Here is a 55,502-nt window from a genome sequence, read left to right as displayed (position 1 = left end):
GCGGCTGGTGCGTGGGCGGCTCATGCGGCGTGATGCCGCTGAGTTTGGACGAAGTGGCCACGAAAGGTCCAGTTGAACGGGTGGGCTTCGTCGCGGTTCCAGCGGCGGATGAAGGCCATCACGGCGCGGGGCAAGGCACCGGCGCAGGGAAAGTCGGCGCAGCGAAGGACACGGCGCTGCAGCAGCGAGAACCAGATCTCTATCTGGTTGATCCACGAGGCGTGAATCGGCGTGTACACGAAGTGGAAGCGGTCGCCGTGGCGCTGGTTGAAGCGGACCCAACGGTTGTCCGAGCCGTCATAGTGGATGTTGAGGTTGTCCCAGACGATGTAGACCTGGCCGGTGGGATAGTTGCGGGCGAGGGCTTCCATGAAGCCCACGAGATCCTCGGCCCGCCGCTGCGGCTTGCACTCACCCAGAACCCGGCCGGTGCGGACGTCGAAGGCTGCGATCAGCGACGACGTGCCGCGGCGGACGTATTCGAACTCGAAACGGCCCGCGCGACCGGGTGCGGGGAGCTTGCTGGGGAATCTCCGTCCGAGCGCCTGCATGCCGGTCTTCTCGTCCACGCAGAGCACGTGAGCTCCGTCGGGAGGATGATGGTAGAGGTCGCAGATGCGCTGAACTTTGCGGCAGAAGTCGGGATCGGGGCTGTGTAGCCAGAGCCTCATCTTGTGCGGCCGGAAGTCCTCGTTGCGGAGGATTCGCCCCACCTCAGATACGCTGAGGCCAATACCTGTCTCATGAAGCAGGCGCCTCGCCAACGTCGCGTACGTCCACGTCGTACGCGTCTGCAGGCCGTGGTTGGCAGGCTTGTCACAGGCGAGCTTGATGAGCTCGCAGCGTGCCGCCGGCGATATCCGAGCAGGTCGCCCACTTCGAGGGCGATCCTCGAGCGTCACGACCCGCCCATCACGCGCGAACCGCCCACGCCACACTCTCACCGTATCCACGTGGCAACCCAAGCTGCGCGCAATATCCTGGTTTGAGTGCCCCTCGGCGGCGAGCAGCACGAGCTTCGCCCGAAGGACGAGGCGTGCCTCGGCGCGCCCACTCCGAGCGAGCACCTTCAACTCCTCACGGACCGAAGGCGCCACACGAAGCCGTTGCGCTCGCGGGCCTGACACATCGACGAGATCGTTTTCGCGCCTCGTCTATTCCGCCGCCTGTATCGCCTTCGCGATGGATCCAGTTAGATCCAGGACGGAGCAGCTCGCAGGAACCCATGGAGAACTTCGGGTCGGCTGTACTAGCGCCCGTGAAACGCCGTGGAACGCGCGCCTGACGAGCCGCTCGCGGCCGGGCGGCTCCGCGGCTACGATGTCGTCTCGCGCGGTCGCCTTTCGTAGCCATCTGCCTTCAGGGACATGTGACATGAGCCAGGTCCGGATCATCGACGACAGCGACGGCGCGATCGTCGAGTATGCCTCCGAGTTCCTCGCCGCGGGCGACCGCTCTGCCCTGCTCGCCGAGCTGACGCAGGCGCGCGACCGCTTCGACCGCGACCGCGTGCTCATGTACGGCAAGACGATCGACGCACCGCGCATGGTCTGCGCATTCGGCGACGACGGCCTGCATTACCGCTACGCCGGCGTCGACCGGACCACGCACCCGTGGCCGCCGCACCTGCGGGGCGCTCGCGACCGGATCGCCGCGGTCTGCGGCCACCCGTTCAACTACGCCCTCGTCAACCTCTATCAGACCGGCGACGACTACATCGGCTGGCACGCCGACAAGGTCAGCGACCTCGTGCCCGGCTCGAGCATCGCCAGCCTCAGCCTCGGCGCGGCGCGCCCGTTCCAGCTGCGACACAAGAGCAGCGGCGCCGCCCACGAGGTGATGCTCGCGTCCGGCAGCCTCCTTGTCATGCGCGGCACCTGCCAGCAATTCTATAAACACTCGCTGCCGCGCCGGCGCGGCGTCACCGAGCCGCGCTTCAACATCACCTTCCGCCACGTGCGCAGCGACGGCTGAGGGCGCGGCGATTTTCGGCGCACGCGCGGCCTCTCACCGCCACACGAGCGCGTGCCGCCGGCCTCGTCGAGGCGCGCCGCGATCGCGGCTACGTGCCGGTCGGCGCCAGGCGCAGCAGCCTCGCGTCCTCGCCGTCGGTGAGCACGTACACCAGCCCGTCGGGTCCCTGCGCGACGTCGCGGATTCGCCGGCCGAGGTCGGTCAGGAGCCGCTCCTCGCCGACCACCCGGCCGTCCTCGATGTCGAGGCGATTGAGGTGCTCGAGCACCAGCGCGCCGACGAACAGGTCGCCCTGCCACGCGGGGAACGCGTCACCGGTGTAGAACAGCGCCCCGCTCGGCGCGATCGACGGCACCCAGTAATAGAGCGGCTCGACGATCCCGGGCGCGCTCGATTCGCCGCTGCCGACCGGCGTCCCCTCGTAATTGACCCCGTAGCTGACGCGCGGCCAGCCGTAGTTCTTGCCCGCCTCGGGGAGGTTGACCTCGTCGCCGCCCTTCGGCCCGTGCTCGACGATCCACAACGCCTTGGTGTCCGGATGGAGCGCCGCCGACTGGATGTTGCGATGTCCGTAGGACCAGATCTCCGGCAGCGCGTCCGCCTGGCCGACGAACGGGTTGTCGGCCGGGGCCGAGCCGTCGGGGTTGATCCGCACCACCTTGCCGAGGTGATTGTCGAGCGTCTGCGCCATCTCGCGGGTCTCCTCGGTGAAGCGCTCGCCCAGCCCGACGAACAGCGGCCCCTCGGCGGTCACGGCGATCCGCGAGCCGAAGTGCTTGGCGTTGGCGAAGGTCGGCAGCTGGCGGAAGATCACCGAGACGTCCTCGAGCCGCGGCGTCCCGTCGAGGCGCAGCGTCGCCGCCGCCACGCTGGTGCCCGAGCCGCCCTCGCGCGGCTCGGCGAACGACAGGTAGATCCGGCTCGAGGTGGCGAAGTCGTGCGCCAGGGCCACGTCGAGCAGCCCGCCCTGGTCCTCCGCCATCACCTCCGGCACGTTCGCCAGCGGCTCCGAGAGCGCGCCGTCGGCCCCGACGATCCGCAGGCGACCTGGCTTTTCGGTCAGCAAGATCCGCCCGTCGGGCAAGAACTCGAGCGCCCACGGGCGGTCGAGGCCGACGACCACCTCCTCGACCCGGAACTCCTCCGTCTCCGCCGGTGTCGGCGCGTCGGTGGGCTCGCTGCGCGAGGCGTGGCAGGCCAGAAGCAGGACCAGGACGACAGGTGTGGCGCGCATCGAAGACCGTCTCGACCGAGCATTTTTTTGAAGAACCGGCGCAGCGGCAAGCGCCAGCCCGTCCCGTCGCTCCCAGCGCCTCCCCGCGCCCGGACCCGGGCCGCGCCCGCCGGCTGCGGCGCATGCGCGTACAGCGGTCCGAATTCGGTCCGATCGCCAGGCCCTCCCAGGCCCCCCGAGCGTGAGCCGCCGGGCCGGGCTCGCGCGACTCCAGCGTTCATGACCACTCCTCTCCACCCGCCACCACGCCGGTTGCTCGGCGCCGTGCTGCTCGCCCTCGGCGCGTGCATTCCCGCCGAGCTCGACCCGATCGACACGGACAGCGCCACCGACCCCGGCGGCACCGTCGATCTCGAAAGCAGCGGCGGCACCGCCGGACAGACCTCGAGCCCGAGCACGAGCGCCGACCCCACCGACGACGGCACCGCCGGCGAGCAGCCGCTGCCGGGCTGCGACGAGCCGGTCCAGAGCTGCGAGATGGACGTGGACCGCGACGGCGTGATGTTCCACTGCGACAACGCCCCCGATCACTTCAACCCTGACCAGTCGGACGTCGACGGCGACGGCTTCGGCGACGTCCTCGACCGGTGCCCGATCTTGCCGGGCGACCACCCCACGGCCGACAGCGACAGGGACGGCATCGGCAACGACTGCGACCTGTGCCCGCGCGCGCCCGCCAATTACAACGACGGCGACCCGAACATCCCGGAAAAGATGAAGGTGCGCAACATCCCGCAGGTCGAGGACAGCGACCACGACGGCATCGGCGACGCCTGCGACAATTGCGTGCGGACCCCCAACTGCCAGGGCTACGGCGACGGCCTCGATCCGTTCGAGCTCGGCGACCCGATCGATCGCGAGGCCATCGATTGTCAGGCCGACGTCGACGGCGACCACGTCGGCGACGCCTGCGCCGGCACCATGTTGCCCGGCGCGGCCGGTCCGGTCGGCATCGGCCCCGACGACGACTTCGATCAGGACGGCCTCACCAACGACGAGGACGCTTGCCCGCGCCAGCCCGTGACCCCGCAGGCGTGCGACGGCGCCGGGGACTGCCCCCTCGGCGCCGGCTGTCGCAATGGCCTGTGCGGCCACGCCGACAGCGACGGGGACGGCATCGGCGACATCTGCGACACCTGCCCGTGGGGCAAGAACCCGGCGCAGATCCAGATGGGCCAGGCGGAGGAGGACGATGAGGACGGCGACTTCGTCGGCGCCGCCTGCGAGACGCACAACACCGCCACGGCCATCCCTGACCCGCGCCCGTTCGGCTTCTACGACCTCAGCGCCAACGGCTACTGCTGCGTCCGCCTCAACCCGGCCGGCACCGTCGTCGACCCGGACGGCAGCACCGTCCCGCTGCCCGCGAAGGTCCTCGCGCGGCCGGGGATCGTCGAGCTGCCCCTCGGCTGCACGCAGGAGGGTCAGCCGCTCGACGGCACCGTCGACCTCGCGACCTTGTGGGCGAGCTTCTGCCTGTTGCCGCAGTGGGACCAGGACTTCGACGGCATCGGCGACGCCGCCGACCTGTGCGTCCACGCCTTCGACCCCGCCAACACCCTCTACGTCGACGACGAAGACGTGGAATGGGAGCACTACGGCAAGTACTGTCGGGGTGACTACAGCCCCGAGCACCTCGACCCGGCGATGATGTGCCTCCCCGGCGCCTGAGCCGCCTCAGGTCCGCCGCGTCACTTCCGACGGAGGCGAAGCAGACCTGGCCTTTAGGCCAGATCGTCCCCGCTCGACAGGCACGTCTGATCTGGCCTTTCAGTCAGGCCAGGCGACGCCCCGGACACCTACTTCGCCGACGGCCGCGCAACGCCATCCCCGGCGCTCCGGTACGGCCGCTCCGAAGTTCTCCTCGCGTTCCACCTGGGTTCACCGGGTGACACTTTGCGACCCTCGCGGTGTTGGATCCGCCATGCCCCACCGAGTCATCTTCTCCACGCTCTCGCTCCTCGTCGCCTGCGGGTCCCAGGACAGCGACAGCACGACCACCAGGGCCGAGGAGCCCAGCGTCGCCGAACTCGCGGCCTGCGACGAGCACGACCTCGAGCTGATCCCCTTCATGGGTCCCGCCTTCGACGACAACGGCGTCCTCCTCGCCCCCCTGCCCGTGCCGCACATCGTCGCCACCACTGCGGGCTGGCACACCCCCGAGAACCGGGACGCCGTCGTCAGTCACAACGCCCCGCCGATGATGGATGTCTTCACCCACGACGGCCTTCTCGGGGCCAGCTTCGCCTACTCCGAGGCTTGCGGAAGCGCCCGGACCATGACCCTCTGGCGCGACGAGGCCGCGCGGAAGAAGTTCGTGTTCGGCGAGGTCCACAGCGCCGCGATCAAGAACGGCCTGAAGTACACCAGTGGGTGGGAGACCACCCACTATACCGAGTCCGCCGCCACCGAGCCTCCGAGCTGGGACGCCCTCAGGGTCCGACTCGCCGACGTCCGCCGCGAGTAAGGCGTGCCTCGACGCGATCGTGGTCGGCGACGTCCCTCGAGAGATGTCCCCGAAGACAGGTCTGCGAGTCGGCCCGCCGCGCATTTCCCGGCAGCGGAGGGCCTGCCTCTTCGGGCACTGCAAAGGGCGGCCCGGCAGCGCGCTGCGCACCTCCGAGCCTGCGCAGACAGGAGTAACGACCGTCGGAGTTTCGATCATCGAAACCGCGGAGGTCCGCCGTGAGGTCGTCGCGACGCCGCCCGATCGGTCGAGGACGGCCCGCCAGCGGCTCCTCCGCCGCGTTAGCGCGGTTCGCGGTGCGCCGGCCCTCTTGCGCGAGCGAGCGAGCGACGGTAAGGACGATGCTGTCATTGTGATGGGCCGACTCCGCCCACCCGGAGCAGCGACCGACCGGTCGCCGCTCTGCGCGTGAGGACATGTCTCTACGCGCACCGTCCCACCTGGCCGCAACCGAAGGTTTTGCCATGACCATTCGCCCGCTCCGCATCCTGACCAGCCTCGCACTCCTCGTCCCCGCCTGTTACGACGCTGACCAGCCCGCCGCCGACGACGGCAGCGCGGGTGCGGACGAAGGCGACGAATCCACCCCCGAGCCGCAGGACGACGGCGACAGCGACAGCGACGGCGAGGACGTGCCCGAGATCGACCCCGGCGCGCAGTTCGGCGGTCTCGACGACGAGTTCCGCGACGCCGCCGACGAGTTCGACGTGCCGATGCCGATCCTCCAGGCGATGAGCTTCGCCGAGACGCAGTGGCAGATGATCGTCGGCGAATCCGAGTTCGACGGCCAGGAGCCGGCGTACGGCATCATGGCGCTGCGCGGCGAGCACCTCGGCCTCGGCGCGGGGCTCCTCGACGCCAGCCTCGACGACGTCAAGAACGACCGCCGCACCAACATCCGCGCCGCCGCCGCGGTGCTGCGCAGCTACGCCGACGACCTCGAGTTCGACCGCGCCGACCTCGGCGCGTGGGCCCCGGCGATCGCCGCGATGACCGACATCACCGTCGAGGACGCGCTCGTCAGCTACATCCACCACGACGTCTACGGCGCGATCCAGGGCGGCATCGCCGTGCAGGATCGGGCGGGCGCCACCGTCGCCGAGCTCAAGTCCGAGGCCCACGTCATCCCCGACTTCACCGCCCCGAGCAACCCGACCCTCGCCCCCGGCCCCGACTACGCCGGCTCGATCTGGCGCCCCTCGCCGAACTACAGCTCGCGGCCCGCGGGCACGGCCGGCCAGGTGAAGATGGTCGTCATCCACAGCTGCGAGGGCAACTACTCCGGCTGCTGGGGCTGGCTCAACAACTCCCAGGCCGGCGTCAGCGCCCACTACGTGGTCAAGGAGGACGGCTCGGAGATCTCCCAGCTCGTCAAGGAGTCGAACAAGGCCTGGCACATCGGCGCGACCTACGACTGCGACCTCAACGGCGGGAAGGAGTGCGGGCTCGAGGGCTACAACTGCAACAACTTCACTGTCGGCATCGAGCACGCCGGCTTCGCCAGCCAGCAGAGCTGGAACTCCAACCTCATCAACCAGTCCGCCAAGCTGACCTGCGACATCACCAAGGGCCACGGCATCACCCGCGACAAGTACCACATCGTCGCGCACGGCAAGCTGCAGCCGTACAACCGCACCGACCCGGGCCCGAACTGGCCGTGGACGACCTACCTCAACAAGATCAACGAGTACTGCGGCCAGGCGCCGGCGCCGAACCCGGACCCCGTCCCGACCGGTGAGATCATCGTCGACAGCAACGCGTCCAACAACGACCCGGCCAAGGCCAAGATCACCGTGTCCGCCAACTGGACCTCGTCGGCCAGCACCCCCGGCTACTACGGCAGCGGCTACTGGTTCGCCAACACCTCGCCGGTGTCCGACGGCGCCGAGTTCTCGTTCTACCTCGCCGCCGACGCCACCAAGACCATCGACGCCTGGTGGACCGCCGGCACCAACCGCTCGGCCGCGGCCCCGTTCGTGGTGTTCGACAGCGCCGGCACCAAGCTCGGCACCGTCAACGCCAACCAGCAGGTCAACGGCAAGAAGTGGAACCAGCTCGGCTCGTTCAAGTTCAAGAAGGGCTGGAACAAGGTCGTCCTGTCCCGCTGGGCCGCCGAGGGCTTCGTCGTCATCGCCGACGCCATCCGCGTCCGCTGATCTGAAGGACATGCCCTGAAGGCCAGGTGCTCCGCGGAGCGCCTGGCCTTTCGCGCTTGTGCGGGCGCCTCAGCCCCTGTCCCTCAGGCCAGGCGCTGTGGCCGCCCCAGCCGCGCCCGCAGCGCCGGCTCCTGCACGACCACGTGGCTGGCGCCCATGACCGCGAACACCCGCTCGCCGCGCCGCACCTGCGCCGTCAGCAGGTCGACCACCCACGCGTCGCGCAGCTCGCTGGTGCGCGCGCTGAGCACGTTGGTGAACGCGGGAGGCCGGGTGAACACCGGGTCGAACCACGCCTGCGGCACCTCCGACCAGTGGCGCAGCGCCGGCAGCAGCCGCGCGCAGGCGGCAGCCAGCTCGTCCGGCGTCGCCGGCCCGGCGATCTCCGTCGCCTCCGAGAAGTAGCGCAGCACCTCGGCGAGCCGCGCCGCGTCCATCGCCGCGCCCGTCCGCTCGCGGTGCTGCGGCACCTGGCGCAGCACGAAGAACAGCTTGATCTGCTCGTCGGCGAAGCCGGACGCCCGCAGCGCGCGCACCTGTTCGCGCAGCGGCGGCTCGATGCTGGCGATCGGCACCGCGTCGCGCCGGGCCAGGAATCGCAGCAGGCCCGACTCGCCGTACTGCGACACCGCCGCCGCGACCGTCGCCTCGGCCGGCGGATCGCCGCCCTCGTTGAACGCCAGCGTCGGCCCGAAGTCGAGCCAGCGCGCCTCGATCTCTGCGACCTGGCGATCGGCCGGGTCGAAGGTGTGCGCCGTCCCGAAGAACAGCAGCGCCCCGCGGCCGCGCGCGAATCGCAACACGTACGGCGTGTCGTGTTCGAGCGCGGCGTACTCCGCGAACGAGAGCAACCGCCCGCGCCGGCAGGCCGCGAGGGCGAGGAGGGCGAGCAAAGAGCGACGGAGGAGGAGCATGCGTCGCCCCGAGCAATCATCGTACCAGCGGTCGCGCCGACGTTTTCGACGCGCGGCCGGGCCCACCGCTGACGAGTTGTCCGCGTAGCACGAACGGCCTGGCCAAAAAGACATTCACGGAAAACCCAGCTCGGCAACGGCCCGCAGTGGGCGGCGTCGCACGAATCGTCGGACTCGCCCGGGCCGCAGGCGAGCACCAGCGCGACGGGGACGAGGCAGCGTCTCACGCCCGCAGCCTGGCATCACCCGCCGCTCCCGACGACGGCGGCGCCCGCAGGACGCCGCCGCCGCTGCGCCGTCGCTCACTTGAACTTCTGCGACGTCTTGGCCTGCTCGAGCGCGATCTCCTTGACCGCGGCGAACGACGTCGAGTTCGACGCGCCGTCGATCGCCTTGATCGCCAGGTCCTGGGCCTGCTTGAGCGCCGAGGCCAGCTGCTTCGACAGCTCGAGGATCTGCTCGTCCTGCTTCTTGCTGGCGGCCTCGAGCTCGTGGATCTTGAGGTCCTGGATCTTCTTCTTGCCCTCGAAGTCCTTCGAGGCCAGGTCCGCCGCGATCTTCGACTGCCGGCGCGCGATCGCCATGCCCTCGGCCTCGGCCTTGGAGGTGGCGGCCTCGAGCTCCTTCGGGTAAGCCACGGCCTTCGCCTTGAGCTCGGCGTACTCCTGCTCGCGGGTGGCGATCGCCAGCTCGCGCTCGTTCCACTGCAGCGTCTTGACCTCCTGCAGCCCGTCGAGCTCGGCCTGCAGCCGCTTCTTCTCCTGCGCCAGCGCGTCGGCGTCGGCCGTGCGCGCGCGCGTGGTCGCGTAGCCGTACTCCTCGGCCTCGCGCGTGCGCGCCAGCTTGCCGGCCGCGTCGGCCTCGGTCACCGCCCGCCCGCGCTCCTCCTGCTGCTTGCGCCAGCCGGCCTTGCGCGCCTCGAGCTCCTCCTCGACCTTGCGCTTGCGGGCCGCGAACGCCTCGTCGGCGGTGCGCTGGGTGTCGAGGTAGCGGCGGACCAGCTCGCGCGTGGTGTCGTCGCCGACCTCGATCGCGTGCAGCACCTTGAGGTGCTCGGTGTAACCGGTGATCTCCGCGCGGAGGCCCTCGAGGCGGCCCGACTCGCGGAGGAGCTGCTGCTGCAGCGCCGACGAGGCGTCGCCGAAGCGGGTGCGGATGCTGTCGAGGTCGCGGGACAGGTCGTCGAAATTCACGGCGGTGTTCTCCTGGGCGGGGGCGGACGGCGCGGCGACGACGGCCTCGGGCGCCGCAGCGGCGGCGCGGGCCGGCTTCGCGCCGCTGCTGTCCTTGAGTTTCTTCAGCTCCTCGGCCAGCTCGTTGTAGGCCTCGAGGATCTCCTGCTTGGTGCTCTTGCTGGTGAACGTCTTCATCGCGCCTCACTTCCTGGCCGAGGTGCCCTCGATCGCCTTCTGCGCCAGGCCCTGCGTCTGGGCCAGGGCCGCGGTCAGCTGCGCGTTGAGCTCGGCGATCTGGGCCCGCTGCTTCTCGATGCGGTCCTCGAGCGCCTTGATCTTGAGCTCGCCGACCTCGAGGTTGGCCGCGTTGTCGCGCGAGGCCAGCTCGGCGTCGACCTTGGCGTCGGCGCTGATCTTGACGATCACCTTCTCGCGCGCCGACTTGCCCGCGTCCTCGATCTCCTTGGCGTAGGCGGCCGTCTTGCCGCGCAGCGCCTCGATCTCGGCCGCCGCCGCCGCCAGAAGCTTCTCGCGGCCGTCCCAGTTCTTGTCGCGCTGCGCCTGCGTCTCCGCCAGCTGCCGCTCGAGCAGCCGCCGCTTCTCCGCGAACTCGTCGGCCACCAGCCGGCGCTGGCGCTCGATCTCGTAGGCGTACGTCTCCTCGTCGGCCTTGCGCTCCTTGGCCCGCGCCGCGTCGGCCTCGGCCTGCACGGTCGCCTTCTCCGCGTCCTCCTTGGCCCACGCCTCCTGCTGGCGGGCGATCTTCTCCTCGAGCTCGCGGACCTCGGCCGCGAACTTGTCCTCGAGCGCCTGCAGCCGCTTGGCGTCGTCCTGGTGCAGGATCTCGAGCGCCTCGGCGGCGATCCGCACGTGCTTCAGGTCCTCGACCCGCGCCGCCTCGGCCGCGATCGCCTTGCGCAGCTCGTCGAGCTTGACCGCCTCCGCCGCCAGCCGGTCGGCCAGGGCCTCGACCGCGGCGCCGAAGCTGACCTGCAGCTCCGCGAGCCCCTTGATGATGGTCTCGCTGGTGTACTGCGCGGCGCGCTCGACCGCCTCGCGCAGCTTGGCCCGCTCGGCCGCCTCGGCCTTCGTCGCGGGCTGTGCGGCCTGCTGCAGGTGCTTCTGCAGCAGCGGCGAGAAGCTCTTCAATACTTCATCTCTTGACTTCGGGACGATCACACTCGACACGTTCGACTCCTGGGCTGCGCACCCACGCGGGCAGCGATTGCGGGACCTTACCAGAGGCCCATCGCCTGGCGGAGATCACGCGAGGGCGGACCTGGTCGCGCTCGCGTTGCAGATGCATCGGTGCGCGTCGCCGCGCCGCCTCTGCGCGCGGATCTGAACGAAACGGCGTTCAGGATCGCCGCGAGTCTGGCCAGTACTCCCACCAATCGCGGTACGGCTGCAGGTCGACCTTGCCGCACAGGACTCGCGTCTCCGACGGCCGCAGCGTCGGCGTGAGCGAGCCGTGCGTCGGCTTCATCCCCGCGGTCGCGTCCTCGAGCTTGGCCCGTGGGAGGTTGATGAACGCCCGCCAGGCCCCCTCGTGGAGCACCACCAGCGAGTAGATCAGATCGTCGACCTCGGGCAGGTTCCGCAGCTGTCGCTCCGGCAGATTGAACTTCGCGCGCAAGGACCCGTCGGCGCCGGCCATCGCGGTCGCCGTCTTCACCTGGACGCGCCACAACGTGCTGTTCTCGTCCTGGACGACGAAGATGTCGCTGCCGACGTCGATCTCCGGGATCGCCACGTTGTACCCGCGCACGACGATATGCGACATGACGGCGAATTGGCCGCCCTTGCCGAGGTACGTCGTGTACTCGCGAGGAGTCATGCGGCGAAAGGTCTGGCGAGTTCGGTCCGCGTCACCGGATCGACGAGCACCACCCCGAGCTGCCGCAACTTCGCCGTCGGGAGTCCGGTGAGGACCAGCGCGATCTGCTTCCACATCTTGCTGTGGACGCGCTCGAAGTCCTCCTCCGATTCGGTCGCCACGTAGACCGACGGCGCGGCGCGCAGGTCCGGATAGGTGGCCTGGATCGCCCGCCGCGAGTCGCCGTCGAGCCCGTACGTCGCGCCCCGGATCGAGCGATTGACCTGGATCTTGATCGGCCCGCGCCGCGGCTTCGGCTGGTCGCTGGGCGTCGCCTTCTTGCGCGCCGCGCTCGCCATCGTGACAAAAACCGTACCGCCGGCCTCGTCGACGGTCAAGTGCGCTATCCTCCGCTGCGACGATGCGGTATCGGCCGCCGAGCATCATACAGCGCCTCAACGCCTTGCAAGCGGAGCACGGCTGGCTGCGTCACGACGACCTCGTCGCGCTGGCGCGCGAGCTCGGCGTGCCGCTGCACCGCATCGAGGGCGTCGCCTCGTTCTATCCGCACTATCGGCGCACGCCGCCCGCCGCGCAGCGCCTCGACGTCTGCCGCGACCTCGCGTGCGCCATGCGTGGCGGCGCCGACAGCCTCGTGCAATTGCGGGCCGGCGCTGCCGCGCACGAGGCCGCCACCGGCGAGCGCGTCGAGGTCTGCGAGGTCTCCTGCCTCGGGCGCTGCGACCAGGCGCCCGCCGTGCTCGTCGGTCACGACCCGTACTCGGGCGCCGCGGCCGCGCTCGCTGCCCTGCGCCGTCCTCCGGCGCACGACGACCACTCCCTCGAGGTCGCAGCCCGCTCCTATCGCGTCGATCCGTACGCGCGCCCCGGCGAGCGTTACGCCACCGTGCGCGCCCTCGCGGCCGGCGGCGTCGCGGCCGCCGAGGCCTTGCTCGCCGAGCTCAAGGAAGCCGGCCTGCGGGGCATGGGCGGCGCCGGCTTCCCCACCGCGCTCAAGTGGCGCACCGTCCGCGACGCCGCCGGCGACGAGAAGTTCGTCGTCTGCAACGCCGACGAGAGCGAGCCCGGCACCTTCAAGGATCGCGAGCTCCTCGCCAGCCTGCCGCACCTCGTGTGGGAGGGCATGATGCTCGGCGCCGTCGTGGTCGGGGCCCGGCGGGCGATCGTCTATCTGCGCCACGAGTACGAGCTCGAGCGTCGCGCCCTCGCGCGCGAGCAGGAGGTCGCCGCGCGGGTCGCCGCCGAGCTCGGCGTCGAGCTCGAGATCTTCGTCTCGCCCGGCGGCTACATCATGGGCGAGGAGACGGCCCTGCTCGAGGCGCTCGAGGACCGGCGCGGCGAGCCGCGCAACAAGCCGCCGTACCCCGGCGTCGCCGGCCTGTTCGGCCAGCCCACCCTGATCAACAACGTCGAGACCCTGACGATGGCGGCGGCGATCGCCGCGCGCGGGGCCGCCTGGTGGAAGGCCCAGGGCGTGCGCGGCTGCGCCGGCCTCAAGTTCGTGTCCGTCAGCGGCGACGTGGTCCGCCCCGGCGTCCACGAGGTCGCCACCGGCACCACGATCGCCGAGCTCGTGGCCCTCGCCGGCGGCGTCCCGGGCGGCGTCGCGGTCCAGGCCGTCATGCCCGGCGGGGCCTCGACCGCGTTCCTCACCGCCGACAAGATGGACACCCCGCTGGACTTCGAGCACCTGCGCCGCGCCGGCTCCTCGCTCGGCTCCGGCGCCGTGGTGGTCGTCGCCGAGGCCCGTGACATGCTCGAGCTCGGCGCCAACGTGACCCGCTTCTTCCGCAACGAGTCGTGCGGCAAGTGCGTGCCGTGCCGCGTCGGCACCGAGAAGGCCGTGGCCCTGCTCGACGAGTGGCTCGCGGGACATGCCCCCGAGGACACCCCCGAGCTGCTGCGCCAGCTCGACCGCACCCTCGGCCAGACCAGCATCTGCGGCCTCGGCCAGGTCGCCCTCCTCCCGGTCGTGTCGATCCTCGACCGCCTGCCGCCCACGCGCCCGCTGCGGAGGTCATGAGCCGCGCACCCCAGCGCCCGGGCCCGGCCCCCTCCCAGGCCGGCGGAGCGGACTATCCCTCGGGACATGTCCGCGAAGGCACCTCGGACGCCGCCCGTCGATCCGGCGCCCCAAGCCCTGCAGGACATGTCTCCGAGGACATCGTGACCGACCCCGCGGGACCTGCGCCCGCGGCCGGCGCCGGCCCTCTGATTAAACCTGCCCTCGGGGACAGCCCCGCCGATCCGCGCATGCGTGGCTTCCAGGCCCGCGCCGACCTGGCCGAGGCGCTCGCGCTGCTGCGCGCCCGCGCCGGCCCCTTGCCGGCCGAGTCGCTGCCGCTCGCCGCCGCCTTCGCCCGCGTGCTCGCCCGCGACGTCCTGGCCCCGATCGACGTCCCCGGCTTCGTCCGCGCCGCGGTCGACGGCTACGCCCTGCGCGGCGAGGACAGCTTCGGCGCGGCCGTCGACGCCCCGCTGGTCCTGCACGTCCGCGGGGACAGCCTGCCCGGCCGCCCCTATCCGGCGCCGCTCGGCCCCGGCGAGGCGGTGCGGATCGCCACCGGCAGCCCGCTGCCGGAGGGCGCCGACGCCGTGCTGCAGGCCGAGCTCGCGCGCGAGGTCGTGCGCGGCGGGCGGCGGCTGGTCGAGCTGCTCGGGTCCGTCCCGCCGCTGCGTCACATCGGACAGGTCGGAGAGGACATGTCGCGCGGGCAATGTGTGCTCGCGGCCGGCCGCCGGCTGCGCCCGCAGGACGTCGGCGCCCTCGCCTCGCTCGGCCTGGCGAGCGTCGACGTGGTCCGCCGCCCGCGCGTCGGCCTGCTCGTCACCGGCGACGAGCTCGTCGCGCCCGGCACGGTCCCGGGTCCGCACCAGATCGTCGACAGCAACTCGCTGGTGCTCGCCGGTCTGGCCGCCCGCGACGGCGCCGAGTCCTTGCCCCCGCTGCGCGCCCGCGACGGCGCCGAGGCCCTGCGCGCCGGCCTCGACGCCCTGCTCGCCGGCCCCGGCGACGTCCTGCTCGTCACCGGCGCCACCAGCGTGGGCCCGGAGGACCTCATGCCGCAGATCCTCCGCGAGCGCGGCACGCTCGACGTCCACGGTCTGGCGGTCCGCCCGGCCAGCCCCACCGGCATCGGCCGCGCGCACGACGGCCGCCCGGTGTTCCTCGTGCCCGGCAACCCGGTCTCGTGCCTGTGCGCCTACGAGCTGGTGATCGGCCCGCTCGTGCGCGCCCTCGCCGGCCTGCCCGACCCCTGGGCCTTCCCCCACCGCAGCGTCGAGCTCGTGCTCGCCCGCAAGATCGCCAGCAAGGTCGGGCGCACCGACTTCGTCCGCGTGCGCCGCCGCGGCCCCGACCAGGTCGAACCGGTCGCCACCAGCGGCGCCAGCAACCTCTCCTCCGCCGTCCTCGCCGACGGCTTCGTCCTCGTCGACGCCGACAGCGAGGGCGCCGCCCCCGGCGAGCGCGTCCGCGTCCACCTCTTCGACCCGCCGTGACCGAGCAGCGTCAATTCCTTCAGGTCGTCGACCCCGACGTCGCGGTCGCCCGCTGGTGGGCCGCCGCGCGACCTGTCCCGTTGGCCAGCGAGGAGCTCGCGCTCGCCGACCTGTGCGGCCGCGTCCTCGCCGAGGCCGTCGCCAGCCCGCGCGACGTCCCCGGCTTCGACCGCAGCAACGTCGACGGCTACGCCGTGCGCGCCGGCGACACCTACGGCGCCGGCGAGCTCGCCCCCGCGCGCCTGCGCCTGCGACCCGAGGTCGTCGTCCCGGGTGTCCCTCCGGACATGACCCTCGGACCAGGCGAAGCCGTCGCCATCGCCACCGGCGGCGCCGTCGTCCGCGGCGCCGACGCCGTCGTCATGGTCGAGGACACCGACGAGGAGAGCGGCATCCTCCTGGTCCGCCGCCCCGTCGTCCCCGGGGCGATGATCGCCGTCGTCGGCGGCGACATCACCCGCGGCGAGGTCGTCCTGCGCCCCGGCGTGCGCCTCGGCCCGCGCGAGACCGCCGTCCTCGCGGCCGTCGGCCGCGCCGCCGCCCGCGTCGTCCGCCGCCCGCGCGTCGGCATCCTCTCCACCGGCGACGAGCTCGTCGCCCCCGGCGGCCGGCTTTTGCCCGGCCAGGTCCACGACTGCAACCAGACCTTCCTCGCCGACAGCGTGCGCGAGCTCGGCGGCGAGCCGCTGGCGCTCGGCGTCGTCGGCGACGATCCGGCCGCGCTCGACCTGGCCCTGCGGACAGCCCTGCACGAGCGCCGCTGCGACGTCCTGCTGCTCAGCGGCGGCACCAGCAAGGGCGCCGGAGATCTCAGCGCCGCCGCCGTCGCCCGCCTGCCCGGGCCCGCGCCGGCCGAGCCGGCCGTGTGCGTCCACGGCGTCGCCCTCAAGCCCGGCAAGCCGCTGTGCCTCGCCGTCACCGCCGTCGGCGAGCAGCGGGTCCCGATCGCCGTCCTGCCCGGCTTCCCCACCTCGGCGCTGTTCACCTTCCACGAGTTCGTCGCCCCGCTGCTGCGCGCCCTCGCCGGCCTGCGCGCCGCCGCGGCCCCGGCGATCGCCGCCACCCTGCCGCACGACCTCGCCAGCGAGCGCGGCCGCCGCGAGTACGCCCTGGTCCAGCTCCTCGCCGGTCCCAAAGAACATGCTCTTGAGAGCATGTCCGTCGAGGAAGGCCCTTTAAAACATGTCCCCGAGGACACGCTCCCGATCGCCCTGCCGACCGGCAAGGGCTCGGGCTCGGTCACCGCGTTCTGCCGGGCCGACGGCTTCATCGCCGTGCCGCGCCAGACCGAGCGCCTGCTCGCCGGCGCGGCGGTCGAGGTGCGGCCGATCGACCGCGACGCCGCCGCCCCCGACCTCGTGATCGCCGGCAGCCACTGCACCGGCCTCGAGCGCCTGGTCGACCGCCTGCACGCGCAGGGCCTGACGGTCCGCCTGCTCGCCCAGGGCAGCCAGGGGGGCCTCGCCGCCGCCGCCCGCGGCCTGTGCGACGTCGCCCCGATCCACCTGCTCGACCCCGACACCGACGAGTACAACCGCGCCTTCGTCCCCGACGGCTGCGACCTCGTACCCGGCTACGGGCGCATGCAGGGCCTCGTCAGCCGCAAGGACGACCCGCGCTTCCCCGACCCCGTCGCCGGCGCGCGCTTCGAGCTGCCCGCGTGCGTGCGCGACCCCGAGGTGTTTTTGGTCAACCGCAACCGCGGCAGCGGCACGCGGCTCTTGCTCGACGCGCTGCTCGGCCCCGGGCCGCGCCCGTCCGGCTACTCGCACGAGGCCCGCTCGCACAGCGGCGTGGCCGCCTGCGTCGCCTCGGGCCGCGCCGACTGGGGCGTAGCGATCGCCAGCGTCGCCGACGCGGTCGGCCTGCGCTTCGCCGCGATCCGCCTCGAGTCGTACGACTTCGTCATCCCCCGCGCCCGCCGCCCCCGCCGGGCCGTCCAGCTGTTCCTCGCCGCCCTCGCCGACCCCGAGGTCCGCGCCGACCTGCGGGCCGCCGGCTTCGTGCTCTGAAAAACCTGCCCCAAGAGACACGTCATGCCGCCCGCGCCGCTCACGCTCCACCACCTGCGCGACCTCGACCTCTCGGCCGCCAGCGGGCTCGTGCGCCGCGGCGGCTGGTCGTTCGTCGTCGCCGACGACGACCTCGAGCTCCACGCCTACCCGGACGTCGGCCCGCCGCGCCGCTTCCCCCTGCGCCCGGGCGCCCTGCCGCGCGACCCGGCCGCGCGCAAGCGCGACAAGCCCGACTTCGAGGCCCTGTGCCCGTGGGACAGCGCCCTGCTCGTGCTCGGCTCCGGCTCGCGGCTGAACCGTCAGACAGGTGCGATCGTCCATGTCGCCGAGGACATGTCTTATGCGACGTGCTCCGAGTTCTCGCTGGCCCCGCTGCACGCCGCGCTCGCCGGCCTCGTCCCCGAGCTCAACCTCGAGGGCGCCGCGGCGTGGGGCGACCACCTCGTGCTGCTGCAGCGCGGCAACGGGGCCGGCAACCGCAGCGCCGTCGTCCGGCTCGACCGCGCCGGCGTGGCCGCGGCCGTGCGGGCGCGCGCCGCGTGGACCGCCGACCTCGTCCGCGACCTCGCCTTCGTCGACCTCGGCGACATCGAGGGCGTGCCGTACAGCGTCACCGACGCCGCCGCGCTGCCCGACGGCGGCCTGCTGCTCACCGCGGCCGCCGAGGACACGCGCGACACCTACGCCGACGGCGCCTGCCTCGGCTCGGCGCTGATCCGCCTCGACCCGCCGCACAGGGTCACGTGGCACCGCGCGCTGCCCGGGCGGCACAAGTTCGAGGGCGTGTGGGCCGAGCCCGACGGCGACGGCGTGCGCGTCGACCTCGTCGCCGACGCCGACGACCCGACCATCCGCGCCCCGCTCTACACCTGCCGCCTCGATCCCCGCAGCGGCGCCGCGCGTTGATCGCTGCGCTCTCGGCTCGCTCGCCGAGAGTCACGCTCGCGTCGATCGGCCCGCGATCGTCAGTCGTCGTCTCGCCCCCGCGTCGAGCGTCCGCATCCGCCGCCGCGCGATCCCCTGGCGTGAAGCCACCCGCGCACGCGCCGGCTCCCTTGCCAACCCCTGCTGCCCCTGTCACCCTCGCCTCCGGCCGCCATGTCGTCCGACGCCACCATCCGTTCCTGCGGCGCCGTCGTCCTCGCGGGCGGTCGTTCGTCCCGCATGGGCGCGCCCAAGGCCCTGCTGCCGTGGCGCGGGCAGCCGTTGCTGCTGCACGTCGTCGACGTCCTGCGCGAGGTGTGCGACCTGCCGATCGTCGTCGTCGCCCAGACCGGGCAGCCGTTGCCGCCGCTGCCGCCCGAGGTCGTGCTGGCCTACGACCCGCCCGAGTTCGACCACGGCGGGCCGCTCGTCGGGCTGTTCGCCGGCCTCGGCGTGCTCGTCGCTCACCGGGCCGAGTTCGCCTATCTCAGCGCCTGCGACACCCCGTTCCTCAGCGCCGACTACGTGCGCCTGCTGGTGCGCCGGCTCGTCGACGAACCTGGCCTCGGGGGCATCTTGCCGTTCGACGCCCCGGCCTCGGGCGACCCTGCCGACCGCCACTTCCCGCACCCGCTCGCCAGCGCCGTGCGCGTCTCGGCCGCGCATGCCGCCGCGGCCGAGGTCCTGGGCAAGCAGGGCAGCCGCCCGCTCTTCATGTTCGACCGCCTCGGCGCCCGCTGGCTCGACTCCGCCGAGCTGCCCGACCGCCGCGTCCTCCGCACCTGCAACACCCCGCAGGAGTACGAGGAGGCGCTCGCCCTCGACCACCAGGGCGGCGACGCGAGTGGGTCGTGATCACCCCGCAGCGCCCGCCTGCCACCACGGCCCGCGGTACGGCGCTCCGCCCCCGACGCGCGTTCGCAACGACCTCTCCGCGGCTGTCTCTTGCGCCAGGTTCTCCTCGCGTACGCGCGCAGGTGAGTCACGCCACGCGTTTGCGCCCGCCGCCTGCGCCTCGTGCGTGGTAACGTCACGCCGGTGAACGACCCTGCGCCCGCGCCCGCCGTCTCGCGCAACCCGCTCCGGCGGATCTACCACTGGGTACTGAGCTGGGCCGACACCCCCTACGGCGTCCCGGCGCTGGTGGCGATCGCGTTCGTCGAGTCGAGCGTGTTCCCGATCCCCCCCGACGTCCTGCTGATCGCGCTGGCGCTGTCCGTGCCCACGCGGGCGTTCCGGTTCGCCCTGTGGTGCACCCTCGGCTCGGTGCTCGGCGGCCTGTTCGGCTACCTCATCGGCTACGCGCTGTGGTCGACCTTCGAGCCCTACATCGTCGGCCCCGTGTTCTCGCGCGAGAGCTTCGAGCTCGTCACCGGCGAGTACCAGAAGCACGGCGAACTCGCCGTCTTCATCGCCGCCTTCACGCCGATCCCCTACAAGGTCTTCACCATCGCCGCCGGCGTCGCCCAGATCAACATCCTCGGCTTCATCCTCGCCAGCATCTTCGGCCGCGGCGGCCGCTTCTTCCTCGTCGCCGCCATCATCCGCCTGGCCGGCCCGCGCGCCAAGCAGCTGATCGACAAGTACTTCGACGTCGTCACCATCGTCACCGGCCTGCTGCTCGCCCTCGGCGTCGTGCTCTACCAGCTGCTCAAGTAGCCCTGTCCCTTCGGACAGGTCCAGAGAGACAGCACGTCCGCGGCCCCCGGCCGGCGGCCGTTCGACAGTGGGATGTCCCGAGGGACATCCCATCTGCGCGTGCCCGGCGACCCGCCCTCACATGACCATGAGGACATGTCCATGCGGACATCCCTCGCCTCGGCGCGACGGCTCGGGCCCCCACGCCCTGGGCGACGGCGCTTGCAAGGGGTCACAGCGCCTGGCACCATCGACGTCTATGTTGAGTATCAAGCGCGCGGCGTCGTGCATCACGCTATTTCTGGCGGCATCCTGCGGCGACGGCGAGGACCCGCTCGCCACCGTGAGCGCGGGCATGGGCCCCGCGGGTGGGCCGGGCGGCGGGCCTTCGGGCGACCCTTCCGGCGATCCCACCGACGGTGGCAACACCTCGGCCGGCACCGACACCGCGGGCGTGGACCGAGGGATCTGCGACACCTACCTCGCCTGCGTCGCCGCGGCCACGCCGGACGCGCTACCGGCCGCCGAGATGAGCTACGGCCCCGACAGCCCGTGCTGGCAGGGCTCGTCCGGGGCCGCGGAGCTGTGCCTCATGGCGTGCGAGCAGAACCTGGCCACCCTCGGCTCGGTGTATCCCGACGTCCCTGCGTGCGGAGGCAGCTCCGCCACCACGAGCGGCGGCCCGGACATCACCACGAGCGGCCCCTGGCAGACCACCGGCGACGATCCGTCCGACCCCTCCGACCCCTCCGCCAGCGCCGGCTCGCTCAGCGAGGCGACCACGGTCGCGCCGCCGTGCGACGATCCCCAGCCGAACGGCGCGCCGTGCTTCAACGAGGGCTGCGCGTGCCTCTCCGGCAAGTGTTACCAGCCGATCGACGCGCCCAGCGTGTGCGGCGAGTGCATCGACGACGACGACTGCCCCGGCGGCGGCTGCTCGGCCCCCGTCGACGGTCAAGGCTCGTTCTGCAACACCGGCGGGCTCGGCCAGGGCTGCGAGACCGACCAGGCCTGCGGTCCCGCGGCCCCGCTGTGCCTCGACGTCTACGAGGACAACCCGATCCCCGGCCTGCCGAAGACCTGCAGCGAGTGCGCCACCGATGCCGACTGTCCGGCGCAGACCCCTTATTGCGCGCCCAGCTTCGGGTCGCGCCTGTTCGCCGGTCACCGCGCGTGCGTGGCCCCGGGCTCGCTCCCGAACGACGCCGGCTGCTCCCTCGCTCCCGGCGGCGGCGCGGCCTGCTCCTCCGGCATCTGCAGCGAGGTGAGCCTCATGGGCGTTTTCCCGCTCGGCCTGTGCGGCGAGTGCACCAGCGACGCCGACTGCGACCCGGGCGCCAGCTGCACCGGCGGCGTGGCGACCCCCGGCGCGATGAAGGGCACGACCTGCCAATAAACCTGTCTCGAAGGCCATCGTATGAATCGATTCATGACATGTCCTTTCAGCCATGTCATGAGCGCGGCCCGGGCACGCGGAGCAGGCCCGACGGAGGGGACGAGCGCTTTCGGACATCTCGGGCCGCGCGGCTAGGCGCCGCGCCCGGCGATGAACACCGCCTCCGGGTCCGCCAGGGTCGCTGGCGCCTCCGGCGCCCGCCCCGGCGCGCAGGTCAGCACGACCAGCTTGAAGAGACATGTCCTCTTGACCCTGTCCCCGAGGACCTGTCCCTGAGGACCTGCCCCCGGGGACCTGCCCTTCACGACTCCTTCGACCGCGCCTTCGCGGCCAGGAACGCGCCGATCCGGGCGCGCAGCGCCGGGTCGGTCCAGGCCGGCAGCAGCGCCTCGCGCTCGGCGCGGCGCTGGGCCGGGTCGACGTCGAGCACCCCGCCGCGGATCGCCCGCTTGGCCGCGCTGTAGGCGTCGGCGGGGTGGCTGGCGAGCTCGGTCAGGCGCTGGCGGGCCACGGCCTCGGCGGCGGCGGCCACCTCGTCGACCAGGCCGACGCGCAGCGCGTCCTGCGGCCCGTACAGGCGGGCACCGAGGATCACCTCGTCGAGGCACTGCGGGTTGACGCGCTTGCGCGCCAGGGCCAGCGCCGGGCCGGGGAAGTGCAGGCCCAGCGCCACCTCGTTGAGCCCGATCTTGAGGCGGGGGTCGTCCGCGCACACGCGGTGGTCGCAGCACATCGCCACCAGGCAGCCGCCGGCGATCGCGTGGCCGCCGACCAGCGCCACCGTCGGGCCCGGGTAGTTGTAGAGCTCGTGGAGCAGGTCCTCGAGGACAGCCAGGAACTCGTCGAGCCCGGCGGCGTCGAGGGTCGCCAGCTCGAAGAAGTTGAGCCCGGCGGAGAACGCGTCGCCCTCGCCGCGAACCAGCACCGGCTGCCCCTCGGCGCGCGCCAGCTGGCCGCGAAGCGACTGCATCAGCGCCGAGCTCAGCGCGTTCTTCCCCGGACCCGACAGGACGACATCGATCATCGCCCTGATTTTACCGCCGTCGAGCCGGCGCTGCTCGGCGGAACAGCGGCATGATCCGGTCCCACGGACTTTGGGCGCCCTCGATCTTCGACGCGATCCCTTCGTCGGCCGCCCGCCCGGCCGCGGCCGTGCGTCGTCCGCGTCGCCGCCGGCCCACAGCTGCCCGCGCTCGTCGGCGTCCATGCGCGTGTGCCGGCGGTTCCACGCCCCGCGTGCTCGTCGACACCTCTCGTCGCGAAGCAGCGGGAGCACGGCTCGGGCGCGGGCTCGCCGTATTGGGCCATGGCCGCGATCGCGGCCTGCACGGGACGGCGAAACCGCGCGACATCCTGTTATCCTCCCGGGCATGCGTCCCGTCCTCTCCCGCCTCGCGGCCCCGCTGACCGTCCTCGCCCTGACCGCGTGTCAGGGCGCCGCGCCGACGGCCGCCGACAAGCCCGCGGCCAAGCCCGCCGACAAGCCCACGGACAAGCCCGCCGACAAGCCCGCGGACGCGCCCGCGACCGAGGCCGCCAGGCCCGATCCCGGCGTCCCGCTGGCCGGCGAGAAGCACTTCAAGTCGCTGAAGCAGCTGACCTTCGGCGGCGAGAACGCGGAGGCCTACTTCTCCTTCGACGAGAAGCGGCTGGTGTTCCAGAGCACCCGCGACGGGGCCGCCTGCGACCAGATCTACACCCTCGACCTGGCCGACAAGACAGCCGAGCGCGTCAGCTCGGGCAAGGGTCGCACGACCTGCGCTTACTTCCTCCCGGGCGACCAGCGGATCCTCTACGCATCCACGCACGCGGCCGCCGACGACTGCCTGCCCGCGCCCGACCGCAGCAAGGGCTACGTGTGGAAGCTCTACCCCGAGTTCGACATCTACACCGCCGGCGCCGACGGCAGCGACATCAAGCCGCTCGTCACCGGCCCCGGCTACGACGCCGAGGCCACCGTCTCGCCGACGGGCGACGCGATCGTGTTCACCTCCACGCGCGACGGCGACCCCGAGCTCTACAAGATCAACGTCGACGGCACCGGCCTCGTGCGCCTCACCAACACCCGCGGCTACGACGGCGGCGCCTTCTTCTCGCCCGACGGCAAGCGGATCGTCTACCGCGCCAACCACCCCGAGGGCGAGGCCGAGCTCAAGGCCTACGACGACATCATCAAGGAGAACCTGGTCCGCCCGACCCGCCTCGAGATCTTCGTCATGAGCGCCGACGGCAGCGAGCAGCGCCAGATCACGAGCAACGGCAAGGCCAACTTCGCCCCGTTCTTCCACCCCGACGGCAAGCGCATCATCTTCAGCTCCAACCAGGGCGACCCCAAGGGCCGCAACTTCGACCTCTACCTGATCGGCGACGACGGCCAGGGCCAGGAGCAGGTCACCTTCAGCGACACCTTCGACGGCTTCCCGATGTTCAGCCGCGACGGCAAGACCCTGGTGTTCGCCTCCAACCGCGGCGCCAAAACCCCCGGCGACACCGACGTGTTCCTCGCCGAGTGGCTCGACTAGCTGTCCCCGGGGGCATGCCCCTCGGGACCTGCTCTACGGGGCCTGTCCCAAGGGACCGGCGGCGCGCTCACTCGGGTCCCGCCGTCAGATACGAGTATGGCGTCTGCTTCCACACCGACGGCCAGGTGGCGAGCACGCTGGGCCGCTCCTTCATGCGCTGGCAGAACGCGTACAGGTTGGGGTAGCGCTCCTCGAGCTCGAGGCCGAGGTGGGCGGCGGTGGCGACGTAGGCGAACACCGCGAGGTCGGCGAGGCTGATCGTCGAGCCGGCCGCGAACTGGCCGATGCCATAATAATACTCCCAGAAGAACAGCTCGTCGTGCAGGAACGAGCCCAGGTGGTCGACCTCGCCGGGGTCGAGGTCGATCGCCTTGGTGTTCATCAGGTACGAGAACAGGGCCATGCCGACCTGCTTGAGGTTGTTGGCCTCGTGCAGGCGGGTGAGCGCCAGGGCGCGCAGCGCGTGGGTGTTGGGCAGCAGCGCCGGCTGCGGGTAGGCGTACTCGAGGTAGTCGAGGATCGCCAGCGTCTCGTAGACGACGATGTTGCCGTCCATCAGCACCGGCACGGTGCCGCGCGGGTTCTTCGCCAGCATCTCCGGGCTCTTGTGCTCGCCGGCGGTGAACGACAGCAGCTTGCACTCGTGGTCGAGGCCCTTCTCTTCGAGGGCCAGCCGGACCATCCAGCACGGCGGCGAGCACTCGACCGCGCGGATCGTGCTGGGGTCCGGCATGTACAGCCTGATCTCCTCAGACGATTCGGACGAGGACATGAGTGCGTCTTGTTAACACTTCCTCGCCTCGCGCGTCAAGCGCACACCTGGCGGCCCTTTCGCGGGCATCGAGTACACTTCGGGTCATGAACGCCGGAAAACCGAAGAAGCGCGTGGTCATCGTCGGCGGCGGGTTCGGCGGGCTCCGCGTCGCACGCGGGCTCGACGGGGTCGACGACCTCGAAATCACCCTGCTCGACCGGCGCAATCATCACCTGTTCCAGCCGCTCCTGTATCAGGTCGCCATGGCCGGCCTCAGCCCGGCAGAGATCGCCGTCCCGATCCGCACGATCTTCAGCCGCCAGCGAAACTGTCGCGTCATCCTCGAGACCGCCATCGGCATCGACTTCGCCAACAAGAAGCTGCACACCCTCGGCGTCGGCGACCTCGACTACGACTGGCTGGTGCTCGCCTGTGGCTCGCGTCACAGCTACTTCGGCCACGGCGAGTGGGAGAACTACGCGCCGGGCCTCAAGTCGCTCGAGGAGGCGACCGAGATCCGCCGCCGCGTCCTCACCGCGTTCGAACTGGCCGAGAAGGAGAGCGACCCGGCCAAACAGCGACGCCTGCTGACGTTCGTGGTCATCGGGGCCGGCCCGACGGGCGTCGAGCTCGCCGGGGCTCTCGGCGAGATCAGCCGCTACACCCTGTCCCGCGACTTCCGCCGCATCGACCCCGAGCGGGCGCGCGTGATCCTGATCGAGGCCGGTCCGCGGATCTTGCCGACGTTCGCCGAGAAGCTGTCCGACCGGGCGACCCGCGACCTCGAGCAGCTCGGCGTCACGGTGTGGACCAACACCATGGTCACCAACGTGACGAGCGACGGCGTGGTCCTCGGCGGCGAGTCGGTCCAGGCGGCCACGGTGCTGTGGGCGGCCGGCGTGGCCCCGTCCGAGCTCAACCGCGCCCTGGGGATCGACCTCGACCGGCAAGGCCGGGTCATCGTCGACAAGGACTGCAGCATCCCGGGCCACCGCGACGTGTTCGTCATCGGCGACCAGGCCCACCTCGAGGAGGAGCCGGGCAAGCCGCTGCCCGGCCTCGCGCCGGTCGCCATCCAGCAGGGCCGCCACGTCGCCCGCAACATCCAGCTCGAGCTCAAGGGCAAGGCGCGCGAGCCGTTCCACTACCTCGACAAGGGCCAGATGGCGACGATCGGCCGCAAGCGCGCCATCGCCCAGTTCGCCGGCATGGAGATCGCCGGCCTGTTCGCCTGGCTCGCCTGGCTGCTCGTCCACGTCTACTACCTGATCGGCTTCAAGAACCGCCTGCAGGTCATGTGGGAGTGGACCTGGTCGTATCTCAAGTTCCGCCGCGGCGCCCGGCTCATCGTCAACAAGGACTGGCACCTCCAGCCCCTCGCGGCGCCGCGGCCGGTCGAGGCGCCGCCGCTGACCGCCCCGCTGCCGCCGCCGCCGACCACCCAGGCCCACGCCTGAGCTCCCGGCCGCCGCCCGCGCCACCGCCGGCGCGGTTTCGCCAGGCGCGTCGGCTCATGCGCACTTTTCTTCGTCGGACCTTTGCAAAAGTCATCCGTCTGCCGCGATCATCGTGGCGACCGCGATGTCCGCCACCCCCCATGACATCCCCCGGCACGGCTACGACATGTCCGGTTCGCTGTGGATGCGCCTCGTCGACGCCTCCAGCATGTCGGTGTTCTTCTTCTTCGAGTACCTGCTCGCGCGCGACGTGTACCTGCACATCGACGCCGCACCGGCGGGCCTGGCCAGCTGGCTGTTGCCGCTCGCGCTGCTGCTCGGCTACCTCACCGCCGACTTCGTGTCCGGCTTCGTGCACTTCCTCGCCGACAACATCGGCTCGACGCGCACCCCGTTCTTCGGCCCGGTGTTCATCCGCCCGTTCCGCGAGCACCACGTCGACCCGCTGGCGATCACCCGCCACGACTTCCTCGAGGTCAACGGCGCCAACTGTCTCATCAGCCTGCCGGTGCTGATCGGCACCTGGTACTTCGTACCGATCCACGGCACCGCCTCGCTGTTCTTCGCCGCCTACATCGGCCTGTTCCTGTTCGGCATCTTCCTCACCAACCAGTTCCACAGCTGGGCCCACAACCCGAGCCCGCCGGCGTGGATCCGCCGCCTGCAGCGCACGGGCCTGATCCTCGGCCCCGAGCACCACGCGCGCCACCACACGCCCCCGTTCAACACCTACTACTGCATCACCTCGGGCTGGCTCAACCCGATCCTCGCCAGGACCCGCCTGTTCGAGCGCATGAAGGAGCCGCTCCGCCGCGTGCTCGAGCCGCTCGCCGGCAAGGCCGACGAGGTCGGCGGCGTCCAGGAGTAGGCCCCGCGGCGAGGCTGTCCGTTCGGACATGCCCTTGGCGCCAGGCTGCCCCGGCTATTCCGGCCGCGTCCACGCCGGCGGCCAGTCGTCGAAGCGCAGCGCGTCCGCGCCGTCGACCGCCAGCATGTAGAGCGGCTCGTCGGGGAATTCGCCGAGCCGGATCGTCCAGCGCGCGCCGTCGACCTCGGCCACATACATGACCGATCGGTCATGCCCCTTCGACCAGGTGATCGCTCGCCGCAGCCGCGCGTCCATGCCCGGCCTCAGAACCCGAGGCTCTGGTTGACGCTCGCGTCGGTGCGCTGGGCGCTCTCGACGATCGAGAGGTAGGCCGCGTCGCCCTCGAGGCCCTTGCCCCTGGCGCGCTCGAGCAACCACTCGAAGGTCGGCCCGTCGGGGTCGCCGTACTTGGCGCGATCACGCTCCTGCAGGGCCGCCAGCTCGGCCGGGTCGGACATCATCGCGCGGGCGGTCATGCGAGCGTCGTGGCGGACCTGGTAGGCGCGCCGGGCCTGCTCCTCGGCGGGGATCTGCTGCTTCTGCCACGCCTCGACCTCGGCGGCGATGCCGGCCACGCGCTCGAGATAGAGCTGACGCGCCTGGCGATTGGTCCAGCGCGTCCCCGCCTGCTCGAGCCGTTCGGCCTCGGCGGCGTCTTGCGGGCGCGGCAGACCTTCGGGCCAGGCGGGCTCCTCGACGGGCGCCGCCTGCTCGCGCGAACAACCGGTGGGGGCCGGGCCGACGAGGCTCAGCGCGACGAGTGCGAATCGGAGCCACGAGCGCACGGGGGTCATCCTGCCACAACCTTCGCACGCCTGTAAGTCGCGGCCGGGCCGCCGCGTTCGGGCAGTATCATCGGCACCCTCGCCGCCTCGTGAGCTCGTGATGCATCGACTCCGTCACCTCCTGGTCGCCGCGTTCATCCTCTCCTCCGTCGGCTGTGCCAAGCACGCCAGCGAGGCCGCCGCCCCGGCCCCGCCGAGCGAGGAGTACTACGGGGGCGGAGGCGCCATGCCCGACATGCCCGCCGAGGGCGCGCCCAGCTACGCCGGCGACGACGAGGATTACCGCCGCGAGACCATGTCCACCGCCTCGGAGGCGCCGAGGACCCCGAATACGACGTTCGGCGCCCCTGCCCCGGCGAAGAAGGCCGAGTCGCCGCGCCCCGAGCAGAAGCCGACGGGCACGCCGACGGCGAGCGGCGGCGAGGGCGAGGACACGGGCAAGGAGCCGCAGAAGCAGTTCGCGCGGCAGATCATCTACACCGCCGACATGACGATCTCCTGCTTCAAGCTCGAGGAAGCCATGCAGCGGGCCGAGGCGCTCACGGTCGACGCCGGCGGCTACGTCCAGACCCTGCAGCAGGGCTACCTGGTCCTGCGGATCCCCGCGCCGCAGCTGCGGCGGGTCATGGAGGAGCTCGGCAGGCTCGGCGTCGTCGAGTCGCGCAACCTCCAGGCCCAGGACGTGACCCAGGAGTTCTACGACGTCACGACCCGGATCCGCGTCCTGCGCGAGCAGCAGAACCAGCTCCTCGCCCTGCTCAAGCAGGCGCGCAACGTCGAGGAGGCGCTCAACGTGCGCAGGACCCTCGACCAGACCACCATGGAGCTCGAGCAGGCGCTCGGCCGCCTGCGCGTGCTCGAGAACCAGATCGGCTACTCCACGCTCACCGTGCGGATGAGCGCGCGCGGGCCCCAGAACGCGGTCCCGTCGAGCAACGATCCCTTCCCGTGGGTCGACACCCTCGGCGTCGAGGCCACCGAGTGGAACTGAAGGCCATGTTCAAAAATACCTGTTCTTTCGCACTCGTCATCGCCGGCGCCGCGCTGCTGTCCGGCTGCAAGAAGTACGCGATCGAGCCGCCGACCGGCTTCGTCGAGGTCAGCAGCAACTCGTACGAGACGCGCATGAAGGCCCAGGACGACGTCGGCCTGCGCGTGCACCGGTTCGACAACGTACGCGGCGGCACTCTCGGCTACTGGGCGGCCGACCTCGTCGGCAAGCTCGGCAAGCGCGGCTACGTGCTGACGAACCAGCAGCCGGCGCGCAGCAAGAACGGCCGCGAGGGCACCCGCTTCGACTTCGACTACGCGCTCCCCGGCACCGACGAGGCGAAGTTCTACACCGTGGTGCTGTTCGTCACCGACGCGTACAAGTTCACGCTCGAGCTGGCCGGCGACCGCGCGTTCGGCACGGCGTACCAGGCCCGCGTCAATACCATCGCCAGCCAGCTGAAGATCCGCGGTTGCAAGCCGGCCTCGAAGATCTGCGGCGGCCCGCAGCCGCCGAAGCTCAGCACCCCGCCGCCCGACCCGATCCCCGACCTGCCCGAGCCGCCGGACCCGGCGACCACCGCGGCCCCCGCGAGCACCCCGGCGCCGAACCCCTGACGCTCGCCCGTTCGTCCGTCGGGTCGCTGGCGGGAGCGAGCGGCCGCGGCGCTCGCAACTCCTGACTCCTCGCCCGCTCCTCGCTCGGCCGAGCGAGCGGCGCCGGCGAGCACCCCGGCGCGGAACGCCTCGCCCATCCTCCGCTCGCACAAGTGAAGGGCTCCGGCGAGCTCGCCCGATCGTCCATCGGTCGAGCGAGCAGCGCGGGCGAGCACCCCCACGCCGAGCCCTGACGCTTCGCCCGCTCGCCCGTCAGGCCGAGCGAGCAGCACCCGCGAGCACCGCGGCGCTCGCAACTCCTGACACCTCGCCCGCTCACCCATCAGGTCGCGCGAGCGAGCGACGCCGGCGAGCACCGCGGTGCGAGCCCCGACCTCCGACTCCTCGCCCGATCACCCGCACGCTGGAGCGGCGCCGACAGCACACGCTGCGCACGCCCTCGCAGCAGCGACACTCCGGACGGAACACGCCGTCCGGCTCGTCCCGTCGCCTCATGGATTGTTTTTATTAAAAACTCGGCCTTGACGGCGTGCCGCTCGCGGGGCGACCAATTCGGCTCGTGCCGCCGCTCGCCGATCTGTTCGCCGCCGGACTCGCCCACGCCCGGCGCTGGGCCCTCCTCGCGGCGTTCCTCGGCTTCGCGCTCGGCTGGACCGCCTGGGCCTTGCTGCGCGCCGACGCGGCCGCGCTCGTGCGCGACGACCTCGACGCGGGCCAGCGGCTCGAGGCCGTGCGCTGGGCCTTCGCCGGCCTCCTCACCTTCTGCGGCGCTTACGTCTTCGCCGCGCGTCGCCGCGGCCGGCCGCTCGCCGAATTCGCCGCCGCCTGGAACTTTCGCCTCCTGCTCCTCGCCGGCGCCCCCGCGCTCGTCTTGCTCGCCGCCCCCGGCCTCGCCGAGAAGCGCGGCTTCGCCCCGCTCGTCGCCAGCCTCGGCCTCGGCCTGCTCGCCGCCCGCACCGCCGCGGCCTGGCGCGAGCCGCTCGCCCGACAGCCCGCGCGTCCGCGCCTCGCCGCGCTCCTCCTCGTGCTCGTCGGTCTCGGCGTCGCCGCGACGCTCATTCACCTCGGCGTCGTCCGGCATCACGCCCTCGTCAGCAACATCCACGACCTCGGGATCTTCGAGAACATCGTCTGGCGCTCGCTCCACGGCGACCTCCTCGCCACCAGCCTGTTCGCCGGCGACACCTTCAACAGCGAGCACTTCGCCCCGTTCTTGCTCGCGCTCGTCCCGTTCTACGCCGTCAGCCCGCGCGCCGAGACCCTGATCGCCGTGCAGGTGCTGTGGCTGTGTTCGGCCGCGATCCCGCTGTACCTGTTCGCGCGCCGGCGCAGCGACAGCCTCGCCCTCGCGTTCGCCGTCGGCCTCGCCTTCCTGCTCTCGCCGCTGGTCCACGCCAACGCGCTGTGGGACTTCCACGACCTCACGCTCGCCGTCCCGCTGGTGCTGTGGGCCCTGTGGGCCCACGACGGCGATCGCCGCCGCGGCCTCGCGCTCGCCGTCGCCGCGCTCCTGCTCGTGCGCGAGGAGATGGGCCTCGTCGTCGCCACGTTCGGCCTGTTCGCCGCCCTCGACGGCCGTGCGCGCCGCGGCCTCCTCCTGCTCGCGCTCGGCCTCGCGTGGTTCGTCCTCGTCGCCCGCGTGCTCGCCCCGGGCACGGGGGTCGGCGCGCACGCCGACGGCCTGCGCGGCAACCTCGTCGAGGCCACCGGCTACGGCGACCTCGTGCTGGCCCTCCTCGCCGATCCGCCGCGCCTCGTGCTCGAGCTCCTGCGCCCCGACAAGTTCGGCTTCCTCCTGTGCCTCGGCGTCCCGCTGCTGCTCTTGCCGCTGCTGGCCGGCCGCGTGCTCCTGCTGCTCCTCCCCGGCGCCGCGATCTTCGTGCTCAGCGCCAACCAGTACGTCGCCGATCCGTACTTTCATTACTCGAGCTTCTTCTTGCCCGCGGTGTTCGCCGCCGCCCCGGTCGGGGCGATGCGCCTGCAGCAGCGGCTCGCCCGCCCGCTCGCGCTCGAGCTCGCCGCCGGCGTCGTCGTCGCCGCGCTCGCGTTCGGCTGGGCCTTCGGTCTCCCGGGCGGCAACTTCCGCGCCGGCTTTCACAAGGTCCCGAGCGCGCTCACCGACGCCGAGCGCGAGCGCCACGCCTGGCTCGCCGAGCTGGCGGCCCGCTTGCCGCCCGACGCCTGCGTCGCCGCCACCGGCGACGTCGGCGCCCACCTGGCCGCCCGCCGCTGCTTCGCCTTCTTCCCCGCCCGGCTCGACGTCGACTTCCTCGTCCTCCACCGCGAAGACGTCAACGCCAAGCACATGCCGCTGCTCCGCACCCTCCGCGTCGAGAGGCGCTTCCGCACCGTCGAGGAGCAGCACAAGATCCTCGTGCTCGAGCGCAACCCCTGAAGTCGACGTTGAGACATGCCCAATGGGTCATGTCCTTCAAAACATGCCCGAGTGAACATGCTCAATCGGACACCCGCGGCACCGCCCGGCCGCGCCGCCCTGTCCGCTCGCCGGCCTCGCCCGCGCGCGTCTCCGCCCCTCGCACGTTTTACACAGCCTTGACCGCCGCCCCTGCCGCGACCCGGTACACCCGACGTCGCAGGAGGCAGCATGCGGACGCGCGGACTGTTTGGTTACGCCACGGCGATCTTCCTCTCTCTCATGCCCGCCACGGGCGCGGCGCTGGCCCCCGGCGGGCTTCCACCTGTCCTCGAGGCCACCCTCGGTCGCGACCGCGGCCTCGTCGAGCTCGCGCGCCTGGCCGTCGCCGGCGACGACACCGCCGCGCGGGCCGCCCAGGAGCGCCTGCGGGCGGCCGGACCGGAGGGCCTCCGCGCCTTCGAGCGCGCCCACGGCCCCGCCCTCGCCGCCGCGCGCGCGGCCATCACCGCCGCCGCCGACGCGCCGTTCGACCAGCGCGACCCGGCCGGCCTCGGCGAGCCCGCGCGGGCCCGCCTCCTCGCCGCCCTCGACGCCGTGTGCGCCCAGCGCGACTGCGTCCTCTCGGGCCTCTACTGGCACACCGACCTCGACGAGGCTGTCCGAACGGCCAGGCGAGAGGGCAAGCCGATCGTCTCGCTGCGCCTGCTCGGCGACCTGCGCGAGGAGCTGAGCTGCGCCAACAGCCGCTTCTTCCGCGCCCTCCTCTACCCCGATCCGGGCGTGCACGCCCTGCTGCGCGAGCGCTTCGTGCTGCACTGGAGCAGCGAGCGGCCCGCGCCGAAGATCACCGTCGACCTCGGCGACGGCAAGACCATCACCACCACGATCACCGGCAACAGCGCCCACTTCGTCCTCGACAGCCACGGTCGCCCCGTCGACGTCGTCCCCGGCCTGCTCGCGCCCGCCGAATTCACGGCCGCGCTCGCGCGCGCCGGGACCGTCGCGCAGCAGACCGCCGCGCTCACCGGCGCGGCCCACCGCGACGCCCTCGCCGAGCATCACGACGCCCGCGTGCGCGCCCTCGACGAGGCCTGGACCCGCCTGACCGCCGCGGCCGGCCAGCGCGCCCGCCCGTGGCCTCGCGCCCGTCGCTCCGACGCCCCGACCCCGCGCGCCGGCGAGGCCGCGCCGCTGGCGATCAGCAAGATGGCCCCCGAGAGGCCGCTGCTCGGCGCGACCGGCGAGCCCGTCGACCCGGTGGCCACGCGCCTCGAGCGGATCGCCGACCTCACCGCGCCGGCGATCGTCCTCTCGCGCGCGAGCCTCGGCCTGGTCCGCACGCAGCAGTGGCGCAGCGGCGACGCGGCCCGCGACGCGGCCGCGATGACGACGGCGCTCGATTCGCTGCGCCGCACGCTGGCGCTCGACACCCTCGCCAACGAACAGGAGATCCACCGGGAGATCCACGGCTGGTGGACGCGCGGGAGCACCGCGCCCCGGGACCTGCAGTCACTCGTCCGTCGTGTGTACGACGAGCTGTTCCTGACGCCGGCCCGCGATCCCTGGCTCGGGCTCGCCGACCCTGCGACCTATGGCGGACTCGTCGGCGGCGGACGCCGGACACTCGCGCACCTGTGAGCGCGCGCGAGCCCGCCCTCTCGCACCCCTGCCGACAATTCCTGCCCCGAAGCACAGCCGACTGTGTAACTCTCAAGCCCGGAGGCCGGGGGCTTCGACCCCGCGGGCTCGGGTCCGCATGAGTGATTTCCTCGTCGAAGCCGCCCGTAGCAGCCCCGCCATCGCGGCGAGCCTGAGCAAGCTCCGGCAGCGCGCCGAGGCGGCGATCCGCGACGCCGCGATCGCCGACACGGTGCTCGACGCCCGCGACTCGGCCCCCGGCGTGACCGGCCAGCGCGGCTCGGACAGCGCCACCGTGATCCCGCGCGACCACGCACCCTCGGCCGCCCACGAATTCACCGGCTCGGCCAGGAGCTGGAGCGCCGACCTCCTGCGCGACGTCGCCGCGCCCGACGTGTTCGCCAGCAACCCGCTCGGCGAGCTCGAGCTGCTGGCGCTGCGCAGCGCCCAGGCCCTGCGCACCCAGGGTTCGCGCCTGCGCCAGGCCACTTTTCTCGTCGCCGGTCTGGCGGCGGCGATCGTCGGCGCCGGCCTCTACGCCGCCGTCCAGGGCGAGTACGGCCTGTCCGGCGGCCTCGTCGCCGGCGGCCTCGTCGTGCTCGCGCTGGTCATCGGCCGCTGGAACCCGTTCCGCCGGGCCGCCCGCTCCTCCGAGCTCGCCGAGCTCGCCGACGCCACCGCGACCACGCTGCGCCTGCGCATGCGCGCCCTCGCCGAGCTCGGCGACAGCAAGACCCGCACGCTCGAGCAGTGGAAGGTCGTCATCGAGATGACCGAGTCGGTCCGCCGCCGCCGCTCGTGACGATTTGTATTTGAGAGCATGTCATCCGAGACATGTCGCACTGGACATGTCTCAGTTGGCATGTCCAATGACACATGCGTCCCGCCCAGCGGACGCCGAAGGCCGCGGCCAGCGGCTGTTCGACGCGCAGGCCCGCCGGATCGGCCCGTCCGCGCCGCGGAGGCGGCTCTCGGCGTGGAGCGCCGACGTCACGAAGCCTCGGCCGCGGGGCCTCGCTCCGCGAGCGGCGGGACGTGGACGGTGCGCGCCCGCGTCGTCGCCCGGATGACCGTCGACGGCGTCACCTCGACGACCACCGGCGCCTGCGCCGACAGCTGCGAACCGCCCTGCTCGATCAACACGTCACCGTGCAGCACGACCACGAACGCCGCGTCGCTGACGTGCAGCCGGGCGCCGGGCTCGAGCTCGACGTGGCGACCGCGCCGGACCCACGCGAGTCGCTCCTCGCGTCCGAGCTCGCGATGCCGCCCGCCCGCGCGCAGGTGATCGTCGAAGATCCGGGCGGCGAAGACCTCCCAGATCGCGTCGCCCAGCGGCGCGCGGCGCATCGCTACCCGCAGGGCGGCGCCGGGGATCCGCACCAGCGTGGTGGGGATCACCGTGCGCACGGAGGCCTTGCGGCGGCCGCCGGCCAGCACCGCGATCTCGCCGAACAGCGAGCCCGCGCCGAGCTGGTCGATCATCACCTCGCCCTCGATCGTGCTCGCCTGCACCGCCACCGCGCCGCGGGCGACCACGTACAGATCGTCGCCCGCGTCGCCCGCGCGAAACAGCGTGTGCCCGGCGGGCAACGCCACGACCGCCGCGAGCTCGAGCACGCGCTGGAGGTCGGCGCCGTCGAGCGCCGCGAACAACGGCGCGGCCTGCAGCTGCCGCCGGACCGCGCGGGGTCGGACCAGGCGGTCGACGAGCGGCAGCCGCTGCGCCAGCGCCAGCGTCCCCTCCACCAGCGACCTGGCCCGCTCGCGGACGATCCGCGAGGCGATGCCGGTCAACATCGACGCGTCGATCGGGAACATCGTCACCAGCCCGTTGCCCTGGTTGTACGCCGGGTTCATGGCGACGAAGAAGCGCGCCGCGGGCTTGTCGGAGCGGCGCCAGTAGTCGCGCTCCGCCGCGCTCTCGCGCGTCGGCATCGACCCGGCGCGGATCAGCGGCCGGGCCGGATCGATGCGCCGCATCTGGAACTCGTCGGCCAGCTCGACGATGAACTCGAGCATGTCCGGCGGCACCGGCTCGTCGGGCCGCGGCCAGAACGTGTCGACGTAGCGCACCACCTGCAGGTAGCTCGACGGGTGGACGAACGAGCCCATGCCGAACATCGGCCGCCCCGGGTGCGCCAGCCGCTGCTTCAGCAGCACGCCGAGCGCCCAGCCGATGTTGGCGTTGCGCCCGCGATAGGCGCGGAGCATGCCGACCGACGAGCGGACCACGGTCGTCGCCACGTCGCGGAAGCGGCGCTCGAAGAAGTGGATGGCGAAGTAGCCGACGATGCGGTCGTCCGCGTCGCGGTGGAGCAGGATCGTCGTGAACTCCGAATTCGGCGAGACGAGGCCCTCGGCGATGTACTCGCGGGTCGCCCCGGCGAAGATGTCGGCGTAGACCGCGAGCAACGCGTCGACCAGCGCCTCGCGCTCGGCCTCCGCCATCGTCCGCGGGACCACCGCCTCGCTGCGGACGACCCGCCCGCGGGGAGCTTCGAGGCGCGCGTTCACTGCCCGCGCCCCTTCGCCTTGAGCAGCTCGCGGTACACCTTGGCGCTGAGCGGCGCGTACATCTCGAGCACCCCGACCTCCTCGACCGTGAGCTCCGGGTGGTACGCCTTGAGCAGCAGGACCGCGCGCGGCTGGCCGGTCCGGTTCCACGCCTCGTGGTCGAACGTGTCGTCGAAGATCAGCATGTCGCCGCCGGCCCACCCGCGCGTCTCGGTGTCGACGCGGATCGCCGTATCGCCCTCCGGGACGGCGAGCGGGAGGTGCAGCGTCAACTTGGCGTTGCTGCCCCCGAAGTGCGGCGGGATGTGGGTCCCGGGATCGAGCACCGACAGGAACAGCTCGAAGCGATCGAGCTGAGCCGGGCCGAAGCGATCGGTGATCGCCTTGATCGTCGGCACGCGCGCGAGCAGCTCGACGTCGGGCTGGTAGTCCTTGAAGAAGAACAAGTTCTTCCAGCCGCGGATCTTCTCGGGCTCGACCGACAGGTGGTCGTAGGGCACGCCCATGCGCGACGTGTCGAGCTGCTGGATCTCCGCCGCGATCGCCTCGCGCCCGGCCTCGAACGCCGTGATCATCTCCGTGAGGCGCCCGCACTGCTCGCGGGTCCAGAACGGCCGCGCAGTCAGCCCGGGAGTGTGCACCCACGTCGGCCGCTGCCGCTCGTTCTCCCAGACGGGAGACTCGAACGTGGACAGCGTGCTGGCCGCGATGCGGGCCACGGCGGCCGCGCCGTGGCGCTCCGCAGCGGCGGCCGCGACCGCGGCGATGGTTCGATCGACCTCGGGAATTCCTGTTTTCATATACGGATGCTCGCCTGCTGGCGGTGCTTCGCCCCGGTACTCGCGGCTCGGCCTCTCAACACCGCTCGAGCCGCTACGACTCGACTCTACGGCCGCGCCGGCGGCGACGCAAGCAGCGACGACGACCTTGCGCGCCGCAGGATCGGCCGGCAACTGCAGCAGCCGGCCGATTCTGCCGAGTGGAGGACCCCCGCATTCTCATGGCATTCACGCGAGCCGGGGCGACCCCGCCAACGCGGACGTCGACGGCAGAACCGGCGATTGCACCCCGCAGCGCGGCTTGGGCGGACCTGCAGCCCCTTGCAGCATTGCGGCGAGTGCCCTCATTCGAACATACGAGCCGCAGCCCTGACCCACCGAGCCTGCACGTGTTTCGGACAGGACATGGCCGTATTTGGCCACCCGTCGCACGACTCGCGCGCCGCTCCTCACCGGCAGGTCGGCCACCCACTGGCCCTCACCTCCACACGCGCGCGACGATCGACGCGGCGTTCGTCGCACCCACGAACGCCGCCTCGCGCTCGCGCTCACGCCCGCACGCGCGCGAACTCCGGCCCGCGGAACACCTGCCTGGCGTTGCCGCGCTCGATCGCGTTGTGCTCGTCCCAGCGGGCCCGCTCGGCCGCGCCGCGCTGGGCGGCCGCGCCGGCGAGCAGCAGGGCGGCCAGGCGTTCGCGGGCGATCCGGCGGTTCTGCGCCTGCGAGCGCTCGTCGCGGGCCACCACCTCGAGGCCGGACGGCTTGTGGCGCAGGCGGACCGCCGTGCTGCGCTTGTTGACGTTCTGCCCGCCGGAGCCGCCGCTGCGGATCGCCGACTCCTCGAGGTCCGCCTCGCGCAGCCCCGTCGTCGCCTCGGCCTCGACCGGCAGGCGCGTCACCTTCACGAACCAATTGCGCCGGCGGTGCTCCGGCCGCAGCGGGCTGCGCCCGATCCACTGCGCCGTGCCCTCCCAGCCGCGCAGCAGCGCCGCGATGACTTCCCCTTCGGACATGTCTTCCAATTCATAGACCAAGGACCATGTCATTTCCGCCGCCGGCCCGTGCGCGCGCAGCAGCTCGTGGCACCCGAGGCCCGCTGCCGCCGCCTCGGCGGCGAACGCCGGCCCGAGGCGGTGGACCACCCACGCCAGCTCCGGCGGGCCGTGCCCGCCGCTGATCAGCACCCACGCCTTCATCGCCGGCTCCTCGTCTTGTAGGTCAGCACCGGGCGCAGCGTCGCCACCACCGTGCACAGGCCGGCCGCGACCAGGTCGCCGACGACCGCGTCGATCTTCTTGTACGCCTCCGGCGCCTCCTCGTAGAGCAGCTCGCGGTCCTCGCAGACGACCCGCCCGCCGAGCTCCGTGCGCACCAGGTCGGCCGGGCGGTAGCGGCCCTGCAGGCGCTCCTTGACGTCGCCGCGGCGCCACTTCCGACCTGCCCCATGGGCCAGGGACCAGCCGGCCTCCGCGCGCGTCGGGTCGGGCTTCACCACGTAGCTCAGCGCCCCGCGCGAGCCGGGGATCACCACCAGCCCCTCGGTCGAGGGCGCCGCGCCCTTGCGGTGCAGCCAGCGTTGCGGCGCCCCGTCGGGGCTCGGCACCACCGCGTTGTGGCAGACGTCGAGCACCGGCGCGATCGCGGCGCCGAGCGCCTCGGCGAACCGGCGCGCGATCAGGGCCCGGTTGGCCCGCGCCCACGCCACCGCTCCGTCGTGCGCGCGCAGGTACTCGCGCGCGTCCTCGCCGTCGCCGGCGAGCCCCGCGGCCGCGAAGCGGTCGACGTGCGCGCGCAGGATCGCCTCGCCGAGCCCGCGCGAGCCGCTGTGGACCAGCAGCACCAGCGAACCGGCGTCGACGCCGAGCTGCGCCCACGCCTCCGCGTCGGCCACCGCCTCGACCTGCTGCAGCTCGGCGAAGTGGTTGCCGCCGCCGATCGTCCCGAGCGACGCGTCGTGGTCGGTCGGCGCGACTGTCCTTTCGGCCATGAACTCGCGCGCATCGCCCTCCCACGGCCCGTCGAGGTCGCCGAGGCGGTCGGCCCAGCGCTCGAGCTTCTGCTTGCGCTGCGGCAGGTCGGTGGTCCACAGCGCCATCCCGCAGCCGATGTCGTTGCCGACCAGGTGCGGGTAGATGCGGCCCTCGCTGACGAACGCCGCGCCGATCGGCGAGCCCTTGCCCGGGTGCAGGTCGGGCATGCCGACGGCCGCGATCATCCCCGGCAGCGTCGCCGTGCGCTCGAGCTGCTGCACCGCCTCGCCCTCGATCCACGTCCTCGGCGACGCCACGATCCGCACCGCCGCCTTGTTGCACTTTGCTTCCATCACCGCACCTCCTGCGGCAGGCGCCGCAGCTCGCTCTTGCCGATCTGCCGCTTCGCCGTGGCGTAGCGGTCGCGGTAGCCGTAGTGCTCCTGCAGCGTCGACTCGCGCTGCCACGTCGGGCCGAGGCCGCGCAGGTCGCCGAGCAGCACGTCGCGCAGGTCGAGCCAGTCCGGGGAGGCCGGGACCGGCGCGAGCGTGATCCGGTACCACTGCCCGCCGATCTTGCGGTACTGCGCGTCGCGGTCGATCGGCACCACGCCGCGCGCGGGCGGCGGCTTGAACCGCGCCGGCCGCGGCGGCACCTTCTTCAGCAGCCCCGTCTGCGGGCACACGTAGACCGGCGTCCAGCGGCAGCGCCGGAACTCCTGGACGCCGCAGGAGCCGCACTCGTACAGGTCGTCGCCGATCTGCACCACGTTGATGTAGACCATCTCGCGCAGGTGGTCGAGCACGTGCTTCTGCACCGCGCTCGTCACCCGCAGGGTCGCGGCGATCTCCGAGTGGACCGCGTTCCACGGCCGGCCCACCCGGCTCAGGAGGAAGCGGCGCAGCGGCGCCAGGTTCTCGTTCAGGTACTTCGAGCCGCGCCCGCGGCTGATCGGCTCGCTGGTCGGGGCGGGGTCGTGCTCCGGGTCGGCGCGGAAGCGCATCTCCGCCCGGCGGCCCTTGCCGCCCCACCGGCCGCCGGTGCGGGGCCGCTCGATGATCACTTCATACATGTCCCATCTCATATCGTCACCTCGCCTCTCCGCCCGCGCGGGCCAGGAGGTCGGTCTCACGTGAATCACAGCAGTTCGAATTGCCCATGGTGGTATTCTCGACACACGACAATGCCCGGGGCAGGCGCGGCGACGCTGCCCCCATTCGCCGCGACGCGACGAATGAACCAATGGTGGCCGTCCGCCGCCGCGTCAGGCCGGGCCGCGGGCGCTGCGGGCGCGCGACGTGCGGAGACGTCGCGGGCTGCAGCGCGCCCGCGGCCGCGCGCGTCGCCGGCGCTCACGGGGGCCAGAACGGCCGAATTCGGCCGCCTGGACCGCGTGAGCGGCGTCCTGCTGCGGCCCTGCGGGCGCGTGGTGTCGCGTCGTCGGAGGGACGACGGCGACTCACCACCCCGAGGGCGTGAGCGGACGCGGCGAGCGGGCCTGCGTTCGAGCGGAGCTGTGGCTCAGAGGCGCGACATGACACGAACCGCCTGGTGAGAGGCGATGGGGCACTCTATACATTGGGTCCCCGATCGCGTCAAGCGCCGGCGCGACGATTTTTCTGCGACCGTGATTGCGAGCGACGCGATCAATTGCGCGGCTGTGACGACAGGAACCACCCCAGGCCGGAGCCGAGGCCGGCGAAGGCGACGCAGACGATGAGGGTGTCGACGCCGTGGGTGTGGCCCTGGCCGGCGAAGCGGACCGACTGCAGGACGAAGCCGGCCACCAGGCCGATCGCGGCGCCGAGCACGATGACGGCCGGTCGCGCGGCCGGGCGGTTGTCGCGGATCATCAGGCGCTTGAGCGTCGGCGGGCGCTCGTCGAGGGCCTTGCGGAACGGGATCAGGCGCGCGTCGGAGCGGTGGATCGACGGCTCGACGGTCGGCATCTGGCCGGTGTCGCCGGACGCGAGGTAGAGCGCGGTGTTGCGGACCTTGCCGGCCAGCCGGCGCGACAGCTTGCGCAGCGCCTCGCGCATCTCCTCGGCCGACTGGAAGCGCTTGCCCGGGTCCATCGCCAGCGCGCGCTGGAAGAACTCGCGGAACGGCCGGGTGATGTTGGGGACGTGGTGCTCGATCGGCGTCGCCACGTCGGTGGCGATGCTGTAGACGAGCGAGTGGACGTCGTCGGCCTGGTGCGGCAGCTTGCCGGCGATCGCCTCGTAGAGCACCACCGCGGTGCTGTAAAGGTCGGTGCGCTGGTCGAGCTGCAGGCTCGCGGCCTGCTCGGGCGACATGTAATAAGGTGTGCCGAGCAGGCCGTCGGGCGCGCTGGTATCGGTGCCGGCGTCGAGCAGCAGCGACGCGCCGAAGTCGAGCACCTTGAGCCCGAGCTCGAAGGTGTCGGTCTCGAAGTTGCGGATGTTGGCCAGCATCAAGTTGTCGGGCTTGATGTCGCGGTGGACGATGCCCCGCTTGTGCGCGGCCAGCAGCGCCGACAACACCCCGTCCATCAGCTCGACCGCCTCGTCGGCCGGCAGCTTGCCGCCGCTGCGCTTGAGGTGGTCGCGCAGGCTGCCCTGGGTCAGCAGCTCCATCGTGATGTACTGCAGCTCGGCCGTGGCCGGCGAGATGTCGAGCACCCGGACGATGTTCGGGTGGCCCATCTCGCCCATCAGCTTGGCCTCTTGCCAGAAGCGCTCGATCACCTGCGGCTTCTTGCGGAACCGGTCGGCCAGGAACTTGATCGCCACGCTGCCGTGCAAGTGCGAGTGCTCGGCGCGCCAGACGATGCCCATGCCGCCGCGCCCGAGCATCGCCTCGAGCCGGTACTTGCCGTCGATCTCGGTGCCGGGCTGCAGCGCCGCCGCCCGCACGTCGCTCGGCACCCGCAGCCGCGGCTGCACGCCCGAGCGGTCGAGCGTGTTGCCCATCGTCGTCTGCATGCCCGGCAGACTCTGCGTCCGCACGCGCATGCCCGGGTCGGTCGTCGTCAGCCCCGGCGTCGGCGTCGCCAGGTTCGCCTGCGACGCCGACTCGCTCGGCAGCGTCGACTCGGGCGGGGGCTCCGGGTCCTCGGGCGACTTCATCGGGGGGGCCTGGGGCCCATGATGCCTCACTGAGGCCGGAAGATCACGGGGAACTCGAAGCTCGTGTTGTCGCCGTTGGCCAGGATGGCGTCCTTGCCCTGACAGTCGGACTGCTCGTCCGACAGGCAGTAGTCGATGCTCCACTGGGCCACGAACGGGCGGGTCTTGAACTCCGCCGGGGGGACTTCTCCCTTTGCCCACATCTCGTGTGAAAACCCGATCTTCGGCGCGCCCATGAGGGGCAGGAGCGAGCACTGGATCATCTTGTCGCCGTCGGGCTCGTTGGCGTCGGCGGCCAGCGGGCACAGCCCGAAGCAGCCGTCGTCGTCGGCCTTGCAGTCGCCGGTGCCGAGCGGCGACATCGTCACGCGGTACACGAAGCCGAAGAAGCACGAGTCGCCGCAGCTGCCCTTCTTCACCTCGAAGTACGGGTCGGCGTCGCCGCCGAGGCGCAGCGGCTGGTCGGGGTCGAACTCGATGACCATCGGCTCGAGCGCGTTGTCCAGCTGCCCGCTGTGGTCGCCGACGATCGAGTACGCCTTCGGGGCCTGCTGCGTCTGCCGGGCGCAGTAGGGCGCGTACACGCGGACGCCCGACTGCTCGGCCGCGACGATCCAGCCCCACCCGCCGTAGCGCGACTCGCCGATCGTCCCCGTGATCGCGCAGCTCGTGTCGTCGACGCCGAGCCCCATCGGCACCTTGCCGTCGCCCGAGTCGGCCGGCGTGGAGCAGGTGATCGGCGAGCCGTCGCCGCCGGTGATGTAGTCGAGGATCGTCTTGCCGCCCTCGACGATGCACGGGCCGTCGGCCGCGAGCGCGTCGTAGTCGACCTTGAGCATGTCGCCGATCGTCAGCGCCGGGCAGGTCGCCATCGCCACGTTGTCCTTGACGTCGGTGACGGTGATCTCGACGTCGTACTCGCCCGGGGTGGTCGGCACGCCGGAGATCGCGCCGTTGGTCGGGCTCATCACGAGGCCGTCGGGCAGGCCGGTGGCTGACCACGTGTAGCTCGGGACGCCGCCCGAGGCGGTCGGCTGGTGCTCGTACTCGGCCCCCTGCGCGCCCTTCGGCAGCGCCCCGCAGTCGACCTGCAGCGGCCCCGGCGGATCGTCGGTCGTCGTCGCGGTCGCGTCGGTCGGGGTGCTGTCCGTCGACGGCTCGACCGTCGTCGTCGGCACGTCGGTCGACGTCGACGTCGGCGTCAGATCGGTCGTCGTCCCCGGCGGCTCGGTGGTCTGCGACCCCGCGCTCTGGGAACCGCCACCGCCTGCGGCGTCGTCGTCGCCGCACGCCGCCACCAGCGCCGGTACGGCGAGCACGAACATCCACGTCCTTCCGGCCCCGGTGGGTCGCACCCGCCGAGAGCGGCCTTCGCTGGCGAACCGCCTCATCGTCGATCTCCTCTTAGTTCAAGAAACCCGGCAAACGGGCCGGCGGAGCATAGCACCTCGCCCCCGCCACCCCGGCGGAATTTCTGCACCGGCCGGGCCGTCTGGACCCGCCCGCGGCCCCCCGGCCGAGTTTTACCCGCCACTGCGGGTTTCCCGGCAGGCCGCCCGCGCTACTCTACCGTCCTCTCGTGAGCCTGTGGCAGCACCTCTGGCCCCCGCGGCCGCGTCGTCTCGAGCGCCTGCCCGACATCCTCGCGGCCGCGCGTGACGAGCTCGTCACGTTCAGCGGCGCCGTCGAGCCGCTCGAGGCCATCCACGATCCGGTCAGCGGCGATTCCGCGGTCGCCATCGACTACCGGGCCGCCCCGCCGCACAGCGTCGTCGGCGTCGCGGGCGCGCTCGGCGTCACCTCGCGGACCTTCCACGTCGCGCGCCAGCAGGCCGTCGACTTCCTCGTCGTCGACGGCCCGCATCGCGTCCTCGTCTGCGTCGACCGCGGGACCGACCTCGCCGCCCTCCATCGCGACCTGCTCGTCCGCCACGGCGTCGGCCTCCGCACCGAGCGGGCCCTGGTGCGCCCCGGCGCCCGCGTCTGCGTGATCGGCCGCCGGCTCGGGGCACGCCCGACTTCGCCGCTGCGCGACGAGCCGTACCTCGCGGTCGTGCGGGCGCAACGCTTCTGGCCGCTCGACCCGACGTCGCCATAGCCGAGCCTCACGACGTTCGCGTCGCAGCGTCACGGCGTTCTCGCGCGGCTCCCCGTCCTCCATGCAGATCGGTCCGACGGCCGCAGGAGAGGTTGCAGTCGCTCGGCTCCGATCACGAGGTTCATGCCGGCGCGGATCCTCCGGTCACGCGACCCACGCTCACCGAAGTCACGCAATCCGTGCTCACCGCCGTGCCGATCGGTCCCGTGCTCTGGACCGAGGTCACGCGCCCATGCTCGTCAGGTCGATCGGCCCGATCGACCGACTCGAATTCACTTCGCCGAACCTCGTCGATCGCTCCGGTCCTCGACTCAGGAGCACATGCTCGCCAGCGATCGGGCGACGACCTCATGCCGTCGTGGTTCAGTAGCCGCGCAGGCGGCGGATGTCACGGCGTTCTTGTTTGGTCGGCCGGCCGAGGCCGCGATCGCGCGTGACCATGCCGGGCACCTCGGTCTTGGGCGGGGGCGGCGGTGAGCGGTCGTTGTAGAGCGTGCGGGCCACGGCGGCCGGACCGCGGCGCTCGCTGAGTCCGAGCACCTCCAGGATCCGCAGCCCGTCGCCGGTCTTGATCGTGACCTCTTCGCCGCGTCGCAGCGACCGCGCCGCCTTCGCCGTCACGCCGCCGACCTTCACGTGACCGGCCGCGCAGGCCTCGCTCGCCAGGCCGCGGGTCTTGAAGCAACGGGCTGCCCACAACCACTTGTCGAGGCGCACCGACTGGAGTGCCGGATCGCCGGCCGGCCCGGTCGTCGCCGGGCTGGCCTCGCCCTCGTCGTCATCGTCGTCCGCGTCGTGCATACGGGGGCGTTCAGCATGCCCGGGTACCGACGAGTTCGCCAGCGCCGGCCACGCTGGCGCGGGCCCGCCCGGCCGCGCGATCGTCGCTGCCGGGGCCGTGAGCGCCGCGTCAGCGGAGTCTTCGCCGCCGCGTCGAACATGCCCCAAGAGACATCCCCACGGCCGCGCGCTTGACAAGCGAACCCGGCCGCGAAACCCTGATGAACGCATGCAAGGCGCCCCCCCGATCAACTTCGCGGTGCCCGGAGACGTCGGGGCCGCGCAGCGAATGGCCGCCGCCGCCCGCGGCGACGCCGTCGCCTTCATCGAGCTGTGCGAGAGCTACGCCCCGGCCCTGCTCGGCGCCACCTTGCGCATCCTCGGCGACCGCGTCGCCGCCGAGGGCGCCGTCTACGGCGTCCTGCTCGAGGGCTGGCGCAACGCCAAGCAATTCGACCCGCGTCACTTCAGCGTCCGCGTGTGGTGGACGATCGGCGCCCGGGCCGCGGCGCTGCGGTCCCTCCCGGAGCACCGGGCCGCGCGCATGGCCGCCGTGCACGACACCCAGATCACCACCCTCGACGACAGGACCGAGGCGCCCGACGTCGGGCCGCTGCGGCAGGCCGTGCAGAGCGCCATGCTCGACCTCGACGACGAGCCGCGCAGCGCCCTGCAGCTGGCCTACTTCGAGGGCCTCAGCGCCGGCGAGATCGCCGACCGGGCCCGCACCAGCCCCGAGGTCGTGCGCGGCCAGGTCGCCGACGGCCTGCGGCGGTTGTCGGCCGCGCTGGCCGGCAGCCCGCCGCCGACCGACGTCCCGCGGCCGCACGATCGCCTGGCCGCCGCCTACTTGCTCGACGAGCTGTCGCCCGAGGACCGGGCCCGCTTCGACCTCGGCGAGGCGATCGGCGAGCTGCAGGCCAGCGAGGTCGCGGCGCTGCGCGACAACGTCCACGGCCTCGCGCTCTACACCTTCCCGGCGGCCCTGCTGCCGCAGACGCGCGCGCGCCTGGTCGCCGCGATCGCCGGCCCCGAGCGCCTCAGCCCGTTCGCGGACGACCTCGCCAACTTGCTGCGCCTGCCGCACCACGACGCCCGCGAGATCCTCGCCCGCGTCGACGCCCCCCGCGGCTGGCGCGACGACGCCGGCCTGCGGATCCTGCCCCTCGAGAGCGGCTCCGAAGTCCGTGTCCCTGAGAGCATGTCCGAAGAGTCAGGCACGGTCGACGCCGGCGACGTCACGGTGGTGCAGCGCGCCTCGTGGCCGCGGCGGCTGATCGTGCGCGTCGCGCCGGGCGCCGTGATCCCGTCTCGCTATCCGCACAGCGAGGCGCGGGTGCTGGTGCTCCAGGGCGGGCTGAGTCAGGAGGAGGCCGGCGCGGCCCGGCCCGGCGATCTGGTGCCGTGGCCCTCGGGCACCACGCTGGGCGTCGCCGAACCCGGCGGGCCCGAGCTGATCCTCGCCGTCCTGAACCAATGAGGTGCTCCGCGGGCCGTGGCGTGCTAACCACGGCCCCATGTCCGGATCTACCCACAGGCCCGAGGAGTCGCGTCGGGCTCCCGCGCGCGAGGCGATCCTCGCCGCCCACAGCTTCCCCGGGGAGTACACGATCAAGGCCTTCGGCCCCGCCGACGAGGCGTTTCGGGCCGCCGCGGTCGACCTCGCGCACGCCGTGGTCGGCGCCGCGCGGGTGGTCGTGAGCGAACGAGGCACCCGCTCCGGCGACCGCGTCTGCCTGACGCTCACCCTCCAGGCCGAGCGCGTCGAGGACGTCGAGGAGGTGTACGCTCGCCTGTACAGCCTCCCCACGGTCCTCTTAATCTTCTGAGCATCGGGGCGCCGCTCATGCCTTGCGCTCCGGCTCACTGTCCCGCACGCACGTCACCCCGGCCCTCCTGAATGTCTCCGCGGCGCCGCGGGTCTGAACCCCTGCGCTCCCGTCCCCCTCAGCCCACTCGCCATGCCTGTACGTCCACTCCAGCTCATCGCCCTAGGCGTCGCGCTCACCACCGGCCTCGGCGCCAACCTCGGCTGCAAGCCGAAGGCGGTGCGCGGCGGGCCCGGCACCGAGAACCCCAACCTCGACCAGGGCGCGATGAGCACCACGCTCGATCGCAAGGACCTGCAGGATCTGCTGCAGGTCTCGCTCGAGAAGCTGCACGCCTCGCCGTTCTGGGCCCAGGTCAGCAGCTTCCCCGCCCCGGTGGTGGTGGCGATCTGGCCGTTCAAGAACGAGACCTCCGAGCACATCGACGACCAGCTCAACACCCTGCTCGGCGACCTCGAGACCGAGCTTGTCAACAGCGGGGTGGTCCAGGTCGTCAGCCGCGAGCGCCAGGCCGAGATGGCCAGCGAGGCCGCGGTGCAGCAGAACCGCTCGGTCTACGACCCCAACTTCGCCGCCGAGATCTCGCGCCAGATCGGCGCCAAGTACTTCGTCACCGGCAAGGTCGGCAGCGTCGACGAGTTCTTCAACAAGGAGCGGCGGGTCCAGTACACGCTGTTCATCCAGGTGATCGAGGTCGAGACCAGTCTGGTGCGCTTCCAGTACAAGGCCGAGCGCAGCAAGGCGATCGTCCGCTAGAGGCGCCATGCCACCCGTGTCCGCGCGCCCGAGAGCCGGCCTCGCGCTCTCGCTCTGCCTGGCCCTCGGGACAGGTTGCGCGACCTACTCGGACCGCACCCGCGAGGCGCGGGCCTCGGCGCAGGTCGGCGACCTGCGCGGGGCCGAGAAGCAGGTCAACAAGCTGCTCGGCACCCGCACCAGCGCGGACATGCCGACCAAGTGGAAGAAGGACACCGCGCTGGCGCTGCTCGAGCGCGGCATGATCCTCCACGCCGGCGGCGCCTACAAGCTCAGCGCCCGCGACCTCTCGGTCGCCGAGAAGCAGCTCGAGCTCCTCGACATCGCCCGCGACGGCGCCGGCCAGCTCGGCAAGTACGTGTTCTCCGACAGCGCCACCAAGTACAAGGCGCCGCCCTCGGAGAAGCTGGTCCTCAACGCCTACAACCTCCTCAACTACCTCCTGCAGGGCGACCTCTCGGGCGCGCGCGTCGAGGCCAAGCGCTTCACCGTGATGCACGAGTACCTCACCAGCTACGACCGGCAGGACCGGCCCGAGGGCGCGGGCGACGTCGTCCACCCGCACGGCGCGTTCGGCAGCTGGCTGGCCGGCTTCGTGTTCGAGCGCCTCGGCGAGCACGACAGCGCCCTCCGCTACTACGACGAGGCCCTGCAGGCGCGCCCGTTCGCCAGCCTCGTCGGCCCGGTCCAGCGGCTGTCGGCGCTCGGCGGCTACCGCACGCCGCACATCGATGCTGTCCTCGGGGGCATGTCCTACGAGGCAACCCCGGCGCCGACCGAGCTCCTCGTGGTCGTCAGCGTCGGCCGCGTCCCGCTCAAGGAGCCGCGGCACATGCCGATCGGCGCCGCCATCGGCCTGGCCCACGCCTACATCACCGGCGACAGCCGCGTGCTCGAGCGCAGCGCGCTGAAGATGGTCGTCTACCCCGAGCTGGTGCCGTCGAACTCCGCGTTTCAGACCGCCGAGGTGCGCGTCGACGGCCAGCCGGTCCAGCTCGAGATCGCCAGCGACATCCAGACCGAGGTCATCGCCGAGTACGAGCGGATGAAGCCGAAGATCATCGGCGCCGCGATCTCGCGCCTCATCGTCCGCGCGGCCGTGGCCGAGGCCGCGCGCGCTGCCGGCAACAGCTCGGAGAAGGGCGGCGCGATCATCGGCCTGTTCGCCGCGCTCGCGGCCGAGGGCGCCCTGCTCGCGGCCGACCGGCCGGACACGCGCTCCTGGACCCTCTTGCCCGCGCTCGTCCTGGTCGCGCGCGTCCCTGTCCAGCCCGGCCCCCACGCCGTCACCGTCGCCGCCAGCGGCCCGGGCGGCAGCGAGACCCGCAAGTACGACGTCGACCTCCGGGCCGGCGGCTATGTTGTGCTCGACGTCACCACCCTGCGCTGACGCTGCCCTACGCTTCTCTCGTCCTTGACCGTCGCCTTTCATCCCTCGAGGTGCCCCATGATGCGTCGTCGCCTTCGTCTCCGCGCCCTGCACTCTCTCCTCACGGTCATCGGCGCCTACCTCGCGATCTGCAGCTTCGCACCTGTCGCCGAGGCCAGCGTGCTCGGCCGCCGCGGCATCGAGATCGAGGGCCCGCAGGACCGCCGCGGCTTCTACATCGGGCCCGGCATCGGCTTCGGCGCCACCTACTTCGACAGCCCGCTGTTCGCCCGCACCTTCAACGAGGCCACCGCCTTCATCCCGGCCGGCCGCGTCGAGCTGGCCCTCGGCGGCGGCGTCGGCAAGCGCCTCACCCTCGGCGTGAACCTCCACCTCGGCACGTACATGTCGAGCCGCTTCGGCCCCAAGATCTTCTTCGGCGGCGACGTCGAGGCCAATGTCTTCATCGTCCGCGGCTTCTTCGTCCGCACCGGCCTCGGCATCGGCGGCGTCCCCCAGGGCGACGGCCGCCGCGTCCGCATGGGCGCCGGCGGCGTGGTCGGCCTCGGCTACGAGTTCTGGCTCAACGCCAGCGCCGCCCTCGGCGTCGCCCTCCTCTACGACATCCGCGCCGTCCCCGGCGACGGCCTGCGCCACACGCCCTACGTCGGCCTGCGCTTCGCCTGGTACTGACATTCGCTCCGGCGACACCGGCGGTCGAATTCGTCCACCTGCCGCTCTGCTGCACGCTCGGACGCCTCGACCTGACGCTGACGTGAAAACCTCACCTCCGGTGCAGCCGCAGGCCCTGCAGCCCCGCGCGCTCGAGCCCGTCCTTCAGCCGCATCGACGGGATCTCGTAGTCCCCCGCGTTCTGCGGCCGGAACGAAATCGGCGCCTCGACGAACAGCCCCGCGAGCCGGCGATCGAGCTCGCCCGTCACGTCGTGAAAGCGCTCCGCGTCCATGCGATCGGCGCGGTAGACCACGAACGGCTCCATCACCGAGAAGCCCGGGTAGAACAGGATCCCGTGCTGGATGGGGAACAGCAGGTCGTCGATCGGCCCGTTGATCCCGCGCTCCTCGTAGTGCTCGGCCCAGCCGCCGGCCGTGACCACCAGCATCGCGCGCTTGCCCGCGAACACGCCCTCGCCGTAGCGGTCGCCCCAGCGCCGGTCCGAGTGTTCGCCGACGCCGTAGGCGAAGCCGTGCGCGAACACCCGCTCGACCCAGCCCTTCATGATGGCCGGCATCGAGAACCACCACAGCGGGAACTGCAGGATGACCGCGTCGGCCCACAGCAGGCGTCGCTGCTCGCGGGCCACGTCGGCCGTCTGCGTGCCCTCGGCGAATGCGCGGTGGGACGCCGCGACGACCTCGAGGCGTGCGCCCGCGGGCTCGGCCGGGAAGTCGGCGCCGTCGAGCGCGGCCTTCCATCCTTCCGCGTACAGATCGGAGACCAGGACCTCGTGCCCGGCGGCGGCGAGCGTGGCGACCATGCGATCGCGGAGCGATCCGTTGAGCGAGCGCGGCTCGGGGTGGGCGTAGACGATGAGGATCTTCATGGGGTGTCCTTTCCGAAGCACCGACCTCCGGGGCGTACGCCCGGCATGGCCTACCTCCAAACCTAGGCCCTCGCCGCCGCAGCGTTGAAATCGCGGCTCTTCTGTGCTGCTATAACCGCGGTGGATAGCAGCCGCCTCGACCTCAACCTGCTCGTCGCGCTCGACACCCTGCTCGCCGAGCGCAACGTGACGCGGGCCGCCAGGCGCCTGAACATCAGCCAGCCGGCGCTGTCGGCCCAGCTGCAGCGGCTGCGCGACCTCCTCGGCGACCCGCTGCTCGTCCCTGCCCAGCGCGGCATGACGCCGACCAAGCGCGCGCTCGAGCTGCAGGCGCCGCTGCACGAGGCGCTCGCGGGCGTGCGCGCCGTGCTCGCGGCCGGGACCGGCTTCGACCCCGCGACCGCCCAGATCACGATCTCCGTCGCCGCCTCCGACTATGTGCAATACGCCCTGTTGATGCCGCTCGCGTTTCAGCTCCGCCGCGAGGCTCCGGGCGTGCGCCTCGCCTGGCGGGCCCTCGACGCCGCCCAGCTCGCGGGCCAGGCGGAGCGCGGCGAGGTGGACCTCGCCTTCATCACCCCCGAGACCGCGCCCGAGCAGCTGCGCAGCCGGAAGGTCCTCGACGAGCGCTACGTCGTCATCGTCCGCCGCGACCACCCGCGGGTGTCCGGCGCCATCGACCTCGACCTGCTGTGCGCGCTCGACCACGTGGTGGTGAGCCCGCGCGGCGGCGGCTTCGCGGGCGCGACCGACGTCGTGCTCGCCGCTCGCGGCCGCGCGCGACGCGTGGTCCTGTCGGTGCCCTCGTTCCTCATGGTCCCCGAGCTCGTCGCGCGCTCCGACATGGCCGCGCTGGTCCCCGGCCGCCTCGCCCGCGACCGCGCCGACCGCCTCCAACTGCTCGAGCCCCCCGTCCCCGTACCAGGCTTCTCCATCAGCATGGTGTGGCACCGCCGGCTCGCCAAACACCCGGCGCTCACGTGGCTCCGCGACCGCGTGCGCTCGTTCGCCCGCGGCCTCGAATGAGGCGATCACCGCATCTATGACGATATGTTCATCAGGACAGCTCTAGCCGCCTGCACATCAGGCTATTCGATATATAATGGCACGAGCGCGGGCAGGTCGCTCCCGCCCGCGCTCGTTCGCGGCGCTACGGCGGTAGACGACCACGTACGGATCCCAGGACAGGTCTTGGCGCTCACGGGTAAAAGAGCGACGACCCCCTTGGTTCGATCCAAGATAATTCGAAGTTTCTTCGCCCGGTGAGAGGCGCGTCCGTGCGCCTCGACGCGATCAACCGTCGTCGCTCGCCGCGCCCAGCTCCTGCCCGCAGCGCGCCGCCCAGTCCTCCAGCCGCGTCAGCGTGCTCTCGAGCACGTCGCGCGAGCGGGCCAGGCGATCCATCGCCGCGTGCAGCGCGTCGCGTGCCCGCTGCAATCGGCTCCGCACCGTGGCGGCAGGCACTCCGAGCACCTCGGCGATGCGAGCGGTCTTGAGGTCCTCCCAGTAGTGCAGCTCGAGCACCACCTGGTAATTGACGGGGATCGAGCGCAGGGCCTCGAGCAGGAGCCGCTGCTCCTGGGTGCGGGCGATGATCGAGACCGCGCCCGGATCGAGCTCCTCGACGGAGACCTCGTCGAGGTCAGCCTCGGCGACGTCGCGCGCGCGCCGGCGCAGGTGGCGACACAGCGCGTGGTAGGCGATGCGCAGGAGGTAGGCGCGAAACCGGCTGGCGTCCGTCACGCGCTCGCGGCTCGCCACGCTGGCGACGAAGGTCTCCTGCATGAGGTCGGCGATGTGCTCGGCGCCCACCTTGTTGCGGAAGTACCGCTTGAGCAGGCGATAGTGGCGGGCGAACAGCTGCTCGCCCGCCTCGCTGTCCCCCGCCCGCCACGCCTCGAGCAGCTCCGCGTCGGTCGACGCGTCGGAGGGCGGCACGCGAGTCGGAGGCGAGGCCATGACGGGGGGCCCGCGAGGATACGCGAGCGCCGCGGCCGTGTCACTCGTGGCGGGTCGGGGGGCACGTCGTCTGCGGCTTGAACTTCGGCGATTTCGTCGGGGTGTAGAGCGGCGGCACGACCGCATTCTCCGTCGTCGGGTCGGTGTAGTTGACCACGACGGTGTACTCGGTGCCGAGCTGGCTGGTGGTGAATTCGACCCAATCTGCGCCGTAGGCCGGGCCGCTCGGGCTCACGCCCTGGACGCCGACGGTGCCGACCTTGCCGTCGACGCGCAGCGGGACGAAGTAGATCCGCACAGTCGGCGCCGAGGAGGTGACGCGCACGGTGTAGACCGCGCCGCCCTCCTCGAGGTCTTCGACGTGCATATAGGTGGGGTTGGCGGTGATGCATTGCGTCATGATGGGTCTCCTGGATTCGCGGTCGTAGTTTGCGGTCGTCGTTGCTCGGAGCTCATCCGCCGGCGAGGCGGCGCTCGCTCGCGCTGGCGCCTGCGCTGTCGAGCAGGACGGCCAGCATCGCCTCGCCCCCGGCGACCGCGCGGGCGTGGGCCCGGGCGCGCCGCAGCGCTGCCGCGCCGTGCGGACTGGCCGGATCGCGGCGCATCGCCGCGAGCCCCGAGACCAGCGCGAAGGTGACGCGATCGAGCTCGCCGGCGGGCGCCTCGGCGAACTCGCCCAGGCGCGCCGCGACGCGCTCGTGCTCGCCCGCGACCAGCTCCACCGCCGCCAGCCCCAGGCGCGCGTCGGTGCTCTCCTCGCTGCCCGGCCCGGCCTCGGCCTCGATCGCGGCGCGGCCCGCCTCGAGCTCCACGCGCGCCGCCGCGACCTCCCCCGCCGCCAGCAGCGCCCAGCCCAGCGCCACCCGGAACGACGCCGTGTAGGGATCGTCGGCGCCGTGGGCCGCGGCGTAGCCCGCCACGGCGCGACGGAAGGCGGCGATCGCCGGGCCCGGCCGGCCGAGGAAATAGTGGCCCGTGCCGAGCAGCGCCGCCGTCTCGGCGTGCTCGATCCGCGAAGGCGCGAGGATCTTGCGGAACACCGCCTCGGCGCGGCCGGCCAGCGTCACCGCGGGCTCGAACCGCCCCGCGTCGAGCTCGAGCTGGGCCAGCACGAACGCGGCCCTGCCCGCGTCGAGGCTCGTCGCCTCGTCGGTGCCGGCCCAGATCGCCACGGCGCGCCGCAGCAGCACGCCGGCGAGCGCCTCGTGGTCGGCGCCGGCGCGCGTCGAGTCGCGGATGGCCTGGGCGAGGTTGTACGCCGCCCGGGCCACCTCGGGGTGCCGCGGCCCGAACACGCGCTCGCGCTGGCCGAGGGCGCGCTCGAAGGCCTCGCGCGCCGCGGCGGCCTCGCCCTGCTCGAGCAGCGCCGTGCCGAGGTTCGACGCCGCGTGCGAGGCGTACAGCAGGTCACCCTGCTGCGTGAGCGCGGCTTCGGCGGCGCGCAGCTGTTCGACCGCGACCGCGAACTCGCGGGCCAGCAGCGAGAGGTTGCCGCGGATGGCGTCGAGGCGCGCGGCCGTGCCCGCGTCGAGCCCCACGCGAGCGCTCGCCGCGTCGGCGCGCCGCAGCCACCGGCGCCCCGCCGCGAGATCGGGCGCCTCGGTCGCCGCCACCATCGCCAGGTGGCGCCAGCTGCTGGCGAGCACGCGATCGTGATGCCCCGCCTCGGCCGCGTCCGCGGCCTGTTCGAGGCGCTCCAGGCCGTCCTCGCTGCGGCCCCGCGCCAGCGCGGTCCGCCCCAGCAGCAGCTGGACCTCGGCCGTCAGCGGCTCGTGGGCGAGCGCGCGCGCCCACGCCTCGAGCGGGATGGCCGCCGTCCACGCCGCCTCGACCCGCCCCGCGCGCAGCTCGGCCTCGGCGAGCGCCAGCTGCTCTCGCACCTGCTGCACCTCGCCGGCCAGCGCCGCCGGCGGCTCGGGCGGGCCGCCTCGCCGGGCCTCGCGCTCGCACGCCTGCGGGTCCTCGAGGTGCAGCACCGCCCCGGGCGCCGCGCGCAGCGCCTGCGGCTCGCCGCGCAGCAGCTCGGCGATCAGGACCTGCGCCGCGCTCCGCTGGCGCTCGAGGCAGCGTCCGAGGCGGTCGAGCACCACCGGATCTCCGCCCGCCCGGGCGCGACACAGCGCCCCGCGGGCCGCCAGCCAGCGCGTGCGCCAGCGGTCGAGGCCCGCCGCCACCGGGCCCTCGCTGTCGGCCAGCCAGGCCATGCCCTCGGCCGCGCTCGCGCGGGCGAAGCCGTCCCCGAGCTGCGCGCGCGCCTCGGCTCCCCACGTATCGTCGAGCTCGCGCGCCATCGCGGCGCACTCGTCGAGCACCGGCGTCGCGCTCCACCACGCCACCGAGAGCCCGCTGAGCGACGCCACTGCGAGCGCCGCGAGGCCCGAGCTCGTCGCGCGCCGCCGCGCTCGCCGGCGGGCGAACCCCGCCTCGATCGCCGCGAGCAGCGCGTCGACGTCGTCCCAGCGCCGGGCCGGCGCGACGTCCAGGCCGCGGCGAAGAATCGGCCACAGCCACCGCGCCACCGCGTCGGCCGGCGGCTCGGCGGGTGTCCAGTCGACGCGGCCGCGCAGCACCTCCTCGACGGTCCGCCGCGGGAACGGACGGCGGCCCCACAGCCCCTCGTAGATCGACACGCACAGCGCGAACTGATCGGCGCGCGCGTCGGCGCGGCCGCGGAATTGCTCGGGCGGCATATAGGCCGGCGTGCCCGCGACCTCGCCGGTGCGCTCGGGGGTCGAGGAGCCGTCGCGCCAGGCCTCGCTCGCCCGCTCCAGCATCGTCTCGCCCGGCTCCGCGTCGCCGCACTCGAGCGCCGCGAGCCCGAAGTCGACGACCGCGACGCGACCGTCGACCCCGCGCAGGATGTTGTCGGGCTTGAAGTCGCGGTGGATCACCCCGGCCCGATGCGCGGCGGCCAGCCCCCGCGCCGCGTCGAGATAGGCCGCGAGCACCTGCTCCCAGCCCGGCCCCGGGCGGCCGGCGAGCCAGTCGCGCAGGCTCCCGCCCTCGATGCGCTCCATCGCCAGGTAAGTGCGCCCGTCGTGCTCGCCGACCTCGTACACGTGCACGACGTTGGGGTGAGCCAGCCGCGCGAGGGCCCGCGCCTCGACGCGCAGGCGTGCGGTCGAGCGGGGGTTGGCGAGGTGGGCGTGCACGAGCTTGAGCGCCACGGGCCGGTCGAGCTCGTCGTCGAACGCGAGGTGGACCTCGCCCATGGCTCCGGCCCCGAGGGCATGCACGAGGCGATAGCGGCCGATCCGCGGCGCCGCCCCGCGGGCGAACAGGCGCGACCGCAGCTCCGCGAACAGGCGCCGGTCGTCCACCCCGCTGAACGCGAGCTCCGCGGTGCCGGCGTCGGGCGACGGACCCTCGCCGGTGAACGGCGTGGACGCGACCTCACCCGGGTCGAACGACCCGGACGTCGGCGAGCCTCCCCGCTCGTGTCGCACGCTCTGCGGCCTCACCTCGCCCCTGCCCCCAATCAACCCGCTCCCTTCCTAAGCCGTCGTCGGCACGAGCGTCAAGCCGTGGCGATCTCGAGCAGGCAATCCTCAC

At 72.5% G+C, this 55,502-nt stretch carries 51 protein-coding genes (1 of these 51 running past the window's edge); 27 read left to right on the top strand and 24 right to left on the bottom strand.

Annotated elements, in window-relative coordinates:
* Positions 1–33 carry the 3' portion of a hypothetical protein gene (locus K7C98_RS31345; protein ID WP_224194750.1) on the top strand. Its footprint begins 198 nt before the window's first position, so 33 of the gene's 231 nt are visible here — the last part of the coding sequence; its start codon lies off the left edge, out of view; it ends in the stop codon at positions 31–33.
* Here the strand turns inward: K7C98_RS31345 and K7C98_RS31340 are convergent.
* A complete protein-coding gene (locus K7C98_RS31340; protein ID WP_224194774.1) occupies positions 21–1,067 on the bottom strand; it encodes an IS630 family transposase in 1,047 nt (348 codons plus the stop codon). The two genes, K7C98_RS31345 and K7C98_RS31340, sit on opposite strands and share 13 nt — an antisense overlap.
* Positions 1,068–1,374: 307 nt before the next feature.
* Here K7C98_RS31340 and K7C98_RS31335 point away from each other — a divergent pair, with 307 nt between their 5' ends.
* Entirely contained in the window at positions 1,375–1,974 is a 600-nt protein-coding gene (locus tag K7C98_RS31335) for an alpha-ketoglutarate-dependent dioxygenase AlkB family protein (RefSeq protein ID WP_224195482.1), read from the top strand.
* Between the two features lie 88 nt (positions 1,975–2,062).
* Here the strand turns inward: K7C98_RS31335 and K7C98_RS31330 are convergent, their stop codons facing one another.
* A complete protein-coding gene (locus K7C98_RS31330) occupies positions 2,063–3,208 on the bottom strand; it encodes a PQQ-dependent sugar dehydrogenase (protein WP_224195481.1) in 1,146 nt (381 codons plus the stop codon).
* Positions 3,209–3,427: 219 nt separating this feature from the next.
* Here K7C98_RS31330 and K7C98_RS31325 point away from each other — a divergent pair, with 219 nt between their 5' ends.
* From K7C98_RS31325 to K7C98_RS31315, 3 genes are all read left to right on the top strand, one after another.
* Complete coding sequence (locus K7C98_RS31325; protein WP_224195480.1) at positions 3,428–4,879, top strand: thrombospondin type 3 repeat-containing protein; 1,452 nt, start codon at positions 3,428–3,430, stop codon at positions 4,877–4,879.
* 253 nt (positions 4,880–5,132) lie between these two features.
* Positions 5,133–5,675: a hypothetical protein gene (locus K7C98_RS31320; RefSeq protein WP_224195479.1), complete on the top strand. Its 543-nt coding sequence runs from the start codon at positions 5,133–5,135 to the stop codon at positions 5,673–5,675.
* A 464-nt stretch (positions 5,676–6,139) separates the two neighbouring features.
* Positions 6,140–7,831, top strand: a complete 1,692-nt coding sequence (locus K7C98_RS31315; RefSeq protein WP_224195478.1) for an N-acetylmuramoyl-L-alanine amidase — start codon at positions 6,140–6,142, stop codon at positions 7,829–7,831.
* Between the two features lie 83 nt (positions 7,832–7,914).
* Here the strand turns inward: K7C98_RS31315 and K7C98_RS31310 are convergent, their stop codons facing one another.
* The 5 genes from K7C98_RS31310 to K7C98_RS31290 form a co-directional block, all read right to left on the bottom strand.
* The gene (locus K7C98_RS31310; RefSeq protein WP_224195477.1) at positions 7,915–8,745 is read right to left on the bottom strand and encodes a hypothetical protein; all 831 of its coding nucleotides are present in this window, start codon (positions 8,743–8,745) and stop codon (positions 7,915–7,917) included.
* A 302-nt stretch (positions 8,746–9,047) separates the two neighbouring features.
* Positions 9,048–10,115 (bottom strand): hypothetical protein, encoded by a 1,068-nt coding sequence (locus K7C98_RS31305; RefSeq protein WP_224195476.1) that lies wholly within the window; start codon positions 10,113–10,115, stop codon positions 9,048–9,050.
* Between the two features lie 6 nt (positions 10,116–10,121).
* Positions 10,122–11,069: a hypothetical protein gene (locus K7C98_RS31300; protein ID WP_224195475.1), complete on the bottom strand. Its 948-nt coding sequence runs from the start codon at positions 11,067–11,069 to the stop codon at positions 10,122–10,124.
* Between the two features lie 208 nt (positions 11,070–11,277).
* Positions 11,278–11,757 (bottom strand): hypothetical protein, encoded by a 480-nt coding sequence (locus K7C98_RS31295; RefSeq protein ID WP_224195474.1) that lies wholly within the window; start codon positions 11,755–11,757, stop codon positions 11,278–11,280.
* Positions 11,754–12,134 (bottom strand): hypothetical protein, encoded by a 381-nt coding sequence (locus K7C98_RS31290; RefSeq protein ID WP_224195473.1) that lies wholly within the window; start codon positions 12,132–12,134, stop codon positions 11,754–11,756. The genes K7C98_RS31295 and K7C98_RS31290 overlap by 4 nt, the downstream gene beginning before the upstream one ends.
* Before the next feature lie 23 nt (positions 12,135–12,157).
* On the opposite strand from K7C98_RS31290, the gene K7C98_RS31285 reads away from it, so the two are divergent.
* The 7 genes from K7C98_RS31285 to K7C98_RS31255 all read left to right on the top strand — a co-directional run bounded on the left by K7C98_RS31285 (position 12,158) and on the right by K7C98_RS31255 (position 21,231).
* Positions 12,158–13,780 carry an NAD(P)H-dependent oxidoreductase subunit E gene (locus tag K7C98_RS31285; RefSeq protein ID WP_224195472.1) on the top strand — a complete coding sequence of 541 codons (1,623 nt, stop codon included), beginning with the start codon at positions 12,158–12,160 and terminating at the stop codon, positions 13,778–13,780.
* Complete coding sequence (locus K7C98_RS31280; RefSeq protein ID WP_224195471.1) at positions 13,777–15,258, top strand: molybdopterin molybdotransferase MoeA; 1,482 nt, start codon at positions 13,777–13,779, stop codon at positions 15,256–15,258. Before K7C98_RS31285 ends, K7C98_RS31280 begins: the two co-directional genes overlap by 4 nt.
* On the top strand, positions 15,255–17,270 hold the full coding sequence (locus tag K7C98_RS31275) for a molybdopterin biosynthesis protein (RefSeq protein ID WP_224195470.1): 2,016 nt from the start codon (positions 15,255–15,257) through the stop codon (positions 17,268–17,270). The genes K7C98_RS31280 and K7C98_RS31275 overlap by 4 nt, the downstream gene beginning before the upstream one ends.
* Before the next feature lie 24 nt (positions 17,271–17,294).
* The gene (locus tag K7C98_RS31270; RefSeq protein WP_224195469.1) at positions 17,295–18,179 is read left to right on the top strand and encodes a DUF6929 family protein; all 885 of its coding nucleotides are present in this window, start codon (positions 17,295–17,297) and stop codon (positions 18,177–18,179) included.
* A 192-nt stretch (positions 18,180–18,371) separates the two neighbouring features.
* On the top strand, positions 18,372–19,052 hold the full coding sequence (mobA, locus tag K7C98_RS31265; RefSeq protein WP_224195468.1) for a molybdenum cofactor guanylyltransferase: 681 nt from the start codon (positions 18,372–18,374) through the stop codon (positions 19,050–19,052).
* 183 nt (positions 19,053–19,235) lie between these two features.
* Positions 19,236–19,856 carry a YqaA family protein gene (locus tag K7C98_RS31260; protein ID WP_224195467.1) on the top strand — a complete coding sequence of 207 codons (621 nt, stop codon included), beginning with the start codon at positions 19,236–19,238 and terminating at the stop codon, positions 19,854–19,856.
* A gap of 238 nt (positions 19,857–20,094) precedes the next feature.
* Positions 20,095–21,231: a hypothetical protein gene (locus tag K7C98_RS31255; protein WP_224195466.1), complete on the top strand. Its 1,137-nt coding sequence runs from the start codon at positions 20,095–20,097 to the stop codon at positions 21,229–21,231.
* Positions 21,232–21,362: 131 nt separating this feature from the next.
* Here K7C98_RS31255 and K7C98_RS31250 read toward each other — a convergent pair whose 3' ends face one another.
* A complete protein-coding gene (locus tag K7C98_RS31250; RefSeq protein ID WP_224195465.1) occupies positions 21,363–21,536 on the bottom strand; it encodes a hypothetical protein in 174 nt (57 codons plus the stop codon).
* On the bottom strand, positions 21,533–22,255 hold the full coding sequence (locus K7C98_RS31245) for an enoyl-CoA hydratase/isomerase family protein (RefSeq protein WP_224195464.1): 723 nt from the start codon (positions 22,253–22,255) through the stop codon (positions 21,533–21,535). Before K7C98_RS31245 ends, K7C98_RS31250 begins: the two co-directional genes overlap by 4 nt.
* A 346-nt stretch (positions 22,256–22,601) precedes the next feature.
* Between K7C98_RS31245 and K7C98_RS31240 the strand changes: the two genes are divergently transcribed.
* A complete protein-coding gene (locus tag K7C98_RS31240) occupies positions 22,602–23,753 on the top strand; it encodes a TolB family protein (RefSeq protein ID WP_224195463.1) in 1,152 nt (383 codons plus the stop codon).
* Between the two features lie 67 nt (positions 23,754–23,820).
* Here K7C98_RS31240 and K7C98_RS31235 read toward each other — a convergent pair whose 3' ends face one another.
* Entirely contained in the window at positions 23,821–24,486 is a 666-nt protein-coding gene (locus K7C98_RS31235; protein WP_224195462.1) for a glutathione S-transferase family protein, read from the bottom strand.
* A gap of 125 nt (positions 24,487–24,611) precedes the next feature.
* Between K7C98_RS31235 and K7C98_RS31230 the strand changes: the two genes are divergently transcribed.
* Together K7C98_RS31230 and K7C98_RS31225 are read left to right on the top strand one after the other, a co-directional pair.
* Complete coding sequence (locus K7C98_RS31230; protein WP_224195461.1) at positions 24,612–25,964, top strand: NAD(P)/FAD-dependent oxidoreductase; 1,353 nt, start codon at positions 24,612–24,614, stop codon at positions 25,962–25,964.
* A gap of 124 nt (positions 25,965–26,088) precedes the next feature.
* Complete coding sequence (locus tag K7C98_RS31225) at positions 26,089–26,832, top strand: fatty acid desaturase family protein (protein WP_224195460.1); 744 nt, start codon at positions 26,089–26,091, stop codon at positions 26,830–26,832.
* Positions 26,833–26,886: 54 nt separating this feature from the next.
* On the opposite strand, the gene K7C98_RS31220 is transcribed toward K7C98_RS31225, so the two are convergent.
* Both K7C98_RS31220 and K7C98_RS31215 read right to left on the bottom strand, forming a co-directional pair.
* Positions 26,887–27,087 (bottom strand): hypothetical protein, encoded by a 201-nt coding sequence (locus tag K7C98_RS31220; RefSeq protein WP_224195459.1) that lies wholly within the window; start codon positions 27,085–27,087, stop codon positions 26,887–26,889.
* Positions 27,088–27,095: 8 nt separating this feature from the next.
* Complete coding sequence (locus K7C98_RS31215; protein ID WP_224195458.1) at positions 27,096–27,617, bottom strand: hypothetical protein; 522 nt, start codon at positions 27,615–27,617, stop codon at positions 27,096–27,098.
* Positions 27,618–27,717: 100 nt separating this feature from the next.
* Here K7C98_RS31215 and K7C98_RS31210 point away from each other — a divergent pair, with 100 nt between their 5' ends.
* From K7C98_RS31210 to K7C98_RS31190, 5 genes are all read left to right on the top strand, one after another.
* A complete protein-coding gene (locus K7C98_RS31210; RefSeq protein WP_224195457.1) occupies positions 27,718–28,608 on the top strand; it encodes a DUF4349 domain-containing protein in 891 nt (296 codons plus the stop codon).
* 5 nt (positions 28,609–28,613) lie between these two features.
* Complete coding sequence (locus K7C98_RS31205) at positions 28,614–29,225, top strand: hypothetical protein (RefSeq protein ID WP_224195456.1); 612 nt, start codon at positions 28,614–28,616, stop codon at positions 29,223–29,225.
* 559 nt (positions 29,226–29,784) lie between these two features.
* A complete protein-coding gene (locus K7C98_RS31200; RefSeq protein WP_224195455.1) occupies positions 29,785–31,620 on the top strand; it encodes a DUF2079 domain-containing protein in 1,836 nt (611 codons plus the stop codon).
* 261 nt (positions 31,621–31,881) lie between these two features.
* Entirely contained in the window at positions 31,882–33,240 is a 1,359-nt protein-coding gene (locus K7C98_RS31195; RefSeq protein WP_224195454.1) for a hypothetical protein, read from the top strand.
* Positions 33,241–33,358: 118 nt separating this feature from the next.
* Entirely contained in the window at positions 33,359–34,042 is a 684-nt protein-coding gene (locus K7C98_RS31190) for a hypothetical protein (RefSeq protein WP_224195453.1), read from the top strand.
* A gap of 188 nt (positions 34,043–34,230) precedes the next feature.
* Here the strand turns inward: K7C98_RS31190 and K7C98_RS45125 are convergent, their stop codons facing one another.
* The 7 genes from K7C98_RS45125 to K7C98_RS31155 form a co-directional block, all read right to left on the bottom strand.
* A complete protein-coding gene (locus K7C98_RS45125) occupies positions 34,231–35,757 on the bottom strand; it encodes a cyclic nucleotide-binding domain-containing protein (RefSeq protein ID WP_224195452.1) in 1,527 nt (508 codons plus the stop codon).
* Positions 35,754–36,557, bottom strand: a complete 804-nt coding sequence (locus K7C98_RS31180) for an aspartyl/asparaginyl beta-hydroxylase domain-containing protein (RefSeq protein ID WP_224195451.1) — start codon at positions 36,555–36,557, stop codon at positions 35,754–35,756. The genes K7C98_RS45125 and K7C98_RS31180 overlap by 4 nt, the downstream gene beginning before the upstream one ends.
* Positions 36,558–37,084: 527 nt before the next feature.
* On the bottom strand, positions 37,085–37,732 hold the full coding sequence (locus K7C98_RS31175) for a peptide chain release factor-like protein (protein ID WP_224195450.1): 648 nt from the start codon (positions 37,730–37,732) through the stop codon (positions 37,085–37,087).
* Positions 37,729–38,859, bottom strand: a complete 1,131-nt coding sequence (locus K7C98_RS31170; protein WP_224195449.1) for an RNA ligase RtcB family protein — start codon at positions 38,857–38,859, stop codon at positions 37,729–37,731. The genes K7C98_RS31175 and K7C98_RS31170 overlap by 4 nt, the downstream gene beginning before the upstream one ends.
* Positions 38,859–39,578, bottom strand: coding sequence for a hypothetical protein (locus K7C98_RS31165; protein WP_224195448.1), 720 nt, complete (start codon positions 39,576–39,578; stop codon positions 38,859–38,861). Before K7C98_RS31165 ends, K7C98_RS31170 begins: the two co-directional genes overlap by 1 nt.
* Positions 39,579–40,152: 574 nt before the next feature.
* Entirely contained in the window at positions 40,153–41,595 is a 1,443-nt protein-coding gene (locus K7C98_RS31160; protein WP_224195447.1) for a serine/threonine-protein kinase, read from the bottom strand.
* 26 nt (positions 41,596–41,621) lie between these two features.
* Positions 41,622–42,986, bottom strand: coding sequence for an Ig domain-containing protein (locus tag K7C98_RS31155; RefSeq protein ID WP_224195446.1), 1,365 nt, complete (start codon positions 42,984–42,986; stop codon positions 41,622–41,624).
* A 188-nt stretch (positions 42,987–43,174) separates the two neighbouring features.
* Between K7C98_RS31155 and K7C98_RS31150 the strand changes: the two genes are divergently transcribed.
* Positions 43,175–43,693: a hypothetical protein gene (locus K7C98_RS31150; RefSeq protein WP_224195445.1), complete on the top strand. Its 519-nt coding sequence runs from the start codon at positions 43,175–43,177 to the stop codon at positions 43,691–43,693.
* Between the two features lie 363 nt (positions 43,694–44,056).
* Here K7C98_RS31150 and K7C98_RS31145 read toward each other — a convergent pair whose 3' ends face one another.
* Positions 44,057–44,494 carry an RNA-binding S4 domain-containing protein gene (locus tag K7C98_RS31145; RefSeq protein ID WP_224195444.1) on the bottom strand — a complete coding sequence of 146 codons (438 nt, stop codon included), beginning with the start codon at positions 44,492–44,494 and terminating at the stop codon, positions 44,057–44,059.
* Positions 44,495–44,702: 208 nt separating this feature from the next.
* Here K7C98_RS31145 and K7C98_RS31140 point away from each other — a divergent pair, with 208 nt between their 5' ends.
* The 5 genes from K7C98_RS31140 (at position 44,703) to K7C98_RS31120 (ending at position 49,120) form a co-directional block, all read left to right on the top strand.
* Positions 44,703–45,953, top strand: a complete 1,251-nt coding sequence (locus K7C98_RS31140) for an RNA polymerase sigma factor (RefSeq protein WP_224195443.1) — start codon at positions 44,703–44,705, stop codon at positions 45,951–45,953.
* 37 nt (positions 45,954–45,990) lie between these two features.
* A complete protein-coding gene (locus K7C98_RS31135) occupies positions 45,991–46,302 on the top strand; it encodes a DUF493 family protein (protein ID WP_224195442.1) in 312 nt (103 codons plus the stop codon).
* 132 nt (positions 46,303–46,434) lie between these two features.
* A complete protein-coding gene (locus K7C98_RS31130) occupies positions 46,435–47,058 on the top strand; it encodes a penicillin-binding protein activator LpoB (RefSeq protein ID WP_224195441.1) in 624 nt (207 codons plus the stop codon).
* 7 nt (positions 47,059–47,065) lie between these two features.
* Entirely contained in the window at positions 47,066–48,448 is a 1,383-nt protein-coding gene (locus K7C98_RS31125; RefSeq protein ID WP_224195440.1) for a hypothetical protein, read from the top strand.
* Between the two features lie 60 nt (positions 48,449–48,508).
* Positions 48,509–49,120, top strand: a complete 612-nt coding sequence (locus K7C98_RS31120; protein ID WP_224195439.1) for a hypothetical protein — start codon at positions 48,509–48,511, stop codon at positions 49,118–49,120.
* A gap of 91 nt (positions 49,121–49,211) precedes the next feature.
* On the opposite strand, the gene K7C98_RS31115 is transcribed toward K7C98_RS31120, so the two are convergent.
* The gene (locus K7C98_RS31115; protein WP_224195438.1) at positions 49,212–49,991 is read right to left on the bottom strand and encodes an NAD(P)H-dependent oxidoreductase; all 780 of its coding nucleotides are present in this window, start codon (positions 49,989–49,991) and stop codon (positions 49,212–49,214) included.
* Between the two features lie 120 nt (positions 49,992–50,111).
* Between K7C98_RS31115 and K7C98_RS31110 the strand changes: the two genes are divergently transcribed.
* Positions 50,112–51,017, top strand: a complete 906-nt coding sequence (locus tag K7C98_RS31110) for a LysR family transcriptional regulator (RefSeq protein WP_224195437.1) — start codon at positions 50,112–50,114, stop codon at positions 51,015–51,017.
* A gap of 267 nt (positions 51,018–51,284) precedes the next feature.
* Here K7C98_RS31110 and K7C98_RS31105 read toward each other — a convergent pair whose 3' ends face one another.
* Genes K7C98_RS31105 through K7C98_RS31095 form a run of 3 tightly spaced genes read right to left on the bottom strand, consistent with a single transcriptional unit; the run spans position 51,285 to position 55,396 of the window.
* Positions 51,285–51,950, bottom strand: coding sequence for an RNA polymerase sigma factor (locus tag K7C98_RS31105; protein WP_224195436.1), 666 nt, complete (start codon positions 51,948–51,950; stop codon positions 51,285–51,287).
* Between the two features lie 40 nt (positions 51,951–51,990).
* Positions 51,991–52,350 carry a hypothetical protein gene (locus K7C98_RS31100; RefSeq protein WP_224195435.1) on the bottom strand — a complete coding sequence of 120 codons (360 nt, stop codon included), beginning with the start codon at positions 52,348–52,350 and terminating at the stop codon, positions 51,991–51,993.
* Between the two features lie 52 nt (positions 52,351–52,402).
* A complete protein-coding gene (locus K7C98_RS31095; RefSeq protein ID WP_224195434.1) occupies positions 52,403–55,396 on the bottom strand; it encodes a protein kinase domain-containing protein in 2,994 nt (997 codons plus the stop codon).
* Positions 55,397–55,502: the final 106 nt, after the last annotated feature.

It is taken from the genome of Nannocystis pusilla (assembly GCF_020073745.1).
GTDB lineage: Bacteria > Myxococcota_A > Polyangia > Nannocystales > Nannocystaceae > Nannocystis > Nannocystis radixulma.
Note: the sequence above shows the minus strand (reverse complement) of the source record. Positions and strands in the feature narration are given on the sequence as shown.

Excerpts from the sequence above, each read along its gene's own strand:
- K7C98_RS31335 (WP_224195482.1), top strand. The coding sequence starts at position 1,375 with ATGAGCCAGGTCCGGATCATCGACGACAGCGACGGCGCGATCGTCGAG.
- K7C98_RS31330 (WP_224195481.1), bottom strand. The coding sequence starts at position 3,208 with ATGCGCGCCACACCTGTCGTCCTGGTCCTGCTTCTGGCCTGCCACGCC.
- K7C98_RS31325 (WP_224195480.1), top strand. The coding sequence starts at position 3,428 with ATGACCACTCCTCTCCACCCGCCACCACGCCGGTTGCTCGGCGCCGTG.
- K7C98_RS31320 (WP_224195479.1), top strand. The coding sequence starts at position 5,133 with ATGCCCCACCGAGTCATCTTCTCCACGCTCTCGCTCCTCGTCGCCTGC.
- K7C98_RS31315 (WP_224195478.1), top strand. The coding sequence starts at position 6,140 with ATGACCATTCGCCCGCTCCGCATCCTGACCAGCCTCGCACTCCTCGTC.
- K7C98_RS31310 (WP_224195477.1), bottom strand. The coding sequence starts at position 8,745 with ATGCTCCTCCTCCGTCGCTCTTTGCTCGCCCTCCTCGCCCTCGCGGCC.
- K7C98_RS31305 (WP_224195476.1), bottom strand. The coding sequence starts at position 10,115 with ATGAAGACGTTCACCAGCAAGAGCACCAAGCAGGAGATCCTCGAGGCC.
- K7C98_RS31295 (WP_224195474.1), bottom strand. The coding sequence starts at position 11,757 with ATGACTCCTCGCGAGTACACGACGTACCTCGGCAAGGGCGGCCAATTC.
- K7C98_RS31285 (WP_224195472.1), top strand. The coding sequence starts at position 12,158 with ATGCGGTATCGGCCGCCGAGCATCATACAGCGCCTCAACGCCTTGCAA.
- K7C98_RS31280 (WP_224195471.1), top strand. The coding sequence starts at position 13,777 with ATGAGCCGCGCACCCCAGCGCCCGGGCCCGGCCCCCTCCCAGGCCGGC.
- K7C98_RS31270 (WP_224195469.1), top strand. The coding sequence starts at position 17,295 with ATGCCGCCCGCGCCGCTCACGCTCCACCACCTGCGCGACCTCGACCTC.
- mobA (WP_224195468.1), top strand. The coding sequence starts at position 18,372 with ATGTCGTCCGACGCCACCATCCGTTCCTGCGGCGCCGTCGTCCTCGCG.
- K7C98_RS31255 (WP_224195466.1), top strand. The coding sequence starts at position 20,095 with ATGTTGAGTATCAAGCGCGCGGCGTCGTGCATCACGCTATTTCTGGCG.
- K7C98_RS31245 (WP_224195464.1), bottom strand. The coding sequence starts at position 22,255 with ATGATCGATGTCGTCCTGTCGGGTCCGGGGAAGAACGCGCTGAGCTCG.
- K7C98_RS31240 (WP_224195463.1), top strand. The coding sequence starts at position 22,602 with ATGCGTCCCGTCCTCTCCCGCCTCGCGGCCCCGCTGACCGTCCTCGCC.
- K7C98_RS31235 (WP_224195462.1), bottom strand. The coding sequence starts at position 24,486 with ATGCCGGACCCCAGCACGATCCGCGCGGTCGAGTGCTCGCCGCCGTGC.
- K7C98_RS31230 (WP_224195461.1), top strand. The coding sequence starts at position 24,612 with ATGAACGCCGGAAAACCGAAGAAGCGCGTGGTCATCGTCGGCGGCGGG.
- K7C98_RS31225 (WP_224195460.1), top strand. The coding sequence starts at position 26,089 with ATGTCCGCCACCCCCCATGACATCCCCCGGCACGGCTACGACATGTCC.
- K7C98_RS31220 (WP_224195459.1), bottom strand. The coding sequence starts at position 27,087 with ATGGACGCGCGGCTGCGGCGAGCGATCACCTGGTCGAAGGGGCATGAC.
- K7C98_RS31210 (WP_224195457.1), top strand. The coding sequence starts at position 27,718 with ATGCATCGACTCCGTCACCTCCTGGTCGCCGCGTTCATCCTCTCCTCC.
- K7C98_RS31205 (WP_224195456.1), top strand. The coding sequence starts at position 28,614 with ATGTTCAAAAATACCTGTTCTTTCGCACTCGTCATCGCCGGCGCCGCG.
- K7C98_RS31195 (WP_224195454.1), top strand. The coding sequence starts at position 31,882 with ATGCCCGCCACGGGCGCGGCGCTGGCCCCCGGCGGGCTTCCACCTGTC.
- K7C98_RS31190 (WP_224195453.1), top strand. The coding sequence starts at position 33,359 with ATGAGTGATTTCCTCGTCGAAGCCGCCCGTAGCAGCCCCGCCATCGCG.
- K7C98_RS31180 (WP_224195451.1), bottom strand. The coding sequence starts at position 36,557 with ATGAAAACAGGAATTCCCGAGGTCGATCGAACCATCGCCGCGGTCGCG.
- K7C98_RS31175 (WP_224195450.1), bottom strand. The coding sequence starts at position 37,732 with ATGAAGGCGTGGGTGCTGATCAGCGGCGGGCACGGCCCGCCGGAGCTG.
- K7C98_RS31170 (WP_224195449.1), bottom strand. The coding sequence starts at position 38,859 with ATGGAAGCAAAGTGCAACAAGGCGGCGGTGCGGATCGTGGCGTCGCCG.
- K7C98_RS31165 (WP_224195448.1), bottom strand. The coding sequence starts at position 39,578 with ATGTATGAAGTGATCATCGAGCGGCCCCGCACCGGCGGCCGGTGGGGC.
- K7C98_RS31160 (WP_224195447.1), bottom strand. The coding sequence starts at position 41,595 with ATGAAGTCGCCCGAGGACCCGGAGCCCCCGCCCGAGTCGACGCTGCCG.
- K7C98_RS31155 (WP_224195446.1), bottom strand. The coding sequence starts at position 42,986 with ATGAGGCGGTTCGCCAGCGAAGGCCGCTCTCGGCGGGTGCGACCCACC.
- K7C98_RS31145 (WP_224195444.1), bottom strand. The coding sequence starts at position 44,494 with ATGCACGACGCGGACGACGATGACGACGAGGGCGAGGCCAGCCCGGCG.
- K7C98_RS31140 (WP_224195443.1), top strand. The coding sequence starts at position 44,703 with ATGCAAGGCGCCCCCCCGATCAACTTCGCGGTGCCCGGAGACGTCGGG.
- K7C98_RS31135 (WP_224195442.1), top strand. The coding sequence starts at position 45,991 with ATGTCCGGATCTACCCACAGGCCCGAGGAGTCGCGTCGGGCTCCCGCG.
- K7C98_RS31130 (WP_224195441.1), top strand. The coding sequence starts at position 46,435 with ATGCCTGTACGTCCACTCCAGCTCATCGCCCTAGGCGTCGCGCTCACC.
- K7C98_RS31125 (WP_224195440.1), top strand. The coding sequence starts at position 47,066 with ATGCCACCCGTGTCCGCGCGCCCGAGAGCCGGCCTCGCGCTCTCGCTC.
- K7C98_RS31120 (WP_224195439.1), top strand. The coding sequence starts at position 48,509 with ATGCGTCGTCGCCTTCGTCTCCGCGCCCTGCACTCTCTCCTCACGGTC.
- K7C98_RS31115 (WP_224195438.1), bottom strand. The coding sequence starts at position 49,991 with ATGAAGATCCTCATCGTCTACGCCCACCCCGAGCCGCGCTCGCTCAAC.
- K7C98_RS31105 (WP_224195436.1), bottom strand. The coding sequence starts at position 51,950 with ATGGCCTCGCCTCCGACTCGCGTGCCGCCCTCCGACGCGTCGACCGAC.
- K7C98_RS31100 (WP_224195435.1), bottom strand. The coding sequence starts at position 52,350 with ATGACGCAATGCATCACCGCCAACCCCACCTATATGCACGTCGAAGAC.